Here is a 56,147-nt window from a genome sequence, read left to right as displayed (position 1 = left end):
TCTAATTTAATTACTTTGAATTCTAATTCTTTACCTAATAGGTGATCAGCTTCACGAGTTGGACGAGTATCCACTAATGAACCAGGTAAGAATGCACGAACACCATTTAACTCAACTGTGAAACCACCTTTCACTTTACCGTTGATTAAACCGATAACAGTTGCTTGTTCTTCGTATGCTTTCTCCAATTCAATCCAAGATTCATGGCGTACCGCTTTTTCACGTGAAAGTTTAGTTTCACCGAAACCATCTTCAACAGCGTCTAATGCAACGTTTACAACGTCGCCAACTTTAACATCTAATTCACCTTGTGCATTTTGGAATTCTTCAGCAGGAATACGAGCTTCTGATTTTAAACCAGCATCTACATATACAAAGCCTTTTTCAATAGCAACAATAGTACCGTTAACGATTGAACCTAAGCGAGTTTCAAGGTCTTTTAATGATTCTTCAAATAGTTGAGCAAAAGATTCTGACATAATTAATCTTCTAAATTTAAGTTAATAACGACCACTTTGATTTCCATAAAAAGTGGGGCTGATAATAATTGTTTATCCTATCCTTGAATAAACGAGTTACATAAATTTTAACTAAGCTTCATTACCTGATTAATATAATTTATTGCCTGATCTATCACATCTTCGATAGTTAATTCTGTGCTATCAAGCAAAAAAGCATCTTCAGCAGGTTTTAGTGGGGCGACTGCACGATTTCTATCGCGAAAATCACGTTCTTTTATCTCGGCTAAAATCTGCGCAAATTTACCATTAATTCCTTTATTTTGCAACTGTTTATAGCGTCTTTTTGCTCTTTCTTCCGCACTTGCATCTAAGAATAGTTTTACTTGAGCATTTGGAAAAACAACAGTGCCCATATCACGCCCATCTGCAATAAGCCCTTTTTCATTTGCAAAATCTTGTTGTAACTGTAATAACGCGTTTCTTACTTGCGAAAATACGGCAACTTTAGATGCAGCATCCGCAACCTCTTGCGTGCGAATCTGTGCACTGACATTTTCATTATCTAAAATAATGTGCACTTCTCCCCCTTGTGGGATAAATTGAATATTAAGATGACGAGCTAATTCAGCTAATTTTGGTTCATCATCTAATGCTATCTCTTTCTTAAGTGCTGCTAATGCTGTAACACGATAAATTGCACCGCTATCTAATAATCGAAATCCAAGTTTTTCAGCTAAGGCATAACATAATGTCCCTTTTCCTGCACCACTTGGTCCATCTACAGTAATAATTAAATTTTTGTTCATTTATTTATACCTTCATATAAAAATGCGCCATATATTATGACGCATTTTACTCTTTATTCTGCTAATTTTTTCTCAACAGCTTTTAATCGCTTATTCATTTTATCAATGTCTAAGGTTAAAGCAGCTGTTTTTCGCCAAGCTTTATTTGGTTGTAATGGAATACCAGAAGAATATACTCCTGGCTCAGTAATCGGACGCATGACCATCCCCATGCCAGTAATAGTCACTTTATCACAAATTTCCATGTGTCCATTGATAACGCTCGCACCACCAATTAAGCAATAACGACCAACTTTTAGGCTTCCGGCCATTATCACGCCACCAGCAACTGCAGTCCCCGTTCCTATATGAACATTATGTGCGATTTGACAAAGATTATCGATAATCACATTATCTTCAATCACTGTCGCATCAAGAGCACCACGATCAATACAGGTGCAAGCGCCAATTTCAACATGATTGCCAATAATCACAGTTCCAGTCTGAGGAATTTTAATCCAGCGACCACGATCATTAGCATAACCAAATCCATCGCTACCAATCACTGCACCTGACTGAATTAAACAATCTGAACCGATCTGAACTTCATGATAAATATTTACATTTGCCCAAAGTTGAGTATTTGCGTCAATTTGTGCATTTTTACCAATAAAACATCCAGCACCAATTACCACATTATCGCCAAGTACAACGCCGTCTTCGATAACAGCATTAGCGCCAATAGATACATTTTTACCTAAAATTGCATCGCTAGAAACCACCGCACTTTGATGAATACCTTGTGCTGCTTTAGGTGTTTTATCCATATATTGTGCCAAAATAGCATAGGCAACATAGGGATCTTTTACCACCAGCAAGTTACTATGTTCAGCGCAAAATCCAACATCACTTTCAGTTACCATTAAGGCACCCGCTTTCGATTGTGTTAAAAATTCTCGAAATTTAGGGTTAGAAATAAAAGTAAGCTGATTGCTTTCCGCTTTATCTAAAGGAGCTATATTTGTAACAACAGCATCGGCGTTACCACGAATGGTAGCGCCGATTTGTTGAGCTAATTCTTGTAAAGAATATTCTTGCATTATTTAGCCTGTGTTGGAGCTGGAATTGCTTTTAAAACTTCTTCAGTAATATTTTTACCATCAGCAAAATAAACAGCTGTTTTTTCATCTAATACGACAGTAAAGTTTTTTGCTTTAGCTACATTGGTTGTTGCAGTTTGAATTTCTGTCAATAAACGTTGGTTAATTTCAGCCTCACGTTTTTGACCGTTTGCTTGAAATTCAGCAACATTTTTTTGATGTTCTTCAACTAGTTTTTTAAACTCTGCATCACGTTTCTCTACTAACTTAGCAATTTCATCTTGACGTTTTTTGATGTCAGCTTGACGTAATTTTGGAGCATCTTTTTCCAATGCTTTAGCTTTAGCATCAATTTCTTTTTCAAATTGAGTACGTTTTTCAACTAACGCTTTATTTGCAGCTTGTAATTTTTCCGCTGGAGCCTTAAATTCTTCATCTAACTTTTGAAGTTCAACTTGGCGTGCAGGATGCTTTGCAAATAAATATTCTGTATTTACGAAAGCAATATTATCACTTGCCATTGCAACTGATGAACCTAATGCGACAGAAAGAGCGGTCAATTTTACTACATTTTTCATTGTTTAAGTATCCTTAATAGATTGTTTTTAATTAGTTCTGAACAACATTACTCATTGTTCAGACCTGATATCTGACTATTGAAATAGCCGAAAGTTCCCTAGAAAGATCCCCCAATGCTAAATTGGAATTGTTCAACTTGGTCACCTTGATATTTTTTAAGTGGTTTTGCATAAGAGAATACCAATGGTCCAATTGGAGAGTTCCATTGGAATGCAACACCGGCAGAAGCTCTGATACGACTCGGGCTACTGTAATCTGGTACATTTGTGAAGTTTTTACCATCCGATTTCCATTTAGTGTTCCATACGGAACCGGCATCAGCAAAGATTGATGTTCTAACTGAACGTTGGTTTTTATCAGCAACAAATGGAGTTGGAACAATAAGTTCAATACTTGCTAATGTCATAGCATTACCACCCACAACATCTTCACTCAATGAACAATATCCAGCACCACCATTGCAGTTATTATTCCAATAGATCGCTTTAGGGCCTATTGCACCATACTCAAAACCACGAACTGAACCAATACCACCTGCAGAATAAGTTTGATAGAAAGGTAAACGTTTTCCACCAAAACCATTTGCGTAAGAACCCGATAATTTACCTGTTAATATCCAAGCATGATCACGATCTAATGGATAGTACCCCTGTACATCAGCATTAATTTTGTAGTATTTATTATCTGAACCAGGAATAGTAACTTTACCTCCAATACTTGCCCGCACCCCAGATGTAGGGAAATAACCACGGTCTAGGCTGTTATAATTCCAACCGAAAGAAAACTCAAAATCATGTGATTTGAAAGTCCAATCTGGATAATTCATTGATTGACGATATAAATCACGGCTAAATTCTTTCGTCACATTTTTTAATTGGTTGTGAACATAACCCAATCCTAAATAGTAAGAGTTATTTTCATTTACAGGGAAACCTAAAGTTCCATTTACACCATAAGTTGTACGCCCAAACGAAGCTGAAGTATCACTTTTTGAGTTATCATAATTTTCAAAAAACGCATTTCCACCTAAACTTACACCATCTTTAGTAAAGTATGGTTCGTTATAGCCTAAATTAACACTTGTACTATAATCATTACGTGCAGCAGCTAAGCTAATTGACGATCCCATTCCCAAGAAATTATCTTGTTTCACACTTGCCTGATAACTCAAGCCACTTTCTGTACCATAACCAATACCAAAGTTTATACTTCCAGTATTTCGCTCTTTGACTCGATAAATAACGTCAACTTGATCATTTATTTGATCGTTAGTTTTAGTTTCTGTTTCAACACTTTCAAAGAAACCTGTACGTTCTAAACGCACTTTACCTAAGTCTACTAACTGAGAAGATAACCAAGTACCCTCTTGCTGACGCATTTCCTGACGTAATGTGCTATCAGCAGTCACCGTATTACCTTCGAAACGTACTTGTCGAACAGAATAACGACGACCCGCATCAACAACAAAAGTTAAATCAATAGTTTTCTCAGCATCATTAAACACTGGATTTACAGCTACTTGCGCAGTTGCATATCCTTGCTCACCTAATTTTGCTTTAATAAGCTGTTCAACATTAGTAATATCGCTGCGACGGAAAGTATCTCCAACATAGATTTGTTTAAGCAACGGAGATAATTCCTCAGACATACCACCTACATCACCAACAATGCGGGCACTATTTACAGAATATTTATCACCTTCATTAACTTTAATCGCAACTCTAGCTTCTGTTTTTTCATCGTTTAACTGAACATCAGTATCAACAATTTGGAATTTTGCATAACCACGCTCTAAATAAAACTCACGAATAAGATCCAAATCTTGATTAAATTGATTTGCTTCAAATTTGTTACCAAATAATTTCCACCAAGCATCTGGCTGTAATTCCATCTGCTCTTGTAGCTTACCGCTACTAAAAACCTCATTTCCCTCAAAACTCACTTCTTTCAGTTTTGCCACATCACTTTCTTTTATTTGGATTTTTACTTCTGCTCGATTATTTGGCAGTGGATTAACAATAGCATCCACAGTGGTATTATAACGTCCCACTGTTTGATAGTGGTCCAGTAAACTTTTACGAAAAGCTTCCAGCTTTTCTCGATTTACAATATCACCTGTTGCGAAACCATTTGCATTTAAGTTTTCCTTCAAAGCCTCATTAGGAATAGATTCATTTCCTTCTAAAGTAACTTCTGCAATAACTAATCGCGGTAATACGGAAATAACTAAAGTATCTCCCTCTCGAACAGCCTGAACATTATCATAGCCTCGCAAAAATAATGTTCTAACCACATTTGAAATATCATTATCTGTAGCTCTTTGTCCAATACGAATTGGTATTTCAGATAAGACCGCACTTTCAGTGCCCGCTTGAACACCATTGACACGAATGTCTTTCACAACAAATGGAGCTGCAATCACGCTAGTAGAGCCAAACAATAGGCTGGCAAGTAGGAGTTTTTTCATCGTTAGTTCTATCCTGTAATAAAGAATTATCTAAAGTCTGTTTATGAGTTAAGTAAAAACTTAACGATTATAAACGTAAAAAATCATTAAACAATACAAATATTGTTAATATAAGCAATAATCCTGCTCCAATTCTATAAGCAAAATTCTGCATACGCTCTGATAAAGGACTACCTTTTACTCTTTCGATAGCTAAGAAAAGTAGATGACCACCGTCTAATACAGGCAATGGAAACAAATTCATAACACCTAAATTAACACTAATCAATGCCATAAAACTAAGGTAATACACAAAACCAATTTCAGAAGAAGCTCCTGCGCCCTTAGCAATGGAAATTGGACCACTTAAATTTTTAGCCGAGAGATCCCCTGTAAACAACTTACCAATAACTTGAATGGTTAATTTACTCAATTGATAAGTTTTCTCAACACCTTTGATAAAGGCATCAAAAAAGCCATATTTTAATTCTGTCCGATACTCATCGCTAAGAGGATGAACGGTTGGCGCTACACCGACAAACCATTTCCCTTTTTCATTCAGAGTAGGGGTAATTACTTTATCGAAGAATTCTCCACTGCGTAATACTTGAATATCAAAGCTATCTCCTTTATTAACAAAATTAATAAAATCACGCCATTTCATTGGCTCATTTTGATAATAAATTTGATCGCCCACCAATAAACCTGCTTGTTGTGCAGGAGAATTATCAGCGACCTTAGACAAGGTCAATTCAATTTTAGTTCGCACAAGAACGATACCTAATGCACCAAAAGCAGTTTCTTGTTCTGGATCGAAACGCCATTCGGATAAATCTAAAACCTTATTTTGCTCAATATTTGTTGCAGAAGGTGCTAAAAGCGTTAACGTTACCTGTTCATCACCCATTTTAGTTGCAAGTACCATATTGATGCTTTCCCAGTCTGGCGTTGACGTACCATCAATTGCCGTAATCTGTGAGTAAGGCTCAATTCCAGCTTTTTCGGCCAAAGAATGAGGTGTAATTTCAGCAATCACAGGTTTCACACTGGGAATACCAATAGAATAAACCATCATATAGGCTAAAACAGCAAAAAGGAAATTGGCTATTGGTCCAGCTGCAATCACAAAAGCACGCTGTAAAATGGATTTATTGTTAAAAGCTTGTGACTTTAAGTTTTCAGGCACTTCTTCATTGCGTTCATCCAACATTTTCACATAGCCGCCCAGAGGGATTACAGATACAGCAAACTCTGTGCCATGCTTATCCACTCTCGACCACACAACTTTACCAAAACCAATAGAAAAACGATGAACTTTAATACCGCACTTTCGTGCTGCCCAAAAATGACCGTACTCATGCACTGAAACTAGTACACCAATAACAATAAGAAAAGAACCTAAAGACCAAAGAAATGACATAATAATCTCTATAAACAATAAAAATAGAAATAAGCAAAAAACGGTACTGCAGCAGTTAAACTATCAATACGATCTAAAATCCCACCATGACCATGAATTAATTGACTGCTGTCTTTAATACCGCTCTCACGTTTAAACATACTTTCCGTTAAATCGCCCAATACAGAAATAGCTACCGTAGCAACAGATAACAAAATAAAAGGCGTTCTTTCTACAGTAAAAAGATCTACTGGAGCAAAATGAATGAAAAGTGCGGCTAAAACTCCTGCCGTAATTAGCCCGCCAAAAACCCCTTGCCAAGTTTTTCCTGGGGAAACTTTTGGCGCTAATTTATGTTTACCAAATGCTCTACCTGCAAAATATGCGCCTGAGTCGGCTGCCCAGACTAAAATAAAGACATAAAGCAATAACATTAAACCATGGTAATGATTAGAAGCATAATTATCCAAGCGTAAACGTAATACAGCGACAAAAAAAGGCACTAAAGTACAGAATGCGAAAATAAGTTGTAGAAAAGAAGATTTAGCCCAAATTTTTGCAGAGGAAGGGTAACGAATAACAAAAAATAAAGCGACTAACCACCAAATAACAGCAACTAATAATAAAGGCTCTGCATAACTTTCAAACACTCGACCAACATCTAAAAGATGAGCCTCGCCAAAAACCCATAAAAAGATAAAAGCACCAGATAGCCCAGCAATCAATAAACGCCAAAAACCTTGTTTAATTAGCCCAAATTGGGTCCATTCCCAAATACCTAAGGTAACAACAACGCCAAGAGCTAAAGCAAAATAAAAAGGCGAAAACCATAATAATGCTGCTAAAACCACCGCAATTAATACAATAGCTGACAATACTCGTTCTTTAAGCACAACTGTTTCTCCATTATTCAGAACCACCAAAACGGCGATTACGTTGTTGATAAGCTAATACTGCTTGATTAAATTCTTGTTCATTGAAATCTGGCCACAAGGTATCGGTAAAATACAGCTCAGCATAAGCAATTTGCCACAACAAAAAATTGCTTATACGTTGCTCACCACTGGTTCTAATCAATAAATCTACTTGCGGTTGTGAACCTGTTGCTAAATACTCTTGAAAAATTTGCCCATTAATATCGTCAATGTGCAACTTATCCTCTTTAACTAATTGCGCTAACTGGCGTGTTGCTTGCACTATATCCCAGCAACCACCATAATTTGCCGCAATATTTAAGATAAGTGCGGTATTATTTTCAGTTAATTTTTCGGCTTTTTGAATTTTCTCTTGCAAACCGACATTAAATCCTGAAACATCACCAATAATTTTTAATTTAATATTATTTTTGTGCAATTTTTTTACTTCAAAATCTAAGGCTTGCATAAACAAGGACATCAAAGCATTAACTTCATTTTCAGGACGGCTCCAATTTTCGCTACTAAAGGCATACAAAGTAAGTACTTTAATCCCCATTTTTCTCGCATAAGAAACAGACTCGCGAACTGCCTTAATCCCATTCTTATGTCCAAAAATGCGCATCTTTCCCTGTTGTTTTGCCCAACGCCCATTGCCATCCATGATAATAGCAACATGCTGAGGAATGTTGTCTAAATTTAACGCTAACTCTGTCATGATTAAATCGATTTTTATCAAGGTAAAATTTGGGTGTGAATATACCATAAGTTAATATGGCTTGCTATGAAAAGGAAAGCAAAGAGAGAAAAGACCGCCCTTTAATTCATCATGAAAGTATAGCTTCGTTCCTTACTTTTTATCAGTAAACAACATCACTATACTTTTATTCTTACCGCACTAAATTTGATATTTGGTTTTATCGCCAATATCAAAATGCAACGGCATTCTCCATTTTTGAATAGAAACTATGAGAAAAAGCACCGCACTTATAACAGATAAGACATAAACCGCATAACTCAAATTAAATTGTATGCTGAACCAAAGCCCTGCAACAAACAAGGGCTGCAAATTCAAAGCAAAAATCCGAAAACAAAAATATTCTTTAAAAGCCAGCCCGCCTAAAGTTAACAATGCTCCACCTAGTGCAAGTTCAGGAAAATTAAGCGCTTGGCAAATTAACGCAATCCACGTCGCCATTTGCAATAACAAACGAATATGCTTTAAGTAAATACGTAAAGAAGAAGCGCATAGAACTGCTGCAATCAGTATTCCATACTGTGCAATTTCTGGCTTGTAAGATAAAAGTGCGGTCATTATTGCGGCTAAAACAAAACCACAGCGATATAAAATAACCGTTAAATAATCCCAAAAATCCATCGGTGATTTAATATGTGGATCAGCCATACTATGCTCCTAAAATAAATTCCTTCGCCAATTTTCTCGCTTGCTTATCCACCAGCAATACATCTTCTATACAGGTAATGGCTTGGCTTTCCATTTTTTCGACAACTGCAGTGTTAATTTGAGCAATCTCGGTAAATTTGATTTGTCTATTCAAAAATGCTTCCACCGCAATCTCATTAGCGGCATTTAACGCAGTTGTGGCATATTGCCCTGCTGCAAAGGCATCTATGGCTAATTTTAAGCAAGGATAACGCTGGTAGTCAGGCTTTAAGAAAGTCAATCCATTTAATTGATAAAAGTCCAATGGCGCCACACCCGCAAAAGTGCGGTTTGGATATGCCATGGTTTCTGCGATAGGGGTTCGCATATCAGGATTTCCCATTTGAGCAATTACAGAACCATCAATATAACGCACCATAGAATGAATAATAGATTGCGGATGTACAATCACTTCCATTTCATCGGCACAGGCATTAAACAGCCAACGAGCCTCAATATATTCCAAGCCTTTGTTCATCATAGTGGCACTGTCTACCGAGATTTTTTTACCCATCGACCAATTTGGATGAGCCACTGCTTGCTCTGGCGTAATATGTTCAAATTCCGACAATTCTGTATAGCGGAAAGGACCGCCAGATCCTGTTAGCACAATTTTACTGATCCCTAGCCGTTGCAATGGACAAAAACCTATTTGTTGCTGAGCTTGTGGCGGTAGCGATTGGAAAATCGCATTATGTTCGCTATCAACGGGCAAAAGTTGAGCCTTATTTTTCTGCACTTCGTCAATAAAAATTTTGCCACAAGTAACTAAAGACTCTTTATTTGCCAATAACACCCGTTTGCCCGCCTGTATCGCGGATAATGTCGGCAATAAGCCTGCTGCACCAACAATAGCGGCCATCACTTGATCGGCATCTGGGTGAGCAGCAAGATCGCAAATGGCTTTTTGTCCACTCAATACTTCTGTTTTGCTACCAAGTGCGGTCAATTTTTCTCGCAAATTTTTCGCCGCACTGTCATCGTCCATTGCCACAAATTGTGGTTGGAATTTGATACTTTGTTGCAACATAAGATCTACATTTTTTCCGCCAACCAAGGCAAAGGCTTGATATTGTTCAGGGTTTTGTTCAATAACGGAAAGTGTGCTAGTACCAATAGAGCCAGTAGAACCAAGAATGACCAGTTTTTGTTTATTGTTCATATAGGAATGAGGATTGAAATTTATCAACTATATAATAAAAAACGCAGTAAAAACTGCGTTTTCGCGAATTTAATAGAATTAGAAATCAAGTAATTCTTTTTCTTTATCAGCTAAGACTTCATCAACTTTTTTCACAAAAGTATCTGTGATTTTTTGGATTTCATCCTGTGCTTTACGCTCTTCATCTTCACTGATTTCTTTGTCTTTTAATAATGCTTTGATTTGATCATTAGCATCACGGCGTACGTTACGGATTGCAATTTTACCTTGCTCCCCTTCGCCTTTAACAATTTTAATTAAATCACGGCGGCGTTCTTCTGTTAATGGCGGAAGTGGTACACGAATTGTGGTACCCGCAGAAGATGGGTTTAAGCCTAAATCTGAGGTTAAAATTGCTTTTTCTACTGCACCAATTAATGAACGATCAAACACAGTTACAGCTAGAGTACGAGCATCTTCAGCTACTACGTTGGCAACTTGGCGTAAAGGTGTTGGCGAACCATAATATTCCACTTGAATACCATCTAATAAACTAGGTTGTGCACGACCCGTACGAATTTTTGCAATATGTGCTTTTAATGTTTCAAGGCTTTTTTCCATACGCTGTTGCGTATCTTTTTTAATTTCGTTAATCACAATAATTCCTTTAAAAATAATAAAATAAGTTATTAATTTGTGCTAATTTGCGACTATTCGCAAATTAACGTCCCTTCTTTTTCGCCTAAAATGACATTACGCAATGCACCTGGCTTACCCATGTTAAATACACGAATTGGCATATTATGATCACGAGCAAGAGTAAATGCGGCTAAATCCATTACTTGTAACTCTTTTTCAATCACTTCAGCATAAGATAATTTGTGGTAGAGTACTGCATCAGGGTTTTTCGCAGGATCACAATCATAAACACCGTCAACTTTAGTTGCCTTTAAAACAACATCTGCTTCAATCTCAATCCCACGTAAACAAGCGGCAGAATCTGTAGTAAAGAATGGGCTACCAGTTCCAGCGGAGAAAATCACAACACGTTTTTCACGCAACATTTTGATCGCTTCTGACCAGTTATAAGTATCGCAAATACCATTTAATTGAAAAGCTGACATTAATTTAGCATTTACATCTGCACGATGTAATGCATCACGCATTGCTAAACCATTCATCACAGTTGCCAACATTCCCATATGGTCACCAACAACACGATTCATACCAGCTTTAGCTAATTTAGCCCCACGGAATAAATTACCACCACCAAGAACAACACCGACTTCAACGCCCATGCCTAATAACTCTTTGATTTCTAATGCCATTCTATCTAAGATAGATGGGTCAATTCCAAACCCTTCCTCGCCTTGTAATGCTTCTCCACTCAGTTTAAGTAGAATACGTTTGTAAACAGGTTTACTCATTTTCTTACCCCTTCAATAACCCAGAAATAAAATTCCGCTTATTATAGTGCAACCTGACTGAGGTGCAAGCATTCATTAAAAAATCCCTCCAATTATTTTAAGTCGGTTTTAGCTCAGGATTAATCTTGAAGGTCAATTTATTCACACTTGGATAATAGCTTTGAATTAATTGCAATAAAGGTGATTGTTGGAAAAGGAAAGCTTGCCGAACGGTGGCGTTAACAACTTCAATTAAGATAGCCTCTGCATCAAAGCCTACAACTCGGTAAAATCCTTTGAACTCAACAGGAAATAAGGATTGCATTTGTTCATTTAACTCATCTAAAACCGAGGTTTCTCGAATGATCTTCATTAAAGGGGAAAGTTCCAATAAATCATTGAAATTAGTCGGTTTACTGTATCTCATCTTGATTTTCCAAGTTTTAGCCTAATATTTTGCGCAGAATTATGACATTGTAGCGAATTTCCGCTACAATACGCAGAAATTTTTGTGGTGATGTAATAAAACGATGATTTTAATTAAAGGTAAACAGTATTTTTGGTCGCAATTGCTATTAAGTGTCATAGCGATCTTTACTTTACCTATCGCACAAGATCTAGAGCCACAAAACATCGCGAGTGATTATCCTAGAGAACAGAGAGTAATCCAACAGCTTTACCAAACTGCAGCAAAAATTCAGCAAGTACAACAGCAACAATTATTGCAATTGCGTCTAGCTATTGCTGAACCCACAATTCTCTTTGAAATTGCACCGCTCTTTTTAGTTCAGCAATTTAATTATCAAGCACCTATTCGGGCTGGTCCAAAAGTCAGTTAAATTCTAGATTATTTTATTCTCGTGCCTAATATCGTTATTAGGTAAATTTACTTATTCAATTTAAAAAGAAAAATATTATGTTAAGAACTATTGTTACAAAGATCTTTGGTAGCCGTAATGACCGAATTTTACGCCGTTTAAATAAACAAGTAAGAATTATCAATAAGTTAGAAGCTGAATTTGAGACTTTAACTGATGAACAACTCAGTGCCAAAACCGCTGAATTTCGTGAAAGATTACAAAATGGAGAAAAACTAGAAAGTTTAATTCCAGAAGCTTTTGCCACTGTACGCGAGGCAAGTAAACGTGTTTTAGGTATGCGCCCTTTCGATGTGCAATTAATTGGTGGTATGGTCTTAAATAATCGCTGCATCGCAGAAATGCGTACTGGTGAAGGTAAAACCTTAACCGCAACTTTACCTTGTTACTTAAATGCCTTAACTGGAAAAGGTGTTCATGTGGTAACTGTCAATGATTATTTGGCTCGCCGTGATGCAGAAACTAACCGCCCATTATTTGAATTTTTAGGCATGACTGTAGGTGTTAATGTTCCTAGATTGTCGCCTGAAGAAAAACGTGCAGCCTATGCCGCAGATATTACTTATGCAACAAATAGCGAATTAGGATTTGATTATTTACGAGATAACCTAGCGCACTCAGCACAAGAGCGGTTCCAAAAACACTTACATTATGCTTTAGTGGATGAAGTGGATTCTATTTTAATTGATGAGGCTCGCACACCATTAATTATTTCAGGTCCAGCGGAAGACAGCTCTGAGCTTTATATGGCAATGGATAAACTTATTCCTATCCTTGTTCAACAAGATAAAGAAGATACGGAAGAATATCAAGGTGATGGGGACTTTACCTTAGATCTGAAAAATAAACAGGCTCATTTAACTGAGCGTGGACAAGAAAAAATTGAGCAATGGTTGATGGAAAAAGGCTTTATTAATGAAAATGAAAGCCTCTATTCCCCTGCTCGTATTTCATTACTACATCATATTTACGCCGCACTACGAGCACATAAATTGTTTGAACGTGATGTGGATTACATTGTGAAAAATGGCGAAATCGTGATTGTTGATGAACACACTGGGCGTACTATGGCTGGTCGCCGTTGGTCTGATGGTTTACACCAAGCCATTGAAGCAAAAGAAGGCGTACAAATTCAAGGAGAAAACCAGACTGTAGCTTCTATCACTTATCAAAACTACTTCCGTTTATATGAAAAACTCGCAGGTATGACCGGAACAGCTGATACGGAAGCATTTGAATTTCAACAAATTTATGGCTTAGAAACAATCGTTATCCCAACTAATAAGCCAATGATTCGAGATGATCGCACTGATGTGATGTTTGAAAATGAAGAATACAAATTTGCAGCGATTATTGAAGATATTAAAGATTGTGTTGCTCGTAACCAACCTGTTTTAGTGGGTACAGTATCTATTGAAAAATCAGAATTACTGTCCAATGCACTCAATAAAGCCGGCATCAAGCATAATGTTCTGAATGCAAAATTCCACGCACAAGAAGCTGAAATTGTCGCTAATGCTGGTTATCCAGGTGCGGTAACAATTGCAACCAATATGGCTGGTCGTGGTACAGATATTGTCTTAGGTGGTAACTGGAAAGCTGAAGTAGCTAAACTAGATAACCCAACAGAAGAACAAATTGATGCTATCAAAGCCGCATGGCAAGTGCGCCATGACACTGTAAAACAAGCTGGTGGTTTACATATTATTGGTACAGAACGCCATGAATCGCGCCGTATTGATAACCAGTTAAGAGGTCGTTCAGGTCGACAAGGGGATCCAGGTTCTTCTCGTTTCTATTTATCTTTAGATGATGCCTTAATGCGCATTTACCTCACTGAAGGCAAATTAAACTTTATGCGCAAAATGTTTACCGAAAAAGGCGAAGGCATGGAGTCCAAAATGCTTGCTAAAGTGATTGCTCAAGCGCAAGCAAAAGTTGAAGCACATAACTTTGATGGACGTAAAAATCTACTGGAATTTGACGATGTGGCAAATGATCAACGTCATGCGATTTATGAGCAACGTAATGCTTTACTTGATAATGAAGATATTGCCGAAACCATTCAAGTTATTCGCCAAGATGTCTTCAATAACGTAATTGATGAATATGTTCCGCCACAATCTCTGGAAGAACAGTGGGACATTCCAGCATTAGAAAGTCGCCTGAAACAAGATTTCGCAATTGATTTACCATTAAGTAAATGGTTAGAGGAAGAAAATACTTTCAACGAAGATGTATTGCGTGAACGTGTGCTTGCAGCAGCAATTGCTGAATATGAGCGTAAAGAAGCATTAGTAGGTCCAGAAACAATGCGCAATTTTGAAAAAGGCGTGATGTTACAAACACTTGATGAACTGTGGAAAGAACATTTATCTTCTATGGATCATCTGCGCCGCGGTATTCATTTACGTGGTTATGCGCAAAAAGATCCTAAACAAGAGTACAAAAAAGAATCTTTCCAAATGTTTACTGACATGTTAGATACCTTGAAACAAAGTGTAATTACCACATTAAGCCGAGTGCAAATTCGTACTCAAGAAGAAATTGAAGCTGCAGAACAAGCTCGTCAAGCAATGACAGAGCGTGAAACAGCTGCAATGCAGTATCAAGGTAATAGCGAAGAAGAATCTGATACACAAGAAGAACGTAAAATAGGGCGTAACGAACCTTGCCCTTGTGGCTCAGGAAAAAAATATAAGCATTGCCATGGTAGCAAAGCGAAATATTAATTCATATTGCGGTGGAAAATTCCACCGCTCTTTTTAGGATAAATACAATGACAAAACCAATAGTTCAAGTTGCTGCTGGCATTATTCGTAATGAGTTTGGGCAAATTTATCTCACACAACGATTAGAGGGACAGGATTTTGCTCAAGCGTTGGAATTTCCGGGTGGAAAAGTAGATCAAAATGAAACGCCTGAACAAGCGCTGGCTCGAGAACTGGAAGAAGAAATAGGTATTCATGTACTAAGTGCGGTGCTTTTTGAACGTTTTTCTTTTGAATATCCAACTAAAATCATTCAATTTCATTTCTATCTTGTAGAACAATGGGTTGGTGAACCTTTTGGACGAGAAGGACAAACTGGCTTTTGGCTTGAGCAACAACAACTAGATGCAGGTCAATTTCCACCAGCCAATGCTAAATTAATCCAGCGCTTATTAGCAGAAACTCAAGCTTAAAACAGATAAAAATTCTACCGCACTTATATGTAAAATAAAGGTGTAATGGACAAATGGTTGATAAAAAGTCCAAAACACCTTGTAATTTTACTGGAACACTTAATTAATATCCGTCACTCAGCATATTTGGTAAAAAAGTAGCTTGCTGAATTCGTTTTACTCTCGTTTCAATTCGTCCATCATCGTACAATTCAATTTCACGCCAGCCAGGTTGTAGCGTATCCAATGCAAAATTATTGCTATCTGGCTTAAACTGAATACAAGTTGAAGGTGTTGCCATTATTTTATAACCATGTAATTCAGTATCTACAGCTTGATGGATATGCCCATACAAAATCCCGCGAACATTTCTGAATGGCGACAACACTTCCATTAAATCTAATGAGTTACGCAAATTATGCTGGTCTAGCCAAGCAGAGTTTGTGGAAACAATATGATGATGTAGAACAACTAAAGAATAACGTTCTGGATGATCTTTCAATTTTGCTGATAGCCAGTCTAGCTGATATTGCCCTAATTGCCCATGAGGCACACCTGACACTTGGCTATCTAACATTAAAATTTGCCACTTATCTCCCACCAATACATGCTTTGTCGGGCAAATATATTCTTGATATTGACCTAAAACATCAAACATCTTAGGTTGAAAATCATGATTGCCCGGGATCCAAAATACTTTTTTCTGTAACGCACTTATAGCTTTCGCAAAATACTGATAGCCTTCCTCGCTACTATCTTGTACTAAATCCCCTGTTGCTAAAACAAGTTCATAATCAAATTGGCTCTGTGAAGCCTCAGTTAATACTTGGTTAAAACTATCGTGCGTATTAATACCAAGCAACTCCCCATTTTTATCTTTAAATAAATGAGGATCGGTAATCTGAATTAAACGAACTACTTTCTCTGAAGTATTGTATTGATATGCACTTATCAAAATATTCGCACCTTATATACAACAAACGGGTTATAAATTACTGTTTTAATAAAAAAATTGCATTAAAAAATAATGAAAATGTTAACAAGATCATATTTTTATAAATTTTTTTCTAGAAAATACAACCTATATCACATTTTATAACCATTGTTGTTGCAAGGTTTGATAATTCAGTTGCAACCATTGTAATCCCATGACCGCAATACTATTATCAATTTTGCCCTCACATACCCATTGATAAGCCACTTCTCTGCTAACAACATGAACTTGAATATCTTCACTTTCTTCGGCTAAACCGTGAATACCTTGCGCTTTTGTACTATCCACTTGTCCAGCAAATAAATGAATACGCTCAATCACACCGCCTGGGCTGTCCCAAACGCTTAATGCATGTTGTAGATTACGCACTTCTACTCCTGCCTCTTCCTGACTTTCTCTTAAAGCCACTTCTTCTGGTTTTTCGCCCTCTTCCACCATACCAGCAATTAATTCCAGTAACCAAGGAGATGAGGCTAATTTAGGATCATACGCACCAATACGCACTTGTTCCACTAAAATCACCTTATCTAAATGTGGATCATAAGCAATAACTGCTGATGCCGCACCTTTATACAGCAACTCACGTGTAACGACACCACTCACACCGCCAGCAAAAAGCTTATGTTTAAACTGAATACGTTTTAATTGAAAAAAACCTTTGTACAAAGTTTCTTCATTCAAAATTTCAATATCTTGTTGGGTAAATTGTTGAATTTTCATATATACCTCTAAAATTGTGACAAATTTGGATTCGCTAAGAATAAATTAAAGCAAGAAATCGCTAAATATTTCATCTAAATGGCTTAATAAAACCGCTTTACCAGCAACCTCTTCCCTCAGCCACGCCTGCACTAAAATATCAGGGCTAAATTGTTGTTGATATATATCAGCAATGGGGAAATAGCTTAAATGCCAAGGTTCATGACCAATTTTTTTATCTTCTTGTTCTAAGAATGGAAAATAAAAACCAAACTGCTCTGCATTGACTAATAGCCAGTTAGTCAAGCGTTGAAAATATCCGCCCGTTTGATATTCCCAAGGTTCAAGCTGCAACTTCTGTCCTTTTGGCAATAAATCAGGATCGAAAAAATCAATTTCTGTGCCCCAATGATGACGGCTTGCCCCCGGCATTGCAGACCAACGCAAAATCGCTTTCGCCTTTTGCCAATCATCAAGTGCAGTCAAATCTAAAGGATTTCCTTGATCATCATGAACCTTGCGTTCGCCATAAAATTTGCCGTTCCAAATTAATCGCTGGCGTTCAAAATCACGAAAACTACTCGCAGGCTGTAAATTAAATCCCCTTGCTTTAGCCGCTTGTTGTAATTCTAAAAACGCCTTTACTGCCTCAGCCTGTAAAAAATGATTATCTGACAGAGGATTGGGTAACGAAATTAAATGTTCACGGGTTTTACCTGTAAGGATTGCAAAATTATTCATTTTATTAACCGCTTGCATTGAGAAGATAAGATGAAGAATGTTTTAAGATAAGCTGATCAGCGGTAAGAAAATAAATTTTTTCACTTTCCGCTTGAGCAAGTAGTAAGCGATCAAAAGGATCTTTATGCACGGTTACTAATTGATTAAGCTTTAGAATATGAGTAATTTCAATAGGTAAAACTTTACAACCAATGCGAGTTGCACCTTCAATTAGTTTTTCCACATCAATAGAAAAATCAGGTTTACCAAGGGAAGACTTGATCGAAATTTCCCATAAACTCGCCATACTGATATAGAGTTCATTTTCTAAGTTCTCTAATAGAGCGATAGCTTGTGAGGATAATTTCTCTTTTTTATTCCATGCAAGCCATAGCAAAATATGAGTATCAAGCAAAAGTTTCATTAGCTGTTCCCTTCAAATAATGCCTGAATTTCATCGGCATACATCTGATCAAAATTATCAGGAATATTGCTCGGTTCTGTCATAAACCCAAAACGAGTGCTAATTTCAGGTTGCTCTAACGGCACAATTTTAACTTGTGGCTTTCCAGCTTTAGCAATAACCATCGGCTTGCCTAGCTTTTTTACTTCGTCCACAATTTTAGAAAGGTTAGTTTTTGCTTCGTGAATATTCACCATTGTCATTGCATTGTTCATAAGTCCTCCCAAATAAATAACGAACTTAGTTTACTTGGTTGGTTTAAAATTTCAAGTCTATGCAAGTAATTTATCTAAAATTTTGTAATACACCTCACCGCACTTGGCTAAGTCACCAACATCGACACATTCATTAACTTTGTGAATAGTTTTATTTAACGGTCCAAACTCCACCACTTCAGCTCCCATTGTGGCAATGAAACGAGCATCTGAAGTGCCTCCACCTGTATCTAAGTGCGATCTTATTTTGGTAACTTTTTCTACGGCGTCAACTGCTGCATTCACTAATTGACCTGCTGGCGTTAAAAATGGCTTGCCTGATAAATTCCAATCTATACGATATGTTAGCTCATGTTTTTCTAACATTTCAGCTACTTTAGTTTTAATGATTTCATCAGTCACTTCGGTGCAATAACGTAAGTTAAATTGCACATAGAGTTCGCCAGGAATGACATTATTACTGCCCGTGCCTGCATGAATATTGGCAATTTGCAAGCTCGTAGGTGGAAAAAATTCGTTGCCTTGGTCCCATTGATAATGGGTTAATTCATCTAGGAATTTCAATGCTTTATGTACAGGATTATCCGCTAAATGAGGATATGCCACATGACCTTGCACACCTTGAATATACAAATTCCCTGTGATAGAACCACGGCGACCATTTTTCACAATATCGCCAAACTGTTTGGCACTTGAAGGCTCGCCCACCACACAATAATGGATCTCTTCATTGCGTTTCATTAAAGTTTCAACCACTTTGACTGTGCCATTAGTCGCCGCGGCTTCTTCATCCGAGGTAATCAACAAAGCAATTTTGCCTTGATGATCGGGATTGTTACGAACGAAAGTTTCCGCTGCAATCACCATCGCTGCTAACGAACCTTTCATATCTGCGGCACCACGTCCATACAGTATATTATCCACAATCTGAGCAGCAAAAGGTGGATAAGTCCATTGGCTTTCATCACCCACAGGTACAACGTCCGTATGCCCTGCAAAGGCAAAGCATTTCCCTTCGCCATGGGTTGCCCATAAATTCAAGGTGTCGCCAAAAGGTAACCATTCCAATTTAAAGCCCACAGCTTGCAAGCGTTCCGCAATGAGTTGTTGACAGCCTTGATCATCTGGACTAATGGAAGGACGTTGGATCAACACTTGAGCTAGTTGGATAATGTTGTTTTTCATATCATTTGTTCTTTAGTAATTCAATCATTTCTTTCAATAATTGGTTTTCATTGTTAAGTTTTTGAATAATTTCGTCTTTATATTTTACTTCTAGTTTTAATCTTTCATTTTCACTTATTACGCTTTCTGTACCATTATAATAATTTGCACCATTATGTTCGCTGAAAAAATATAAAAAGCCTTTTTCTTTGGCTGAATATAATTCGGATACATTAATATTAAAAATATTAGCTATCTGTTCTAATTTTTCTAAACTTAATTTGGTAATGCCACGCTCAATTTTTGAATAACCATTAACGGAAATATTCAATTTTTCCGCCATTTCTTCTTGAGTAAGCTGATTCAGCTCTCGCATTGTTCGAATTGTATCTTGAACTTCCATAATAGCTCTCTTAGTTTAATGATATAGATAAAAAGGCGATAAACTCACCCTGATTGTTTGTGTAAAAAAGATGGGAGTAAGTATAGCATATAGCTTTATTTTTACACATAAAACGGAGTTTTATATGCGTCGTACTCGAACAAGCTATGCTATTGGTTCTATCATCGCCTCTGTTGTGATGGTAATGTTGTCTGCTTTAAGTCCAGAAGCAGGATGATTGGCTATATTAATTGGCACTAGTGTGCAAATATATCTTGCAACGGGACGTTTAAAAGATATGAATGCTAATCCTTGGTGGGCAATTTTAACTATATTACCCTTTGTAGGTTTTATTCTGATGTTTCCTAAAGGAACCCCTGGAGAAAACCAATATGGTAAAAATCCTAGACTAACACAATCATCATAAATGGAGCTTTCTATGCGTCTGAATCGAACAAATTATGCAATCTATTACATTCTAACATCTGGGTTAATAATTATAGCTTCGAAGTTGGCATATTCCCCCAGTATTTTTATTTTAAGTGGAATAGCTGCACAGATTTATTTTGCCTCAAGAAGATTAAAAGATATGAATTACAACCCATGGTGGGCATTCTTAGCAATCTTACCTATTGTTAGTTTTATTTTGATGTTCCCTAAAGGCACTCAAGGAGCAAACCAATATGGAGAAGATCCTAGAACATTGAAAAAGGGCTAGCACATGTATGCTGAATCATTTACTAGAGCTATAGCTGCAGGATTAGCCGGACTTTTCTTAATTGGAGTAGTGTTAGCAATAAAAGCGATTAGAAAAGGTGTGAATAAAGCTCGTGAAATAACTCACTTAAGCACTGATGAACTATCAAAAGTAGATCTATTAGTGGAAAAATTAGCTTACATCTCGGTTATTCCTGACACAGGAAAAGTAGAATATATTCATTTTTACTTAAATGAAAAATTATTCTATGATATTCCACCTGAATATTTAAAACGCTTACGCCCTAAATTAGAGAAACTTATCGACCTATTAGAGCAAAATGATATTACTTATGGTCATCAATATGCAGAAAGACAATTTTATATTGGTAGCAAATTAATATTTAGCTGGCAGAAAGATGTGAAAATCTAAGAAAAACCAATGCGTAATCAAATTGAGGCATTTTGGTGTAATGAAAAATGCAATGAAAATTTACATTCATTGCATTTTTTCTTATGTATTAAAGATATTCTGATATTCAGCCTCACTAAACCCAATCAACGCCTTGCCCTCTTGTAAAATAATCGGGCGTTTAATTAAGGTTGGTTGTGTTAATAAGGTTTCAAGTGCGGTCTCTTTATTGAGATTTTTTTTCAGATCTTCATCTAAATTACGCCAAGTGGTGCTACGTTTATTGACTAAGTTCTCCCAGCCAAATTGTTTCTCAGCTTGTTCTAGCCAACTTTGTTGTAAACCATTGACACGAAAATCATGGAGTTGATGTTCAATATTGTTATCGGCTAACCATTTCAATGCTTTTTTAACGGTATCACAGTTTTTAATGCCATAGACGGTAATCATAATTTTTTCCTAGAAAGAAAGTGCGGTTAAAATTAATTTTATTTAGCAAATAGGCAAGATAATAACGAAGTGATTGTAGGGACGCCATGCTGGCGTCCCTACTATTCATTGCTGATTTGAATGTTTGTAATTTGCTAAATTTGTTGAAATTATCCAATTTTTAACCGCACTTTTAATGTGAAATACACTTATTTTAGTAGATAAGCACGCAATGTCTCAAAATCATTTTCCATTTCATCAGAAAGCAGTGGTAATTTATTGTGTTTATCCAAGGCTTCTGGCAATGGTAGTTCAAGATTTAAAATGCGTTCAACGCTTTCTTTGAATTTTGCTGGATGTGCAGTACAAAGGAAAATGCCGGTTTCATCTGCTTGTAGTTGATCTTTTAACAACTGATAAGCGATTGCTCCATGAGGTTCACATAAATAACCTTTGGCATATTGTGCTTGTAAAGTTTTTTCTGTTTCTTCATCTGTTAATGCTCCTGAACCCAGCTCAGTTAAATCCCAGCCATTACGTTTAAACAATTCTTCTACACGAGGCCAGTTGTTCGGACGGCTCACATCCATTGCATTAGAAAGAGTTGCTACTGTGGCATGAGGATCCCATTTTCCGCTGTTTAGGTAGCGAGGAACTGTATCATTCGCATTGGTTGCCGCAATAAAGCGTTTGATTGGTAAACCTAAGGTTTTAGCAATTAAACCAGCTGTCAAATTGCCAAAGTTGCCACTTGGTACAGAGACTACAACTTGTTGGCGTTTTTCTTTTGGTAACTGTGCAACTGCTTCAAAATAGTAGCAAACTTGTGCTAATAAACGGCTAATATTAATTGAGTTAGCCGAATTTAAGCCAATGGCTTGGCGAAGTTCTTCATCATCAAAGGCTTGTTTAACTAAGGCTTGACAAGCATCAAAATCGCCATTGATTGCTACGGTGCGAATATTGCCACCAAGGGTACAGAATAATTTTTCTTGTAATGGGCTGATTTTTCCTTTTGGATATAAAATCACCACTTCAATATTTTCTAAGCCATAAAAAGCATGAGCAACAGCAGCTCCCGTATCTCCTGAAGTGGCAGTTAAAATAGTAATTTTGCCATCACCACGCACGACTGCTAAGGCTTGTGCCATAAAGCGTCCACCAAAGTCTTTAAAAGCTAAAGTTGGACCATGGAACAATTCTAAGGCATAGATATCTTCTTCTACTTTTGCTACAGGAGCGGGAAAAGTGAAGGCATTTTTCACCATGGCATTAAGGGTTTCTACTGGTAATTCTTCGCCAATTAATGCAGATAAAATCTTTTGGCTACGCTCCACCAAAGGCATAGCTAAAAGGCTGTCAATGTCATCAAAGTGCGGTAACTTTTCAGGGAAAAATAAGCCCTGATCTTTTCCTAAGCCTTGACGTACAGCTTGGGCAAAATTAACTTGTTGTTCTGGATGTTTAATGTTGTATAAATTCATAAATTGTTCTCGTTAAGCTAAAGCTCTGGCACCTGCATTATCCACTTTACAGATATGCACAAAGCCTTCGTTATTTTGTAAATAATGATTTTCTAAATAAGTAGCTAATTTTGTCGCAATAGCTAAATCTGGTGCAATAGCAAACATGGTTGGACCTGAACCCGAAATACCAGAAGCAAGTGCGCCTAAATCTCTTACTGCTTGTTTAACTTCAGTAAAGTTTGGCAATAATGCCTCACGATAAGGCTCGGCAATCACATCTTTCATCATATAAGCCGCTAATGCTTCTTGTTGTGTGTGACAAGCATGAACGAAACTACCTAAATGACGTCCGTGCGAAATCATATCTTGTCGAGTATAGCTTTTCGGTAAAATAGCTCGAGCTTCAGCGGTTGATACCTCAATTCCAGGATAAGCCAAAACCCAATACCAATTATCGAAGAAAGGTAATTGCTGACAAATATTACCAAGGGATTGCACCATTAATTGCACACCGCCTAGATAGCAAGGGGCAACATTATCATAATGAATTGAACCTGAAATTCTGCCCTCTAATTCGCCCATCATTTCAAGCAATTCCATTTTGGAAAATGGCTGTTGATGAAATTCATTTAATGCCACCAATGCCGCAACGATAGAACAAGCACTCGAGCCCAAGCCTGAGCCAATCGGCATATTTTTTTCTAAGGTTAAACGAAGCGGTTTGACTTTTACATTGCGTAATTTTAAACGTTCACTAAATAACACATAGGCTTGATAAACAATGTTTTTTTGTGGTTCTTTCGGCAATTTACGCACAAAATAACCCGCACTTTCTAGCTCAAAGCCTTGTTCAATTTCTTCAATTTGAACAACATCGCCCAACAACGAACCATCAATGGGGGACACTGCTGCCCCCAAGGTATCAAATCCAACACTAATATTTGCACTTGATGCTGGTGCATAAATTCTTAACATTGATTACTCCAATTAATGTTTTAAGGTTCTTAAAATATCAGCGAAGATACCAGCTGCAGTTACTGCATTACCGGCTCCATAACCACGCAATAATAAAGGAATTGGCTGATAATAACGAGTATAGAAAGCTAAGGCATTTTCACCGTTTTTCACTTTATATAGTGGATCATCGCCATCCACAGCAACAATAGAAACCTTACATTTACCTTCTTCAATTTGACCTACATAGCGTAACACTTTGCCTTCCGATTGTGCTTTTGCAACTCTCTGAGCAAATGCTTCGTCTAATTCAGGTAACATCGCCATAAATTCATCAGCTGACTTACCTTCTGAGAAACCTTGAGGTAAAACACCTTCTACTTCTACATCAGATAATTCAAGTTCTAAGCCAGTTTCACGGGCTAAAATCAGTAATTTTCGTGCCACATCTTGTCCAGATAAATCATCTCTTGGATCTGGCTCTGTAAAGCCTCTTTCACGTGCAAGTGCGGTGGCTTCTGATAGAGAAAGTCCTTCTTCTAACTTACCAAAAATGAAAGAAAGAGAGCCGGATAAAATGCCATTAAAACGTACTACATCATCACCAGCGGCTAATAGATTTTGTAAGTTTTCAATTACCGGCAAGCCTGCACCAACGTTAGTATCATAAAGGAACTTACGTTGATTTTTACGAGCATTTTCACGCACTTGGTTATAATAATCTAACTCGCGGGTATTAGCTTTTTTGTTTGGTGTAACCACATGGAAACCTTCTTTTAAGGCTCTTTCATATAAGCCAGCAACACTTTCCGCTGTTGTACAATCCACAAAAACTGGATTAACCACATGATGTAATTTAATGAAAGAAAGTAACACATCAAAATCTGATGGCTGAGTTGCATTGGCTAAATCTTCACGCCAATTATCAAGATTTAAGCCATTTTCATTTAATAGCATTTTATTGGAATTAGCTAAGGCACAAACACGGATTTCAATGTCCTTTTTTGCTAAATATTGACCTTGGCGTTTAATTTGTTCAATCAACTCGCCGCCAACACCACCAACACCGACTAAAAACATATCTACCACTTTGCGATTATTAAATAAGGCTTGGTGCGTTGCTTTAACAGCTTCAATGGCTTTGTTCAAAGGAACTACCGCAGAAATTGAACGCTCCGAAGAACCCTGTGCGATTGCCACAATGCTGATATTGGCACTAGCTAAAGCAGAGAAGAAATTGGCTGCGATCCCTTTAGATTTTTGCATACCATCGCCTACGACAGAGATAATGGATAGATCATTGATAACTTCCACAGGATCAAGCTGTTTAGCTGCAAGTTCTTGTTCAAATTCAGCATTTAATGCTGCTTTTGCTTTTTCAACCGCTTTCGTTGGCACACAGAAACTAATGCTGTATTCAGAAGAAGATTGAGTAATTAAAATAACGGATACGCCAGCATTTAACATAGCAGAGAAAACACGAGCAGCCATCCCCACCATACCTTGCATACCAGGACCTGAAACGTTGAACATTGCCACATTATCTAAATTGGTGATGCCTTTTACTTGTAAGCCTTCTGAAGCTCTTTCATTACCATCGATAATTGAGCCAGCGGCGTCTGGGTTACCTGTATTTTTAATTAAGCAAGGGATTTGTGGCTCAACTAAAGGTCCAATAGTACGAGGGTGAATAACTTTGGCACCAAAATAAGAAAGCTCCATAGCTTCACGATAAGATAAGCTAGGAAGTAAGCGAGCATCAGGCACTAAACGAGGATCGCAGGTATAAACACCATCTACATCAGTCCAAATTTCACAAACACTTGCTCCTAAGCAAGCAGCTAAACAAGCGGCTGAATAATCCGATCCGTTGCGACCTAATAAAACTAATTCGCCTTTATCATTTCCCGCAGTGAAACCCGCCATGAGTACCACATTTTTAGCTGGAATAGATTTCGCATCAACTCGTTTAGTCGATTCTGCAATATCCACTGAAGACTCTAAATAACCACCACTTGCTAATAATTTTTCCACTGGATTGATGACAGTTACTTCATAACCACGAGCTTCAAACCATGCTTTCATCATCGCAATAGATAATTTTTCGCCACGACAATCAATAGTCGCTTTTACTGCATCTTCTACTTTTCCAGCTTGACGAATTTCTGCTAATAATCCACTAATTTGAGCAAATTCAGCATCAATTAATGCTTTAGTGCCCGCTAAATCAAAATTATTATTTTCAGCATATAGACCATTAATAATGTTATAGAAGATTTCAACAGCTTCGTTGAAGTTTGTATCGGTAGGTTGATTTAAAGCGGCTTTTTCAGAGAGGGCAACAAGATGATTAGTTATTTTGGCTGGAGCAGATAAAACACCAGCGGCTTGTTCCTCTAAATGAGCTTTCTCGATAAGTTGGGCTGCCTGAGAAAAACGTTCTGGGTTGGCAAGTGAAGTGCCACCAAATTTTAATACTCTCATGATAATCTCCTAGATGTTGTAATTTGAAAATTGTTATAAAAAAACCCGCACTTTTTTTATGATGCGGGCTTTATAGATCCTGTTTTTTATGCACTAGCCCACGACATTAATCATCATAATGGTCATAATAATCGTGGTAATCATAGAAGTGCGGTTATACATTTGGTTATTTCCAAATCGAAAAAACGAATGCGTTAGAAATACCGAAATTTTATATTGTTGTCAAATGGAAAATAAAAAAATAAGCACAATTTTTTAGATTGTGCTTATACAGTTAAATCATTGAATATTATTTAATCACACCACAAGCCATTCTTGCACCGCCACCACCAAGTGCAGCAGGGTGATCAGAATGATTATCGCCACCAGCATGGATCATTAAAGAGCGACCTTTAATTTCATCTAAAGATTTTAAGCGTGGTGCTAAAACAGGGTTAGTTGCATGACCTTCTGCATCAACATATAAAGCAGGTAAATCCCCTAAATGAGCATCATCAGACCAAGGGAAACCATGACCTTGTGCATTATTTGGATTCCAATGACCGCCAGCCGCTAATCCAGCCACAACTTTGCCATCTTTTTCTTTTGGCTCACAGCTTGGATTTTGATGAATATGGAAACCATGAACACCAGCAGTTAAACCTTTAATATGTGGCGCAAACACTAAACCATATTTAGATTCAGTAATATAAACTTGCCCAACTTTTTTGTTACCATTTGCAGGATCTAATAATTCAACATCCACAGTTAACATTGGTTTGTCTGTCGGTTGATGATGTTGATGAGCCATGGCTGACATAGCTAGTACAGAACAGCCTAAAGATAATAAAAATTTTTTCATAAGTTTTCCCCTGATAAATAATTGAGGTAGAATAAATTGCGAATAAACCCAACCATAGTAGGTCGCACTCATTATGCAAATAAAAAACAATTTAGCAACAATAAATCAACAAATATCTCAATATTGTGAACTTGCCCAAAGAAATTCCTCTTCTGTTTCTCTATTAGCTGTCAGCAAAACTAAACCAGTCACAGATATTCTAGCTGCTTATCAAGCTGGGCAAATTGCCTTCGGAGAAAACTATGTGCAAGAAGGTGTAGAAAAAATCCAGTATTTTAACGAGCAAAATATTCAGATTGAATGGCATTTTATTGGCCCACTTCAATCTAACAAAACCAAATTAGTTGCGGAACATTTTGATTGGATGCAAACCCTTGATCGTGAAAAAATTGCCACTCGTTTAAATGAGCAACGCCCTCATTATAAACAGCCGCTAAATGTACTTATTCAAATTAATATTAGTGATGAAAGTAGTAAATCTGGTATCCAACCAGAAGAAATGTTGAATTTAGCAAAACATATCCAAAACCTACCGCACTTACGCTTGCGTGGCTTAATGGCAATTCCAGCACCAACAGAAGATATTAGCGAACAAGAACAAGCCTTTAATCAAATGAAACAATTATTTACGGAACTACAACAGGCTTTCCCTAATACACAAATTGATACGCTATCCATGGGCATGAGCGATGATATGGCAAGTGCTATAAAGTGCGGTTCAACTATGGTGAGAATTGGCACGGCGATTTTTGGTAAAAGGGATTATGCAAATCAACCTTAAGACTCTGTCCCTAAATACACAAAAGGAGCAAATTGACTTGCTCCTTTTTTCTTTAATGTTCAACTTGCTCAACTCGGCTAAGAATAACGCCTCGTTCTAATTGGGTCTTAATTAGCTGACCTGTTTCAATTTGATGACTGTCTTTCAACGCCTGCCCTTTCTCGTTTTCAGTAATAGAATAACCCCGAGCCAACACTTTCAATGGACTTAAACTATCTAACTTGCCACATAATCGGCTCAGTTGATAATCTGCATTTTTGAGTTTGTTTTTTAGTCCAGCATTTAAACGAATTTCCAGCTGAGCCAAAGACTGCTGTTGTTTTTGCACATAATAAGGCAACGGCGAATTTTCTAAACGGCGACAAAGTGTGGTCATTTTTTGCTGCCTTTTATCCATAAATGTAGCTAGCGCAAGATGCAAGCGGTGAGATAATTGTTGCACTTTTTGTTGCTGAATATTTAATTGGCTTTGTGGATGTTGCTGCTGCAAACGAAATTGCAAACGCTGTAAAAGTTGGACTTTTTGCTGGAACAAACGATCTAGCGCCATTTCTAAACGCTGTTGGCGATACACTAACTGATCAATTAATTCTTGCTGATTGCGACTCACAAGCTCTGCAGCTGCAGAAGGCGTAGGTGCTCGCAAATCTGCCACAAAATCTGCAATGGTCACATCAGTTTCATGCCCAACAGCACTAATCACTGGCAACTGTGAATTAAAAATGACTCGAGCCACAATTTCCTCATTGAAACACCATAAATCCTCTAAGGAACCACCACCTCGTCCAACAATTAATACATCAACTTCTCGGCGCTGATTAGCAAGCTCAATCATTTGCACAATTTCAGCTGTCGCCTCTTTACCTTGTACAGACGTCGGATAAATCACAACTTTTAGGCTAGGATCTCGCCGCTGTAAAATATGCAGAATATCCTGTAATGCCGCACCAGTAGGCGATGTCACAATCCCAACGGTTTTTGCAAAGTGCGGTAAGTTTTTCTTTAAATTTTGCGCAAACAATCCTTCCGCAGCCAATTTTAACTTTAACGCCTCAAATTGCTGTTGCAATAGACCTTCGCCTGCTGGGTGCATTGATTCAATAATTAATTGATAATCCCCCCTAGGCTCATACAAACTCACGGAAGCTCGCACTAACACCTGCATGCCATTTTGTGCTTTAAAATTGACTCGCATATTTTTCATACGAAACATAGCACAACGCACCTGTGCATTTTCATCTTTCAACGTGAGATACCAATGTCCAGAAACTGGCTGGGTAAAATTGGAAATTTCCCCTGTTAACCAAACCAACCCCAGCTGCCCTTCTAACATTTGGCGCACGGACTGGTTAAGTTGAGATACAGAATAAATCTTTGCTTGATTCATATTTTGCTCAAAAAGAAAACTAGCGAGATAAACTCGCTAGGGTTAATGGTTATTTTGATGATTTTGTTGCTCTTTTTTTTTCAATATAGCATTCATAACGCTTATATATCACAAAAATAGCTAATGCTATAAATGCAAGAGATAACGTAAATGATAAATTTCCATTCATCTTATTCTCCTTTCAATTTATTTTCTCTCAATTTTTTAGCAACCACTAAACCATAATAACTAATTAAAATGAGTAGTATCAAATTAACAATTTTGAAAAATAAAGTGTGTTCACTATACGCAACAATAGGAAAGGATACAATCGAAATCTTTGCAATATCTTCTAAGAGCTTAGCCCAAGCCTCTTGGGTATCAGAAGTTATTGGCTGTTCAATTAATTTTAGCTTACTTAACATTATTGCCCTCCTTAAGAATAAAACAACAATATTATGAATAAAAAATAACGCTAAAAAAACTTAGCGTCACTTTTTTGTGATCCTAATCGTAATATTAGGAATAAACTTGCATATAAATAAAATATTTTACCTTTAACACTCATTACAACAGCAACACCCAGCCATCATCTAGCCAATTACAAATAGTATCCAATAATAATTCCATTTCTGTATCTGGATCTTCGCTTTGATGAATAAGTGCGGTTAAATCTGCGAGAGTTAATTGCTCGCCGTCAGCCAAACGTTTCAACAACTGTCTTTCAATGCTGTTAAGCTCATCTAGCCATTCGCCATTAGCATAAATTTGTAATGGATTTTCCGTATAAAGTAACTTGCAATTATTATCCTGTTGCAAGATGCCGTTATCTTCCAAAATCGACCGCACTTCATCAGGATCAGCCATCTCATCTGTTTGCAATAATTCATAACGGCGTGAACTTACCGTGCTAGCCACCGCTTGTTTAAATAATTGATCAAATTGCGCTGAAGTAGCTAATTTAGCTAATAATTGCACTTTCATATTGTCAATCATAGTTTGATCTAACTTTCCAGTTTTTTGTACAGCTGGGCTCAAACGCAGAGGAATGGTAAACTCAGTGAGGTCAAGATCAGGATTTTGCTGACAAAAACCTTTATTAATATTTTCAAATAAATCCGCTAAATTTGGATAACGTAAACCAAATGAGAAAGTCAAACAATCCTCTTCTGCAACGCCATAATGAGATAGGCGTGATGGCACATAAAGCACATCACCTGGCGCCATGACTTCATCAAGCACTAATTCGCCCATATCATCGAAAATACGAATAGGCTGATTTGGTTTAAATTCAGTACTAGGATCACACCATTTGCCTAATTGCCAGCGGCGATGACCATAACCTTGCACTAGAAAAACATCATATTCATCATAATGCTTACCAACGGAACCGCCCTTTTGTGCATAAGACACCATAATGTCATCACGTTGCCATTGAGGAATAAAACCAAATGAATTCCAAAGTTCCCCCAATTCAGCGGACCATTGTTCTAAATTTTGCACAAGTACCGTCCATTTTTCTGGCAAATTAGCAAAATCTTCCTCAGTCAAAGGGCTACGCTTTAATTGCCAATTATCTTCCGCATATTGCTTGATTAAACGTGCGCTTGCATCTTCATTTTGTGCTAATTCAATAATATCTTGTGGTTCAAACATTCCCACTAATTGTGGTAAACCATTGCGAATAACTAAAGGTTTCTTTTGCCAATAATCACGTAAAAATATTTCTGGGGTAATATGCTCTGGTAAGCAAAAAGTTGTCATGGATAACTCCTATTCTTGCGAGGAAATTGATTGTTGTGAGGAAAGTGCGGTCTGTTTTGCCAATTTTTTCGCTGATTTTTCCGCTTTTTTCTGTTCTTCCAATTCTTTTTGTTGCTGTTCTGCACGCTTACGGCGAATTTCTTTTGGATCCGCGAATAAAGGACGATAAATTTCAATACGATCTCCCTTATTCACTGTATCCGTTAATTTTGCGGGACGACTAAAAATCCCAACTTTATTTTCGCGTAAATCGATTTCTGTAAATTCTTGCAAAATGCCCGATTGAAAAATGGCTGCTTGAATAATAGTGCCTTCCTCAACTTGCAGTTTTTTCAAATAATATTTATCAGGCAAGGCATAAGCTATTTCTATATTAATCACGATAAACATCCTTTGCGCGTTGTTTAAATGCTTCGATCATTCTTGCAGTTAACTGTGAAAAAATCTGTCCAAAAGCGAAAGCAATAATCGGATTAGAGAATTCAAATTCTAATTGCAAAGCAATTTCACAACATTGTTCATCAATTTCCCGAAAAGTCCATTTCCCTTGTAACTGTTTAAAAGGTCCAGACACTAATTGCATTTTAATTTCTTGGTTCGGCATTAATTGATTTTTAGTGGCAAAAACCTGACGAATACCAGCTTTACTAATAGTCAATTCGCCAATCATTTCATTTTCGACTTGTTGCAATGTTTTTGCAGCAATACAACCAGGCAAAAATTGAGGGTAACTTTCGTAATCGTTGACAAGATCGTACATTTGCTTAGCACTATAAGCGACTAAAGCACGCTGATTTATACTTGGCATAAAAATAAAGATATTGAGTAAAAAATGGCGCCATTATAGCGGAAAAGTGCGGTCAAAATAAGAGAAATAATAGAAAATACTTGTTTATGTTAAAGTATCCACGCCTTTGTCTTCTAATTGAGCGCAAATCAATTTTCCGCTACAATAGCGCACCGTTTTTAACGAGCAAAAATATCAATATTAGAAATCAATGTCAGAAATAAAATTAATTGTAGGTTTAGGCAATCCCGGCGATAAATACGCGGCTACTCGCCATAATGCTGGCGAGTGGTTAATTGAGCGTTTAGCCAGACGTTTTAACCTGAATTTATCTGCTGAAGCCAAGTTTTCAGGCAAAACTGCAAGAGCGGTCATTAATGGACAAGAAATTCGCTTTCTTATTCCTACTACTTTTATGAATTTAAGCGGTAAAGCAGTGGGTGCTTTGGCGAATTTTTATCGTATTCAACCAGAGCAAATTCTGGTTATTCATGATGAATTAGATTTACCACCAGGTGTTGCCAAAATTAAGCAAGGTGGAGGACATGGTGGGCATAATGGCTTGAAAGATATTATTGCTCAACTGGCGAATAATAAAAATTTCTACCGTTTGCGTATCGGTATTGGTCATCCGGGGGATAAGAATTTAGTAGCTTCTTATGTTCTCAATAAGCCCTCTCCAACAGATTGGCAATTAATTGACCGCACTTTAGATGAGGCTACAGATTCGGTGGAAATCCTTATTAAAGAAGGGATAACCAAAGCAACTAATAGACTTAATGCGTTTAAAGCATAAAAGCAAACAACAAAAAGATTTAGAAAACCTGATAAAAAATAGGAAAAATTATGGGATTTAAATGTGGTATTGTTGGCTTACCAAACGTTGGTAAATCAACCCTTTTCAATGCGTTAACTAAAGCAGGTATCGAAGCTGCAAACTATCCGTTTTGTACTATTGAACCGAATACGGGCGTGGTGCCAATGCCCGATCCACGTCTTGATGCTTTAGCTGAAATTGTCAAACCTGAGCGTGTACTTCCAACTACAATGGAGTTTGTGGATATTGCGGGTTTAGTGGCTGGAGCAAGTAAAGGCGAAGGTTTAGGAAATAAATTCTTAGCCAATATTCGTGAAACAGATGCAATCGGACACGTTGTTCGTTGTTTTGAGAATGATGATATTGTTCACGTTGCAGGCAAAATTGATCCATTAGACGATATTGAAACCATCAATACAGAATTAGCATTAGCTGACTTAGATAGCTGTGAACGTGCAATTCAACGTTTGCAAAAACGTGCTAAAGGTGGCGACAAAGAGGCTAAATTTGAATTATCTGTCATGGAGAAAATTCTACCAGTATTAGAAAATGCAGGCATGATTCGTTCTGTTGCTTTGGATAAAGATGAATTGCACGCGATTAAAAGCTATAACTTCTTAACCTTAAAGCCAACAATGTACATTGCCAACGTCAATGAAGACGGCTTTGAAAATAATCCATATTTGGACAAAGTGCGTGAGTTTGTAGCCAAAGAAGGTTCTGTGGTTGTGCCAGTTTGTGCAGCGATTGAAGCAGAAATTGCCGAATTAGATGACGATGAAAAAACCGAGTTTTTACAGGATTTAGGCATTGAAGAACCGGGCTTAAATCGCGTTATTCGTGCAGGTTATGCATTATTGAATTTACAAACCTACTTCACAGCGGGTGTAAAAGAAGTACGAGCTTGGACAGTTTCCGTTGGAGCAACAGCACCAAAAGCGGCAGCAGTTATTCATACGGATTTCGAGAAAGGCTTTATTCGTGCTGAAGTCATCGCCTATGATGATTTTATCCAATATAAAGGCGAAACTGGTGCGAAAGAAGCGGGGAAATGGCGTTTAGAAGGAAAGGATTATATTGTGCAAGATGGCGATGTAATGCATTTCCGTTTTAATGTTTAATATTTTCAACTAATTTTATACCGCACTTTAAATTAAAAGTGCGGTATTTTTTCAGAGAAAAAAATGAAACCGAATTTTCTTCTTCAACCAATATTTATTCTTGTATTATCTTTATACTCATTTACCACCACATTAGCACTCAGTCCTTACTATCCAAATTTTCTCTATCAAAATTGGTTTGAAACCTTATTATTATTTGCATTTCTTTATGCAAGTTTTTTACTTTCCAATAAATTCTTTTATCTCGTTACAAGTGTAATATTTTTACCCGCACTTTTATATTTACCACAAATTATTCTATATGGTGGCTTAACTATTGGTGTTGTTGCTTCCCTTCATGAAACTAACTCGGCAGAAAGTATCGAATATTTAAGAAGTATTCCCTATTCTATTTATATTTATTGCTTCTTATATATTGTTTTATTTTTAACTTTAATCATATTAAGTAAAAAAACAGCAAAACCAAAAGTTTCGTTGAGTATTTTTATTTTATTATGGGGATTAATTTTAGGTAGCACCTTTGATGCACCAATAAAAAAATACAATAAAGTATCTTTTCCAGTGGCTTTAGAAAGCTCTCCATTTTATCCAATTGCTTTTACAACAAAAGCAATCAACTTAAAAAATGCTTACCAAAAAGAAAAGTCAGAATTTGATCAAGCATTAAAGCAGCCTAATAGCTGGGAAATTATTAGCACCAATGCAAAATATAAAAATTATATATTAATTATTGGCGAAAGTATGCGTAAAGATTATATGTCTGCTTATGGTTATCCCATTAAAACAACGCCATTTTTAGATAAGGTAAACGGCATTGTTTTTAATGATTATGTTGCAGCATCAGGTAATACACAACTTTCTCTAAAAAACACCTTATATCGTAAACAAGATAGAGAAACTTTTATTTATACGGATAATATTATTTCGCTTGCTAACAAAGCGAATTTCAAAACGTATTGGCTATCGAATCAAGGTATGCTTGGGCAATATGACACTATTGCTTCTCGTATCGGGCAACAGGCAAGCTATTTCTTTTTTAGCAAAAAGGGATCTTATGATGATAAAAATTACTTTGATACCGTATTACTTGAACCATTTAAAAAGGCATTAACAGAACAAACGGAACAAGGTAAGTTAATTGTTTTACATTTAATTGGTTCGCATCCTTTATTTTGTGAAAGACTTGAAAAACAACCTAGCGAAAAAAGATTTAGTAAAGAAGTAGATTGTTATATTGAAACCATTAAACAAACAGATCATTTTATTGCTACTATTAATGAAATATTAAAACAGAATAATCAATCCTATTCCGTATTATATTTTTCCGATCATGGTTTATCTCATTTTAAAGATAAAAGCACCTTAACTTTAACTGTCGGTAATAAATATAAACAAAACTATGAAGTGCCTTTAATTAGATTTTCTAGTGATGATGTAAAGCGTGAATATATTCAAGCACCTAAATCAGCATTTCATTTTATGGGTGGTTTTGCACAATGGTTAGGTATTCAAGAAAAACATTTACAGCAAGAACAAAATTTCTTTAGTGAGGAAACCACTCTCCCAATTAAAATTTTTAACTGGCAGAAATTTGTGAATTTTGAAGATTTGGATAGTGATCCTGCAATAATCAATATAAAGAAGGAAATTAATTATGAGTAAATATATATCAAAGCATTACTTTAAAATACTACTTCTAGTATTTTCTGTTAGTACAATTCTAGCATTAGGGTACCAACCACACTCTATACGTCACTTACTGGGGAAAACAATATTCTTATGGTTGGTATTATATTTTACATATAAAACAAATAAAAAATTATTTTATATTTCATCTTCTATAATATTTATAATGAGTTTATTATATATGCCTCAAGCAATAATGCTTGGACCTATCTCCACTGGTATTCTTATTTCTCTATTTGAAACAAACACAACAGAAAGCATAGAATACTTATCAAATATTCCTTCTGATATATACTTTTATTGTTTACTCTACGTTGCATTATTTATTTTATTAATTATGGCAAGCAAGCAAGCAAGCAAGCAAGCAACGGTAACAAGTTTAAATATAAAAATCATATCATCTTAGCTTTATTGATTATTTTTTCTTTTAATAAAGATATTTATAGATATATTAAAGGGGGAGATTTTACTATTGAAAAAAATGAAATTTATCCTATTCAATTTGTAATTGATATTTATCAATTAACCTCATTCTATATGCAAGAAAGCCATGAATTAGAGACCGCACTTTCCATACCTTCCACATGGAATGTTATTTCTTCCAATCCAAAATATAAAAATTTTATTTTAATTATCGGTGAGAGTATGAGAAAAGATTATATGTCTTCTTATGGCTATCCAATTGAAACAACACCATTTTTATCTAAAATTCCAGGAGTTATCTTCAATAATTATGTTTCTGCCGCTCCAAATACTCAGCCATCATTAAAACATACTTTATATCGAAAACAAGAAGAAGGAAAATTTATCTATACAGATAATATTATATCACTTGCCAATAAAGCTAATTTCAAAACCTATTGGCTATCTAATCAGGGTATATTTGAACGGAATGATACTAGTGCTTCTCGAATTGGACAACAAGCAGATTATTCTTTTTTTACAAAAAAATCTTTTAGTGATAGAAATTATTTTGATACTGTTTTACTCGAACCATTAAAAAAATCTTTAACAGAAAAAACAGAAAAAACAAAATTAATCGTTTTACATTTAATGGGTTCTCACCCCGAGTTTTGTCAACGCCTTGAAAAACAACCTACAGAAAAAAGATTTAGCAAAGAAATAGATTGTTATATCGAAAGCATTAAACAAACAGATCATTTTATTGCTACAATCAATGAAATATTAAAGCAAACTAATCAGTCATATTCCGTTATTTATTTTTCCGATCATGGTTTATCTCATTATAAAAATAGAAAAACTTTAGCCGTGGGTAATAAATATAAACAAAATTACGAAATTCCTTTTATTAAATTTTCAAGTGATGATGTGACACGTGAATATATTCAAGCACCTAAATCCGCATTTCATTTTATGGGAGGATTTGCACAATGGTTAGGTATTCAAGAAAAACATTTACAACAAGAGCCTAATTTTTTTAGTGAAAAAACAATTTTGCCAATTAAAGTTTTTAACTGGCAAAAATTTGTAAATTTTAAAGATTTGGATAGTGATCCAGCTATAGCACCATAATGGATATTAATGATCTTTAATTCACTTTATGCCATAATACGCGCCGTTTTATCAGCGACTTAAAGGATAAGGATATGAGAATTTTACATACTATGTTACGTGTGGGCGATATGGATCGCTCGATCCACTTTTACCAAAATGTTTTAGGTATGCGTTTATTACGCACTAGCGAAAACACTGAATATAAATACTCTTTAGCTTTTTTAGGCTATGATGATGAAGAAAATTCCTCTGTGATTGAGCTAACTTATAACTGGGGAGTAAGTGGATATGAAATGGGTACAGCTTATGGTCATATCGCCATTGGGGTTGAAGATATTTATGCCACTTGTGAAGCAGTAAAACAAGCTGGTGGAAAAATTACTCGTGAGCCTGGTCCTGTGAAAGGTGGTAAAACTGTTATTGCTTTCGTGGAAGATCCTGATGGTTATAAAATCGAGTTTATTGAAAATAAAATGGCACAAGCTGGACTAGGCAATCAATAAGTTTTTATCTTAAAGAAAATGGGTATTTGCGATTGAAATTGTAGGGACGCCACGCTGGCGTCCGTTGAAAATAAAATAGCAAAATTTAATTTTTGTTAAATATTTTCGGACGCCAGCATGGCGTCCCTACTGTTCATAAAATGTTATACAACTACTACATGATAATGCACTTTATCTGCCCATTTTAAATTTTACATTTATCTCATTTTTATAAGGCAATTTTTGTGACCGCACTTTCAGAACAAGCAACAGATTATAATTTACTTAAAAATCGATTTCGTGGTTATTTTCCCGTGATTATTGATGTGGAAACGGCAGGATTAAATGCGCAAACTGATGCATTATTAGAGTTAGCAGCGATTACATTAAAAATGGACGAAAATGGTTGGTTAGTCCCTGATGAAAAATGCCACTTCCATATTCAACCTTTTGAGGGCGCTAATATTAACCCTGAATCACTCAAATTTAATGGCATTGATATCGATAATCCATTACGAGGTGCAGTATCAGAAAATATTGCCATCAGTGAGCTATTTAAAATGGTACGCCGTGGGCAAAAAGCTGCAGATTGCCAACGTTCTATCATTGTGGCGCATAATGCAACTTTTGATCAAAGTTTCCTTATGGCTGCTGCAGAGCGCACAAAAATCAAACGTAATCCATTTCACCCTTTTTCCATGTTTGATACCGCTACTTTAAGCGGATTTATGTTTGGGCAAACAGTATTAGTCAAAGGCTGCCAAGCAGCAAATATTGCCTTTGATGGAAAACAGGCTCATTCAGCTTTATATGATACAGAACGGACCGCCGAGCTTTTCTGCTATATGGTCAACCACTTGAAGCAACTTGGCGGCTTTCCTCATGTGGCAAACCGCGCATAAAAAACGGTGCTAATTTAGCACCGCACTTTTTATCAAATTTCTGAAGTTTCATTAAACTCACTGCACAATTATCGTTCCCAAGCAGCCTTGATCCGCTAACATTAAGTCCGATGAACCAAAAACAAAAGGGAAATTATTAGAAGAGGTATGGTTAAATTGCACTAAAATTTCGACTTTGCCATCAACCCAAATACTGTCTTTCCATGCGATATCGGATTGTTCAACCAGCTGATCGTTTATCCTTTCCACAACAAAACGAGTCCCTTGAATTTTAAAGCCTATTGGTTTTGAGGAAGTTAAAACCCAACGTTCTGTTTGCCCAACCATCGTACTCACATCAATACGGTTAGGTTCAAAGCGCTGTTGATTAATAGTGGCATTAGCCACATCAAAATAAAACTCTCGAGTTTTCATATTTTTATCTGGCAACAAACTTGGTGCATCCGTATTGAATTGCCAATTAGTTGGGTTATAAAATGCCGATGCTAAGCCTTCAGTTCGCAATTCAAGAATGACATTATCAACTAATTCTGAATCGGAGCTAAACATTTTGCCAATCTTATTAAAAAGGTTTGTTTTATTGCCAGTAATTAAAATTGCATTGCCACCTTCACTTAAATCCACCAATAACTCGACTCGCTCACTCGGTGCAAGTGCAATTTTTTTGACTGTTTTGGATTGCGGTAAATAACTTTGATCTTGAGCAATGAGTAAAAAATCTCTGTCATCATCAAATTTCACATCATAAGACCGAGATAAAGACGCATTGAGCAAGCGTAAACGAATTAATCCCCTAGGCACATTCAAATAAGGGGCTTCAACTCCATTAACCAGTAATCGTTCGCCAAAAAAGTGCGGTCGATTTTGCTGAAATAATTGCACTCCATCCGAATTTAATTGCATGTCTTGCAAAATAAGCGGAATATCATCTATGCCATATTTTTGTGGAGTTTAGACTGGCGACTATCTTTGTCATCAATAATCCACATACCAACTAGCCCACGATAAGTTTGGTAAGCGGAATTCGCTAAAGTACAAGCATGATAGAAACAAGTTGAGGCTGGTTGTGTAATAGGTAAAATAGGCGCCCAAATTTCACCTGAGGTGAAGACTCGCCCAACACCACCAATTAATTCACTACTTACTTGCAAGCCTTGGATATTCATTGCCACTGCTTGAGGCAAATTATTACGATAATTTAGCTTAACAAAATCACCTTGCTTAACTCTTACTGTTGGACCTAAGTAAGCGCCATTAAAGCCCCAAACTTCTGTTAGTTTTTTATCGATAAAGGAAATTTGTGATTGCTCCATCGTTAAAAAAACAGGTCTGCCACGCTTTACATCTAGCAAAGGCGGAATAAATAAAGGTAAACGGCTAGCAGCCATGACTGATTGGGGAATAAAGGATAAAGAACCAGCGAAAGCGCTGGTTTTTAAAAATTCTCGTCGAGTAAAGGATTTCATATTCTTCCTTATCACTTACACAGATTGCTGTTGAATTTCTGTGTCAAGTTCTTCAATACGTTTTTGCATAATTTGATGGCAATATTCAGCTAATTCACGCACATTTTCTTTTGTATAACCAGATGTATCCACGGGTTGCAACATTTCACAAATCACTTTGCCATTATTCCAACGATTTAAATCGATGCGATTATGTGTTGTTGAACAAACAACAGGAACAATTGGTACTCCAGCTGTGACTGCGGCATAAAATGCCCCCATTTTAAAAGGCAATAATCCACGTCCACGACTACGTGTTCCTTCAGGGAACATCCAAACAGACAAGTTATCTTCGTTGATGCGCTTAGCGACTTGGTTCATTGTACTATGTGCTTTAGAACGATTTTCTCTATCTAAAAAAATATTTCCTGTTGCCCAATAAAGAATACCGAAGAAAGGGATCCAAATAAGACTTTTCTTACCTACGCTCACCGTACGTGGACGCACCATATAGGAAATAGTCACCATGTCATAATTATTTTGATGGTTACCAATATAGATACAACGCCCAAAATCATCGACATTTTCAGGGAAGCGATGTTCAACTTTCAAGCCAAAGAAAGGATATAAACGCCCAAACCAACGCGCCATAATCCCGACATTACTTGGATTTTTAAAACGAACAAGTGAATAAATCGATCCTAATACACAAATCAAAATACAGCAGAAAACCACTACAATAATTCTTAATAATTTCAACATAAATTATAACCCTCAAAAATTTGCCCAAGTATAGCGAAAATCTAAAAATAAGTGTAGAAAAGCAGAAAAAAATGCTAGGCTAGCGCAAATATTTTTAGGACTTTAGCATGAAAAAAACATTCTTTATTGCCGATCTACATCTCAGCGAAAACCAACCGCACTTAACAGATCTCTTTGTACAATTTATGCAAACACAAGCGCCACAAGCAGAAAAACTTTATATTTTAGGCGATTTATTTGATTTTTGGATTGGTGATGATGAGCAATCAGCGCTTATCGAAACAGTACGCCAACAAATATCACAGCTCACTCAACAGGGTATTCCTTGCTATTTTATCCATGGAAACCGCGATTTTTTGCTAGGACAAGGTTTTGCCAAAAGCTGCGGAATGGAATTATTACCAACTTATCAGATCATTGATCTATACGGTGAAAAAGTACTTATTTGTCATGGCGATACCCTCTGTACCGACGATCTTGCTTACCAACAATACCGCAAAAAAGTACAACAAAAATGGCTACAATGGCTGTTTTTGCGTTTACCATTAAAAGTGCGGTTAAAAATTGCGGAAAAAATTCGTCAAAAAAGTAAAACAGATAAAGCGTACAAAAAAGTGGAAATCATGGATGTTAATCAACATTTTGTTGAACAGACAATGCTGCAGTTTAAAGTCAATATCCTTATTCATGGGCATACACACAAACAAAATATTCATCAAATTCCACCGCACTTGACTCGCATTGTGTTAGGGGATTGGGGACCAACTGCTTCTATTTTAGAAGTATCCTCAAATGGCGTTCAGTTCATCTAATTGATACATATCAAACAAAAAGAGAGCGAAAGACTCTCTTTTAGTACTAGTAACTAAATTACAGTTTTTCCAATTTAGCTAAATGGGCGATCAACCATTTAATCCCCTGCCCCTGAAAAGCGATTTGTAATCGGGTATTATTATCAGCACCCTCAACATTAATCACGGTTCCTTGACCAAATTTCTCATGTTTCACTTTTTGCCCCACTTTCCAAGCACTATCAGACACATTATTTTTTGCGATAGAACCTACCGCACTTTGATTATAGGCTCGAGTGACTTTACCGCGTAAACGCACCTCTTGAATACATTCTTTTGGTAACTCTGCAATAAAGCGTGAAGGAATATGCTTTTCATCTTTACCATATAAGCGGCGTAGCTCTGCATAACATAAAGTCAATTTCTGCTTAGCTCGAGTAATACCCACATAAGCCAAACGGCGCTCTTCTTCTAAACGCTCCAGATCTTCGCCAGAACGAAAACTAGGGAAAAGTCCCTCTTCCATACCAACGATAAATACTCGTGGAAATTCTAATCCTTTCGCTGAATGTAAAGTCATCATTTGTACACAAGATTGGTGTGGTGCAGCTTGTTCTTCACCAGCCTCCAAAGAAGCATGCGTTAAAAATGCGACCAAATCAGACATATCCTCCGCCTCACTTGGTTTCACAAACTCTCTTGTGGCAGTAACCAATTCCTCTAAGTTCTCAATCCGCACTTCCCCTTTATCGCCTTTTTCCTGTTTATACATTTCATATAAACCAGAATGTTTAATCACGAAATCTGTTTGAGCAAATAAAGGCATTTCTGCGGTTTCTTGTTGTAAAGAATTAATTAACTCAATAAAGCGCAACAAAGAGGTAATTGAGCGAGCAGGAATTAATTGTCCCTGAATTGCAAGTTGGGTTGCTTGCCATAATGTAATTTGCCGTTCACGAGTTAAATTGCGCAAAATATCTAAAGTGCGGTCGCCAATTCCTCTCGGTGGTGTATTTACTACTCGCTCAAAAGCTGCATCATCTTGTCGATTGGCAATCAAACGCAAATAGGCTAAAGCATCTTTAATCTCTTGGCGCTCAAAAAAGCGCATACCTCCATAAATACGATAAGGGATTTTTGCGCGTAGAAATGCTTCTTCAATCACACGAGATTGGCTATTGCTACGATATAACACTGCACAATCATCAAATTTACCGCCATTATCCAACCAACTTTGCACCTGACTAGAAACAAACAAGGCTTCATCTAGCTCATTGAATGCCGCATAAATGCCCACTGGCTCGCCTTTGTTCCCAGAAGTCCAAAGATCTTTACCTAAACGCTTACTGTTATTAGAGATCAACTCATTTGCACTTTCTAGAATATTGCCAGTTGAACGATAGTTTTGTTCCAAACGAATAATTTCAGCTTTAGCAAAATCCTTAAGAAAACGATGAATATTTTCTACTTGTGCACCTCGCCAGCCATAGATAGATTGATCATCATCGCCAACAATCATCACTTTACTTTGTGTTCCAGCAAGCAATTTAATCCAAGCATATTGAATTTTATTGGTATCTTGAAATTCATCCACCAAAATATGCTGAAAACGATGTTGATAATGGTGCAAAATATGCGGATTTTTCAACCATAATTCATAAGCTCGCAATAACAATTCTGGAAAATCAACTAAACCAGCACGATCGCAAGCATCTTGATAAATTTTATAAATTTTTATCCACTCTCGTTCTTGGCGATCATTATTATCTTCAATTTGCTCTGGGCGTAATCCTTCCTCTTTTTTATTATTGATGTACCAGCAGGCTTGTTTATAAGGAAAGGTCTTTTCATCATATTGATGTAATTTCATCAAACGTTTAACTAAACGCAACTGATCTTCACTGTCTAAAATCTGAAAATCTTGTGGCAATGCAGCATCAGCATAATGGGCACGTAATAAGCGATTGGCGATGCTGTGGAAAGTTCCAATCCACATACCAAATAAACGTTGATTAGAGTATCGAGCTAACGTTGCTTCAATACGATGACGCATTTCTGCTGCCGCTTTATTAGTGAAGGTTACCGCCATAATGCTTGATTCTGGCACGTTTTCCACCGCACTTAGCCATGCCACACGATAGGTCAACACCCGAGTTTTCCCGCTACCAGCCCCAGCTAGCACGAGATAATTCCCTAAAGGTGCAGCAACAGCATTACGCTGTTTATCATTGAGCTCATCAAGTAATTCTGAAATATCCATTTTTATCCACATATCTGTTTTTTTATACAGTTAAATTATAGTGAATTTAATAGGAAAAACAAGATAAGTAATAAATTAAAGCATAAAGGAGCAGAAAATAAATAATCCAACAACCTAGTTAAAATTGTGACAAATTTTTCTAAAAGCGTTTCTGTAGCTTATTCTAGATCAAGGTACAAATAAGATGAAAGGCAGACATTTCTTTAAAACAGGACCTAATACAGCGAAAGAAAGAACTTTATGAACGATTGAGCGAACCGTTGAAGGAGAAATGATCACATATACGAGACATTTTAGAAACTCCATTATTATTTTTAGCTATACGTTAATCTTGCAAAAAAAATCTTTGGGAACACCTTATTTTTCAGGGTCTGGCAAGTTTTTAGCTATACGATTTTTTGTAATTATGTTGTTTTTTGTTATCCGTATAGTTAAGCGTATAGTTAAAATTCGTTGCTGTAAACATATAAAAACGGATAAACACGAAAGAACACAAAAAGAGAAAGCACGGATAAAGCCTTATCTGATAAGGGTTCACTTTATAAATGCGAAAGAAAACGAAAGAAAAAAAAGACCGCAAATTTGCGATCTTTCTGTTTTTGGTGCTGAGGAGAGACTTGAACTAGACCACTTAAAGCCTTATGCCATAAGGGTTTGTTATTTTAAGCACTGCAAAGTTACCCCCATTTGTACCCTTAAAAAGTAAAGGTACCCCCTAAAACGTCTATTTTTTAATCATTTTATTAATTACTACTTCCACCAACAAAAAAGGGATTATTTAGTCATTATGAAGGGTGATGCTTTTGAGTAAGTCATAAATCAAAAAATGATTTTCAAGCGCTCTTTTTTGGATAAATCATCAATGCTATTTTTGAAAATATCAGAAATTCCTATTTTTAACTGATAGTAAATAATAAACAGAAAATCATGGCTATTGTTAACTTTCATCACTTTTATTTTGTAATATGTGAAAAAAGTCGTAGTCCAGATAGTCCAAATAGTCCAGTTCCTTATAAATCAATGACTTACAAGCGACCTCTGGACTATTTTGTCTCATTCTGGACTATTTTCGGGGTGGTTCTGGACTATTTCTGGACTATTTTTTTCGTCTTTTTGTCCTATTTTTCTCTGAACTGACTAAAAATAAGCTAATTTTCAGGTGGTGGATATGTTGTCTTATTATGTCGATTATTTACTATTAAGAAATAAAAATAGCTCTGTAAGGCTCTTTTTTTTATATTTATCGGGCTCAAATTGGGCTTGTTATCGTCTCCTTAATTTTAAGGGTGCGTCTGCGTAAAATTCCGCAGATGGTTCAGCCGATCCAAAATTGGATTGGTTCAAAATTGAGCTTTTACTTCCCCCACTGGGGTAAGTTAAATTTTTGACTGGTTCAGTAATTTTTTTGAATTTCTAAGCATCATCATCTTTTGATATTCTCTTTCGCAATAGGCGATTTGTTTCGCAGTTTTGCTATATCAAAATTGCAATTAAGCCTTATCTGATAAGGGTTTGATAATTTCGCAGTTTTAATCCATATTTCGCAGTTATCTTAGACAAAAAGGGCTATAAAGCCCTTTCTTGTTGGTGGTGGATTGTGATTAATACATCTGTTCTACTTCACATTCATAGATTGCTGCGAACTTCTCTAAGGTTTTCTTCTGCGGTTTATTGTCGGGCTGTTCCATTTGTGAAATAGCCCCTTGAGTGATGCCAACTTTAGCAGCAACATCTTGCTGTGATAGCCCTCTATAGATACGCCATGCGCCTAAAAGGTTTATATTGTTCTCGTGCTTGATTTTGACAACATCAAAAGGGATAGTAACCGCATCATTATCATCTTTTTCATAGGGTACATCTTGCCACTCCTCGCTATCATCTTCTTCAATTCTAAAGCCGTACTCATCAACCTCTACCAGTTTTTCAAACTCTGCTATAGGTAAAATCACATATAAAGGCTTTCCGCTGTCATCTCTGATATATTGTAAATTACTCATTGTCTTGCTCCTGTGTTTATAGGGCTTTTATCGCCCTAATTGTAAGTTCTTTCATCTCGCTTTTTAATTTCTTGAATTTCTATTATTCGCGGCTCTCCCTCTATCCACTCAAACAAAATTCTATACCTTCCAACTCTAGCCCTGTACTTGCTCACATACCCTTTTAATTTAGTTATATCTAGCACTACATCAGGAAAGTTAGTTAGCGTTGAGATAGTTTCAATAATTGCTTTTTTATATCTACTATCAATTCTTTCAAGCTGTTTATCTGCTTTTGAAGTAATGATAATTTTATTATTCATTGCACTAGCCTTCATTTGCCTTTCATGCTTTATATTATAAGCAAACAATCTAATAAATACAATATAAAACTAATAATTAATCTAATAAATTATTTTTTATCTAATAATGTTTAGCTCTAAAATAAAAAAGCCCTGTTTGATAACAAGGCTTAATATGATAATTCCTCGCGCGCGCGTACTGCTGACAAAACTCAATAACTTTATTGTATCGCCTGTTCTTCCTCATTGCTTTCATCTAGTGGATAAAGTAAAAAGCATCTAGTGCGATTGCTGTCAACGTTAGACGGCAAACGGGTGGTAAAATAGCTTTTCTCGCTCTTGTGTAACATGCCCTTACCGATTAATATCTCACAAGCCTGTTTCTTTGAGTGCCCTTTTATTGCCTCGTCAAAAGCCAGTTTATACACAAAAAAATGTTCTTTGGGGTTTTTGTCGGTTTCAAGCATACGATAGCCAGCAACATCCCTAATGTTGCTTTGATTGGGATTAATTGGGAACTCAATGAAACGGCTTTCAGCATTTGCCAGTAGCCAACCGTTAACATGCTCTATCAGTTGGGTTTCTTTCTTAGAATGAAAGCCGTATATATTGACCCATTCATTAAAGCACTGAAGAACACTTTCGCTTATATCTTCCTTTTGCCAACCTGTTAAAAAACGTGATAAATGCAAGGCTGTTTCAATAGTTGCGAACCTTGTCACCACTCTAAACACTTGTGGATCTGCATCTGTTGGCGGACGTGCTAGCCATTTCTTGCTTATTTCCGCATAAAGTGCGGTGCATTTTGCTTGATTATTGGTATCACTAAGCCATTTAATCCATTCACGCCCCACAATGCCATAATGCTCAAGCACTGCCATATTCAAATAATCAGCGTGCGCCCTTGCGTTCTCAAACTGATGAAAATGCTTTGTATGAATAAACGGGATATTCAAAAGCCTAACAAGCTGTCCAGGGTTTATTTTTATGCCTTTCTTGGCGAGCATCGTTTCTAAGTCTTCTTCGCCAGTAGAAAGTGCGGTAACACTCCAACGCTTTAATTCTCGATTGCCTTCGTCCTTGTCGCCCCTGTTTCTGCCCACGCCATTAAAAAGCGTATAAGCGATTTTCTCAGCGTGTTTTACTTCGCCTTGACTAATCTCATCAATGCCAATAAAGCCGTTATTGTGTGCCACTGCTTCATTTGTCATTGCATAGTCTGTCGTGTTCCATGTGAGCATGGTTTCTTTTGGGTGTCCGTAAATGCTATTTACTAGTTTTAGTGTTGTGGTTTTCCCTCTGCTGCTGTCCTCAAATAAATGCACCCCGAAGCTATCCGCATTTAACAAGCTAATCAAAGGCGCACTAAAGCCAACGCCAAGGGCTAACATCATTGATGCATTTTTATTGATTGGGTTTGCTATATGCTCTCGCCAACTTTCCGCACTGCCTTTTGTGGTATAGCCTGTTTTAGTCGATGATTTACTGTTGAAGATAACGGGATTTTCTGGTTGTCCTATTACTTCGCCACTTGGCAAGATATAAGCGCCATTTTGCCAACCTGTCGCATTGGCAACCGTCCATAAGGTGCGGCTCCCTCCGCATTGCAAATAATCGGCTAATTCATTGCGCAAGGCGGTTTTATTGGTTACCTTCAAGCCATTGCTTTTAAGCTGTTTCCAGCCTTCTTTCTCGCCTAAATCCTCAAGGGCTAGCGCATAGGTTATCTTGCTCTCTGCTTGCTCTGGTTTCCATTGCAAGACAATATAATTGCGCTCATCACTTCGCCCTATGCCTACAACCTCCACTTCATCACATAGCCATTTCTCAACCTCGTGAAATTCGCCTGTGTTTTTGTTGTATGTGGGGATAACTTGAAATAGCCCCTCCATGCCGTTTACATTGCGTTTTTCAATATAAGGCTTAGTTTTGTCTATCTGCTCGGCTACATCGTCCCCTTGCGCCAATGCTGCGATATTTTGCGCATTTTCTACCGCACTTTCATCACTGCGTAACCTTTGAATATAAGCGCTCGCATCTTCCACCACCTCGCCCGCAATATCTCTAAATTTAACAATCTCCGCTTGTGTGTTGATGGCCAGATTTAAGCAAATAGCCGTCTTTTGCTCCTCAGTTAATGCACCACATATCACAATACTAATATATTTGCGGTTACTGGGTGCCAATTGATAGGCTTGAATATTGTCTAGCTGTTTATTGGCAAGTATTACGGGCTGTTCTTTGTAGCTCATATTGAAAGCATCGCATAAGAAAAGCCATGCGCTCCCCTTGCCGTCTTCTCTTTTGTTGTTGCGGTAGCTTGTCCAACTTTCCGCACCCGCTAAAATAAAAAACTCATCAAGCGCTGTGCCTTCTGAATTGTCTACTTTTGACAACAAAGGCGCATTAATTAATTTGCTCATTGCTAGCCCTCCAAGTCGTTTTTATTGTCAAAGTGTTCTAGTTTGTTGCCGTTTTCGTCCACCAGCACCACGTAATCAGCTATTTCTGTGAACTTATCGCCTAAATAGCTCAACACCTCTAGGCTTTCTTTCATCATTGCTACATGCTCTTTTGATTGCTCGGCTGTATAGCTATTCAAGCGTTTAATTAAATAGCGTGCAGTAGCTAGCCTTTTTGCTATCTCTGCGCACTCTTGCGCCTGTTTGCGTTTATGATGATAGTCATCAGGGAAATTCAGCTTGCAACGTTCAATCGCTTGCTTAGTTAACTCAAATAATCGGTTAGTCTGCGATAATGTAAATCTAAAGGGCGTAGATTGAGCTGTATTAGCACTTTTAGCTTTTGCCTTTGTTAGGCCGTTTATTTGCTAAATCTTCGCCATGCGCTTTATATTGTGTTTTTGAGGTATGCTCTTTTTTGTTGGTGGACGGCTTAAACCGTCCTTTCCATTGGTTTAAATCGCTCAAGGCGTTAATAGTCGTTCTCATTTGTCCCCCTGTAAAATAAATCTAGCTACATCTAAATCATGGATAGTTTTCTGTTGGAAATTGCTAAACATCGGGAAAGCAATAGAAAAGTTTTTAATCACGCTTTGAGCCTCTTTTTTTCTTCACTGAATTGAGTAGAAAAGCCCTTGTTATATTTTCAACATTGGCAAGTTCACACATCAATAAAACTTCACTTTCTAGCATCGGCTCAATTCGTAATAATTCGCCTTTTTCAAGTAAAAAGGTTTCTTGAAATTTGCGTGCCTGTTGTTCCGTGTGTGCGATACGATAAATCACGGGGATTGTGAACTCTTTAAAAACAAAAGCCGTTAATAATTTCCAGTAGGTTTTATTATTGCCGTTCATCATTTCCCCCTTGTTGTGCTTTATGTATATTTTCCTCTCTGCACTCTTTTTTATATTCGGAACTTATTCCCATCATTTCATTAATGCGTCGATTATCTTTAGTTTCTGTCATTTCTATTGCTAGCCTTTGACCTTCGGTAATTGCATTTTTAACAGTTTCCTCAAGTTCTGGATTTGTTAATTCTGCGGATAATTCGGACGGGATAGGATAATCACTTTCTAAATATGAGTTATGCATCTTTCCCCCTTTTCTCAAAGTCAGGATTTAATCTAATCGCTTGTAATAAATGATTTAAACTATCTTGTAAAAGGCTCAAGCCATGATTGACTGTTTTATTTTCATCATTTTCAACATAGCGCTGTAAAAGTGTAATTTGTGCCGCTGTTTCCTCTAGCCTTTCGAGCATTAAATTTGTTCTAAAAGAGTGAAAATCATTGAGCTTATTAATTTGATTAAGCATATAAGCCCCCTTTATCATTGATACGTGCGACAAATAAAGCGTTAGATTGAAGATTTAATAGATTGCGTGCCTGTTGTTCTGAATTAGCACAGATAGCCAGTTTTAGACGGTTTTCGCCTAAGAGTAGGATAAATTTGAATAGCATTGGGATTGTTCTCTTTATAGTAATTAGTAAATGTGAATTGCTTTGCCCTAAAGGGTGTAGCAAGGCTTCAACTACCGCTATAAATCGGCTCGCCTTATTCGTGCGGATAAACTCCGCCTTATCTCGACGTATAGACCTTGCCACAAATTCAGATAAACAGATTGAGCTTAGTAGGCTCAAGCCATTGATGATAGGAATTTGAGGTAAAAAAATTCCGCAAGTCTTACGGGTGCGGTAACCGTTTATAGTGATAGTGCCGCCAATACTAACCGCACTTTGATTTTTTGGCAATACTGAAAATTTGATTTTTGTCATGTTTCTGTACCTTTTCAAACTCATTTAGGTTATAATCATGACGTTCTTTTTAGAACTTCATGAAATATTCTTTCCTATGAGTTAAGTTAAATTACTTTCGCCCTTGCCGTTTGGTTGAGGGCTTTTTTATTGGGTTATTTCCACTAAACTGGGTGTAATCTTGGTGCCGTAACCTTACCGTAACCTTACCGTTAAGGTGCCGTAATGGTGCCGTCCCTTAGTGTTGTTCTATCGTTTCGCCTTCAGCTCCAATCGCTTTAATAACCGTTCATTCTTTGTAATCTCTCCCTGTAAAAAATCGGTGTAGCATCGGCTTAATTCTGCTTTAAATTCGCCAATGCGCTCTTTTTGCAATGCGATAACCTCTTCTATTGGGAAAGGCTCGTTATCATCGTATAAGCTCATAAAGCGATATATTCCACCACCATTCAAATAATGCTTAATCGCTGTGGTTAATTGAAAACGCTTTGAAACTTTTGCTTTAATCTTAGTGGACCGTGTCATCTTCATAACCTCCACCAACAACACCATTCACAAGGTTAAAAAGTGCGGTCTGTATTTCGTCAATATCATCACAAGCATTAAGCAACTGCACCATAACAACATCTAATATATCGTCTTGTGTCATCTCTAGTTCATGCCCTTGCTCATTTACGACAATAATCGGCTTTTTATCCGCTAGACTATCAAGCAAGTTATAAGCGGTGCTTATTGTCGCCTTAATACCCTCTAAATCGGGCTTAAATGTATTTTCTTGGCTTACTTGATTATAATTTGTATTACTCATTGTCTAAATCCTCTCTATGCGTGGGATATTTGCTTTTTGCTTTACTTTCTGACTTAGTGCACTGGTTTAACCTTCGTTGTCTTTCTGCAAGCAAATTAGAAAGTCTGCGATAAATCCGCTCTTTTGCATTTTCTGCACGTTCTGCATGGTCTTTGTAGAGATTATTTTGAGCCATTGCTAAATCATCAATCATGCTGTTTAGCGTGCTTCTTAGCATTGGAATTTCTTTGTATAGGTTACGACTAGACATAAGCGCCCCCCTAAAGTGCGGTGATGATTTGGGTTAATGCGTGCGTAACAGATAGCACGGGTTAGATTTAGACGGTTGCGTGCTTGTTGCTCGCTGTTGGCTAAAATAGTGAGGTGTAGGCGGTTTTTGCCTAATAAAATGAATTTATAAAGCATTTTTGCGGTGTCCTTTTCTAACTTTAAAAGGCTTTCCGCTAGACTTGTCACGGTCGGGCGGTAAAGCATAAAGGGGTGACAAACTGCTAGAAAAGGAAAGCAGCCAACGCCTAGACGTTGCCCTTTACGCTCTACCATTGAGAATAGATCTATTGCTAGATTTATTTTAGGTGTGCGTAAATTACGAATAAAAAAACACGCTTGAGGCGTGCGATTATTCGCCTTTTCTTTTATCAGCTTGTCACGGCTGACATCTGTTTTTTTCAGATGCGGGGAAATAGTAGAAAATTGCCCGCACTTTGTAAAGTGATCTAAATCACATTTTTTTAAAATCATTGAAATAATCCTGTTATTTGATTGTTATTTGATTAATTTAGGCTTGTAGTGATTGCTGTTCGGCTCTTTTACATACTCATAAACGGTAATAGGGCTTTTATGGATTGTGATAGATTGATATTTATCAAAATCTAAGCCTATCTTGCGTAAGCCTTTGAATATCTGCCCTTTGTGCGTAAACTCCGCAATATCTTCATTATTGCCGTCTATGGTTTTGCCTGTTACCACATAAAAAGCCTTTAGTTTGCGTTTTGGTTTTTGCATCGTTCTAGCCATGTTTTAGTTACAACCTAAAAAACATGCCCCCCAGTCATAACAAGCCATAACAAGCCATAAAAGAAATTTGATAGGCTTTGTTCTTGCATTAGCTCTAGCATTTTAATTAGCTCCCTATTTATCGGTTAAACAACGGTTAAACAATGCGGTTTAAATTTCATTGCAACCCTTTCAACATCTCGCCTAATTGGTTCTTACGTTGATAAAAACTAGTAATATTCATATCCAATAAAAAGCGGTCTGCGGTTTCTAAATACTCAAGGCGTTCTAATTGCTCTGCATTAAGTGCATTTCTCGCATCGCCTTGTACTTTGTGGGCTTTCTTCCAGTGTGTAATATTCATTTCCACCACCAACGATAAAAGCATATTTGCTTCGTTGGTGTAGTGGTGTTTCTCGGTGCTTTTTCCTTGTCGGCTACGTTATCGTTCTAATGCTTGGCAAAGGCGAACAAAAGGCGTTTTGACTGCCTCTCGCTCTTTGTGCCAATGCTGCCTAATCTCGTTTAATAAATCGGGTGCAATCGCCTGTAGCGTTTCTTCACATCGGATAAAATACTGTCTAGCCAGTTTGCCTTGCTTGTTCTTCTCCACCATTGCAAGCTCTTTAGCCATTGAGAGAGTGATTAGATAATCTTTCTGGTTGTGTCCTCCTCGTCCTTTGCGTTTTTCGTTTGATAAATTTATCAAGCAAAAATAATCTTTATCCTTCTTGAACTCATAGGCTTTAATATTGTTTTTTATCCAGTTAGCAAACTCTTGTTTACTGCCTAAGAACTGCCACAATGTACGAGCATCGACTAGCTGTCTATCTTCGCCTTTGTGGTGCTGTGTGATGATTGGTAATATCTCTTTTAATTCGGTTTTCATTGGTTTAGTCCTCTTGGTTTTCTAAAATCGGTGCAGCTGCAACTTTTCTTACAAATAGTTTTAAAAAGCTCCCTAGATAGATAAAGGCTTGTAGCTTGTCCCATTCGGCTTGCTGTTCTTCCTCCGTCATGCTGTCTAGGTCTGCTTTGTGAATAACCGCACTTTTCATCACTTTGAAAAAGTCGCCCATTTCTTGCTTGAATTGTGCTTTTTGCTCCGCCGTCATAGGTGTCTGTTTTAGTGTGTCGCTCGCCACATCAAATAAAACAGTCAGTAAAGGGTATTGAGCAGCCATTTCTTCAATAGTTAAAAATACTGCATCAGGGTTTTTAGTTTCGGTTGTCATTGCCTTCCCCTATGCTGCAGTCTGTAGTTTTCTGAAGTAGTGCAATGCACTATTTTGTAACTGTGCTTTGCGTTGAATGTAGTTCATACCTAGCTTGAGCATGACCGCATTTTCAGATAACAACATATCCACAAGATTTAATTCATCTGCAGATAAAAACTGTCTTATATCCGCATCTACTGGATAGCCGTTATCCGCTAGCCATTTCTTACGGCTTTTACCTAGTGCCACCACATAAACGAGATTATTCTCACGGCTAAAGGCGTGCGGGTCGTCTTTGCCTGTTTGCTCTAATCGATATTGAATAGCGTCATTCATGCGGATTTGGTCGGCTTTTACATTCGCACGGTTATTTATCCAGTGTTTCATCTGGTTAAACTCTTTGATGTACTGCTCTTTAAATTGCATCGCTTTCTTGCCAGTAAAGCCCATAACTAGAAGTGTGAAACCGTCATAAGTCATTAGATACATCGGACGTTTTTCGCCTTTTTCATCGATATATTTAACGGGCTTAAAATTGAGCCGGTTAAATTCATCAGAACACCCTAGATTTTTAATAATCGCTAAAATGTTCTTATGCTGTTTATTGAAATAATGTGCGACTTTCAAACTATCCGTCATTGCTACCGTTTCTTTATGAAATACTTTAGGAAAAACTGCATTTAAAAGCGGTGTGTTTGGTGTGGTTGTCATCATTTCCCCCTTTAATCAGGCTCATTAATCAAGCGATAAAGCGCAACGCCCCCGTGCGGTTGCCCTGTATGGTCTAAACTTCTAATTCTTGTGGTTTCGATTTGATAGCCTTGCTCCCGTAACTCCTTGATACGAGGTGCAGGCGATACAATGCCCATTTGTCTAAAATCAAAAGTACTTGCGCTATGCTCCCTCAACACTTTCAAAATAGTTCTGCGTTGGGTTACCTTTGAATTGTCTTTAAGAACTCCATGCGCCATATATTCCCCCTTAATTTGCTACATAGTCCTCAATATCAGCCAAGCGCCAATGGGTAGAGCGTCCGCATTTTTTCGCCTGTGGGAACTCGCCTTTATGCATTAGCTTGTAAATTGTGGTGGTGGAAAAGCCTGTAATAGCTTTTACTTCTTCAATGTTTAATAATTGTTTTGCTTGTGGGGTGTTGGTGGTTTCGTTTAATGTTTCCATTGTTGCGTTCTCCTTTAAGTTGAGTGTTTAACTTGTGAATTGAATTTTGTTAGAACGCTTGAAAATAATCATCGCACGCGAAAACATTTTTTCGGCTGCGAAAATAACAGATTGATTTGAAAGGAATTTATGAAATAAAAAAACGCCCTTTCGTTTTGGGCGTGTAGTGAATTAATCAGTTAATCAGATTTTAGTTTTTTTGTTAGCTTTGGAAAAATACTCTTCGATTTTCCTTTGCTCTAAGCTGTGAGCGGTTTTATTTTGGTTTTGCCGATGTAGCAGAATTTCATTAATTAGATCGCCTTGCGTCCATTTTTTAGCTTTAGACTTAACCGCATTTAATACTTCGCCTAGTAAATAAAGAGAATTATCTAGCGTTAAATTGTTTTGATTGTCATCATCTAAACTGGATAGAAATTCGTTTAAGTGTTCTGTTTGAACAACGAAAAAAGCCCCCTCAATTTCACTTATACTAGGACAAGGATAAGTTAAAACTTTTTTATGAAATTGAAGGCTGTTTATCTTTTCTACGACATTAGTTTTTTTAATATAAGATAAATCAGATTGTGCGGTAGCTTGTTTTAAATCGCTTTTTATCTCTTTCTGTAATTTAATATGCTCATCTATATCTATTTTAGATTGTATTTCAAATGTATCACCGTTCTTATCTTTAACATAAAAGCCACATAATTTAATAACGTCGGCTTTTGGGAGTTTTTTTTCTTCGCTTAATTCCCATTGAATGTCTAATAATTCATTTCCTATAAGTTCTAATTCGTAAACTCCAGATAGTAATCTAGTTTCGTTAGAGCTTATTCTCATAAATCTACCATCTCTCAAAGGCTCTTCATTCAAAAAGCCTATTTTATCCAAGCGTTCTTTTAAAATGTCATCCAGCATATTGTCTAAATTAAGCTTCTCCTTAATTTTATTAACAAGCCCTCCCATTTGAAAAATAAAATCAGCTCCAATATTGAAATAAGTGCATTCTTCTCTTTTAACAAATTCGCATTTCTTTGCTGTTAAATCTATCGGAATACAAATAGATATTTTTAATTCTTCATCAACCCCTAATTGTAATACATCAGCTTTTGTTACTTTTTCATTTAGTTCAATGCTTAATCTTTCAGCTGTTTCTTCCAGCGTTAGCCATTTCTTTAATTTATAAATTTTTTTCATTTCTTCAATCCAATTATTAGATAAATATAATTGTTTTTAGCTGTGATGATTGTAGATTTAGAAGTGCCATAAAAACGCCCCTATACGTTGCCCTATCTAGTGAGGGTGCAACAAGGAACAGATAGGGCTATTCCCTTTCAGCTCGGTTAATTACTCCTA

General features: G+C 36.9%; 69 protein-coding genes and 1 pseudogene (1 of these 70 running past the window's edge). 16 read left to right on the top strand and 54 right to left on the bottom strand.

What is annotated here, in order from left to right:
- The 13 genes from rpsA to B0186_RS06730 all read right to left on the bottom strand — a co-directional run.
- Positions 1 to 479: the 5' portion of a 30S ribosomal protein S1 gene (rpsA, locus tag B0186_RS06790; RefSeq protein WP_078218622.1), read on the bottom strand. It extends 1,165 nt beyond the left edge of the window; 479 of the gene's 1,644 nt are visible here — the first part of the coding sequence; it begins with the start codon at positions 477 to 479; its stop codon lies off the left edge, out of view.
- Between the two features lie 107 nt (positions 480 to 586).
- Positions 587 to 1,267: a (d)CMP kinase gene (gene cmk / locus B0186_RS06785; protein WP_078218621.1), complete on the bottom strand. Its 681-nt coding sequence runs from the start codon at positions 1,265 to 1,267 to the stop codon at positions 587 to 589.
- 53 nt (positions 1,268 to 1,320) lie between these two features.
- Positions 1,321 to 2,346 carry a UDP-3-O-(3-hydroxymyristoyl)glucosamine N-acyltransferase gene (gene lpxD / locus B0186_RS06780; protein ID WP_078218620.1) on the bottom strand — a complete coding sequence of 342 codons (1,026 nt, stop codon included), beginning with the start codon at positions 2,344 to 2,346 and terminating at the stop codon, positions 1,321 to 1,323.
- Positions 2,346 to 2,924, bottom strand: a complete 579-nt coding sequence (locus tag B0186_RS06775; protein WP_078218619.1) for an OmpH/Skp family outer membrane protein — start codon at positions 2,922 to 2,924, stop codon at positions 2,346 to 2,348. Before B0186_RS06775 ends, lpxD begins: the two co-directional genes overlap by 1 nt.
- Positions 2,925 to 3,022: 98 nt before the next feature.
- Complete coding sequence (gene bamA / locus B0186_RS06770; protein WP_078218618.1) at positions 3,023 to 5,392, bottom strand: outer membrane protein assembly factor BamA; 2,370 nt, start codon at positions 5,390 to 5,392, stop codon at positions 3,023 to 3,025.
- A 67-nt stretch (positions 5,393 to 5,459) separates the two neighbouring features.
- Positions 5,460 to 6,791, bottom strand: a complete 1,332-nt coding sequence (gene rseP, locus B0186_RS06765) for a sigma E protease regulator RseP (RefSeq protein WP_078218617.1) — start codon at positions 6,789 to 6,791, stop codon at positions 5,460 to 5,462.
- An 8-nt stretch (positions 6,792 to 6,799) separates the two neighbouring features.
- The gene (locus tag B0186_RS06760) at positions 6,800 to 7,663 is read right to left on the bottom strand and encodes a phosphatidate cytidylyltransferase (RefSeq protein ID WP_078218616.1); all 864 of its coding nucleotides are present in this window, start codon (positions 7,661 to 7,663) and stop codon (positions 6,800 to 6,802) included.
- A 13-nt stretch (positions 7,664 to 7,676) separates the two neighbouring features.
- Entirely contained in the window at positions 7,677 to 8,402 is a 726-nt protein-coding gene (gene uppS, locus B0186_RS06755) for a polyprenyl diphosphate synthase (RefSeq protein ID WP_078218683.1), read from the bottom strand.
- A gap of 180 nt (positions 8,403 to 8,582) precedes the next feature.
- Positions 8,583 to 9,089, bottom strand: a complete 507-nt coding sequence (locus tag B0186_RS06750; protein ID WP_078218615.1) for a DUF2301 domain-containing membrane protein — start codon at positions 9,087 to 9,089, stop codon at positions 8,583 to 8,585.
- Position 9,090: 1 nt separating this feature from the next.
- A complete protein-coding gene (gene ispC / locus B0186_RS06745; RefSeq protein WP_078218614.1) occupies positions 9,091 to 10,290 on the bottom strand; it encodes a 1-deoxy-D-xylulose-5-phosphate reductoisomerase in 1,200 nt (399 codons plus the stop codon).
- A gap of 78 nt (positions 10,291 to 10,368) precedes the next feature.
- Entirely contained in the window at positions 10,369 to 10,926 is a 558-nt protein-coding gene (frr, locus tag B0186_RS06740; RefSeq protein ID WP_078218613.1) for a ribosome recycling factor, read from the bottom strand.
- 53 nt (positions 10,927 to 10,979) lie between these two features.
- On the bottom strand, positions 10,980 to 11,696 hold the full coding sequence (gene pyrH, locus B0186_RS06735; RefSeq protein ID WP_078218612.1) for a UMP kinase: 717 nt from the start codon (positions 11,694 to 11,696) through the stop codon (positions 10,980 to 10,982).
- 97 nt (positions 11,697 to 11,793) lie between these two features.
- Complete coding sequence (locus tag B0186_RS06730) at positions 11,794 to 12,102, bottom strand: DciA family protein (protein ID WP_078218611.1); 309 nt, start codon at positions 12,100 to 12,102, stop codon at positions 11,794 to 11,796.
- Positions 12,103 to 12,205: 103 nt separating this feature from the next.
- Here B0186_RS06730 and secM point away from each other — a divergent pair, with 103 nt between their 5' ends.
- The 3 genes from secM to mutT all read left to right on the top strand — a co-directional run bounded on the left by secM (position 12,206) and on the right by mutT (position 15,737).
- On the top strand, positions 12,206 to 12,514 hold the full coding sequence (gene secM / locus B0186_RS06725; RefSeq protein ID WP_078218610.1) for a secA translation cis-regulator SecM: 309 nt from the start codon (positions 12,206 to 12,208) through the stop codon (positions 12,512 to 12,514).
- 77 nt (positions 12,515 to 12,591) lie between these two features.
- A complete protein-coding gene (gene secA / locus B0186_RS06720) occupies positions 12,592 to 15,285 on the top strand; it encodes a preprotein translocase subunit SecA (protein WP_078218609.1) in 2,694 nt (897 codons plus the stop codon).
- 47 nt (positions 15,286 to 15,332) lie between these two features.
- On the top strand, positions 15,333 to 15,737 hold the full coding sequence (gene mutT / locus B0186_RS06715) for an 8-oxo-dGTP diphosphatase MutT (protein WP_078218608.1): 405 nt from the start codon (positions 15,333 to 15,335) through the stop codon (positions 15,735 to 15,737).
- Between the two features lie 103 nt (positions 15,738 to 15,840).
- Here mutT and cpdA read toward each other — a convergent pair whose 3' ends face one another.
- From cpdA to B0186_RS06680, 7 genes are all read right to left on the bottom strand, one after another.
- Positions 15,841 to 16,671 (bottom strand): 3',5'-cyclic-AMP phosphodiesterase, encoded by an 831-nt coding sequence (gene cpdA, locus B0186_RS06710; RefSeq protein ID WP_078218607.1) that lies wholly within the window; start codon positions 16,669 to 16,671, stop codon positions 15,841 to 15,843.
- Between the two features lie 138 nt (positions 16,672 to 16,809).
- The gene (gene nudF / locus B0186_RS06705) at positions 16,810 to 17,430 is read right to left on the bottom strand and encodes an ADP-ribose diphosphatase (RefSeq protein ID WP_078218606.1); all 621 of its coding nucleotides are present in this window, start codon (positions 17,428 to 17,430) and stop codon (positions 16,810 to 16,812) included.
- Positions 17,431 to 17,475: 45 nt separating this feature from the next.
- A complete protein-coding gene (locus B0186_RS06700) occupies positions 17,476 to 18,150 on the bottom strand; it encodes a M15 family metallopeptidase (protein ID WP_115072784.1) in 675 nt (224 codons plus the stop codon).
- Positions 18,151 to 18,154: 4 nt separating this feature from the next.
- Positions 18,155 to 18,553, bottom strand: a complete 399-nt coding sequence (locus tag B0186_RS06695) for a type II toxin-antitoxin system VapC family toxin (protein WP_078218604.1) — start codon at positions 18,551 to 18,553, stop codon at positions 18,155 to 18,157.
- On the bottom strand, positions 18,553 to 18,807 hold the full coding sequence (locus tag B0186_RS06690) for a type II toxin-antitoxin system Phd/YefM family antitoxin (protein ID WP_211272423.1): 255 nt from the start codon (positions 18,805 to 18,807) through the stop codon (positions 18,553 to 18,555). The genes B0186_RS06695 and B0186_RS06690 overlap by 1 nt, the downstream gene beginning before the upstream one ends.
- Before the next feature lie 57 nt (positions 18,808 to 18,864).
- On the bottom strand, positions 18,865 to 19,992 hold the full coding sequence (gene dapE, locus B0186_RS06685) for a succinyl-diaminopimelate desuccinylase (RefSeq protein WP_078218603.1): 1,128 nt from the start codon (positions 19,990 to 19,992) through the stop codon (positions 18,865 to 18,867).
- Position 19,993: 1 nt separating this feature from the next.
- Positions 19,994 to 20,374, bottom strand: coding sequence for a helix-turn-helix domain-containing protein (locus tag B0186_RS06680; protein ID WP_078218602.1), 381 nt, complete (start codon positions 20,372 to 20,374; stop codon positions 19,994 to 19,996).
- Positions 20,375 to 20,591: 217 nt separating this feature from the next.
- On the opposite strand from B0186_RS06680, the gene B0186_RS06675 reads away from it, so the two are divergent.
- Genes B0186_RS06675 through B0186_RS06665 form a run of 3 tightly spaced genes read left to right on the top strand, consistent with a single transcriptional unit; the run spans position 20,592 to position 21,482 of the window.
- Positions 20,592 to 20,780: a DUF805 domain-containing protein gene (locus B0186_RS06675; protein ID WP_078218601.1), complete on the top strand. Its 189-nt coding sequence runs from the start codon at positions 20,592 to 20,594 to the stop codon at positions 20,778 to 20,780.
- A 12-nt stretch (positions 20,781 to 20,792) separates the two neighbouring features.
- Complete coding sequence (locus B0186_RS06670; protein WP_158077968.1) at positions 20,793 to 21,071, top strand: DUF805 domain-containing protein; 279 nt, start codon at positions 20,793 to 20,795, stop codon at positions 21,069 to 21,071.
- 3 nt (positions 21,072 to 21,074) lie between these two features.
- Positions 21,075 to 21,482 carry a hypothetical protein gene (locus B0186_RS06665; RefSeq protein WP_078218599.1) on the top strand — a complete coding sequence of 136 codons (408 nt, stop codon included), beginning with the start codon at positions 21,075 to 21,077 and terminating at the stop codon, positions 21,480 to 21,482.
- 81 nt (positions 21,483 to 21,563) lie between these two features.
- On the opposite strand, the gene B0186_RS06660 is transcribed toward B0186_RS06665, so the two are convergent.
- The 5 genes from B0186_RS06660 to sodC form a co-directional block, all read right to left on the bottom strand.
- The gene (locus B0186_RS06660) at positions 21,564 to 21,911 is read right to left on the bottom strand and encodes an ArsC family reductase (protein WP_078218598.1); all 348 of its coding nucleotides are present in this window, start codon (positions 21,909 to 21,911) and stop codon (positions 21,564 to 21,566) included.
- 188 nt (positions 21,912 to 22,099) lie between these two features.
- On the bottom strand, positions 22,100 to 23,374 hold the full coding sequence (thrC, locus tag B0186_RS06655) for a threonine synthase (protein WP_078218597.1): 1,275 nt from the start codon (positions 23,372 to 23,374) through the stop codon (positions 22,100 to 22,102).
- Between the two features lie 12 nt (positions 23,375 to 23,386).
- On the bottom strand, positions 23,387 to 24,331 hold the full coding sequence (thrB, locus tag B0186_RS06650) for a homoserine kinase (RefSeq protein ID WP_078218596.1): 945 nt from the start codon (positions 24,329 to 24,331) through the stop codon (positions 23,387 to 23,389).
- A 12-nt stretch (positions 24,332 to 24,343) separates the two neighbouring features.
- On the bottom strand, positions 24,344 to 26,794 hold the full coding sequence (gene thrA, locus B0186_RS06645) for a bifunctional aspartate kinase/homoserine dehydrogenase I (RefSeq protein WP_078218595.1): 2,451 nt from the start codon (positions 26,792 to 26,794) through the stop codon (positions 24,344 to 24,346).
- Positions 26,795 to 27,083: 289 nt separating this feature from the next.
- Entirely contained in the window at positions 27,084 to 27,635 is a 552-nt protein-coding gene (gene sodC / locus B0186_RS06640) for a superoxide dismutase family protein (protein ID WP_078218594.1), read from the bottom strand.
- Positions 27,636 to 27,708: 73 nt separating this feature from the next.
- Between sodC and B0186_RS06635 the strand changes: the two genes are divergently transcribed.
- Positions 27,709 to 28,416: a YggS family pyridoxal phosphate-dependent enzyme gene (locus B0186_RS06635; protein WP_078218593.1), complete on the top strand. Its 708-nt coding sequence runs from the start codon at positions 27,709 to 27,711 to the stop codon at positions 28,414 to 28,416.
- A 52-nt stretch (positions 28,417 to 28,468) separates the two neighbouring features.
- Here B0186_RS06635 and xseA read toward each other — a convergent pair whose 3' ends face one another.
- From xseA to B0186_RS06610, 5 genes are all read right to left on the bottom strand, one after another.
- Entirely contained in the window at positions 28,469 to 29,803 is a 1,335-nt protein-coding gene (gene xseA, locus B0186_RS06630; protein ID WP_078218592.1) for an exodeoxyribonuclease VII large subunit, read from the bottom strand.
- A gap of 170 nt (positions 29,804 to 29,973) precedes the next feature.
- On the bottom strand, positions 29,974 to 30,207 hold the full coding sequence (locus tag B0186_RS06625; RefSeq protein WP_078218591.1) for a hypothetical protein: 234 nt from the start codon (positions 30,205 to 30,207) through the stop codon (positions 29,974 to 29,976).
- A gap of 142 nt (positions 30,208 to 30,349) precedes the next feature.
- Complete coding sequence (locus tag B0186_RS06620) at positions 30,350 to 31,546, bottom strand: ribosomal protein uL16 3-hydroxylase (protein WP_078218590.1); 1,197 nt, start codon at positions 31,544 to 31,546, stop codon at positions 30,350 to 30,352.
- A 9-nt stretch (positions 31,547 to 31,555) separates the two neighbouring features.
- Positions 31,556 to 31,936 carry an RnfH family protein gene (locus B0186_RS06615; protein ID WP_169832921.1) on the bottom strand — a complete coding sequence of 127 codons (381 nt, stop codon included), beginning with the start codon at positions 31,934 to 31,936 and terminating at the stop codon, positions 31,556 to 31,558.
- A complete protein-coding gene (locus tag B0186_RS06610) occupies positions 31,920 to 32,354 on the bottom strand; it encodes a type II toxin-antitoxin system RatA family toxin (RefSeq protein WP_078218588.1) in 435 nt (144 codons plus the stop codon). The genes B0186_RS06615 and B0186_RS06610 overlap by 17 nt, the downstream gene beginning before the upstream one ends.
- A 190-nt stretch (positions 32,355 to 32,544) precedes the next feature.
- Here B0186_RS06610 and pth point away from each other — a divergent pair, with 190 nt between their 5' ends.
- The 7 genes from pth to rnt all read left to right on the top strand — a co-directional run bounded on the left by pth (position 32,545) and on the right by rnt (position 38,856).
- Positions 32,545 to 33,129, top strand: coding sequence for an aminoacyl-tRNA hydrolase (gene pth, locus B0186_RS06605; protein WP_078218587.1), 585 nt, complete (start codon positions 32,545 to 32,547; stop codon positions 33,127 to 33,129).
- Positions 33,130 to 33,179: 50 nt separating this feature from the next.
- Positions 33,180 to 34,271, top strand: coding sequence for a redox-regulated ATPase YchF (gene ychF, locus B0186_RS06600; RefSeq protein ID WP_078218586.1), 1,092 nt, complete (start codon positions 33,180 to 33,182; stop codon positions 34,269 to 34,271).
- A gap of 63 nt (positions 34,272 to 34,334) precedes the next feature.
- Positions 34,335 to 35,933 carry a sulfatase-like hydrolase/transferase gene (locus B0186_RS06595; RefSeq protein ID WP_078218585.1) on the top strand — a complete coding sequence of 533 codons (1,599 nt, stop codon included), beginning with the start codon at positions 34,335 to 34,337 and terminating at the stop codon, positions 35,931 to 35,933.
- On the top strand, positions 35,926 to 36,363 hold the full coding sequence (locus B0186_RS11670) for a hypothetical protein (RefSeq protein WP_147285000.1): 438 nt from the start codon (positions 35,926 to 35,928) through the stop codon (positions 36,361 to 36,363). The genes B0186_RS06595 and B0186_RS11670 overlap by 8 nt, the downstream gene beginning before the upstream one ends.
- Positions 36,364 to 36,368: 5 nt before the next feature.
- Entirely contained in the window at positions 36,369 to 37,490 is a 1,122-nt protein-coding gene (locus B0186_RS06590) for a phosphoethanolamine transferase (RefSeq protein ID WP_147285001.1), read from the top strand.
- Positions 37,491 to 37,564: 74 nt separating this feature from the next.
- Positions 37,565 to 37,975 carry a lactoylglutathione lyase gene (gene gloA, locus B0186_RS06585; protein WP_078218583.1) on the top strand — a complete coding sequence of 137 codons (411 nt, stop codon included), beginning with the start codon at positions 37,565 to 37,567 and terminating at the stop codon, positions 37,973 to 37,975.
- A 224-nt stretch (positions 37,976 to 38,199) separates the two neighbouring features.
- A complete protein-coding gene (gene rnt, locus B0186_RS06580; RefSeq protein ID WP_078218582.1) occupies positions 38,200 to 38,856 on the top strand; it encodes a ribonuclease T in 657 nt (218 codons plus the stop codon).
- A 57-nt stretch (positions 38,857 to 38,913) separates the two neighbouring features.
- Here the strand turns inward: rnt and B0186_RS06575 are convergent.
- Positions 38,914 to 40,322 (bottom strand): annotated as a pseudogene (locus B0186_RS06575) (multicopper oxidase domain-containing protein).
- A 15-nt stretch (positions 40,323 to 40,337) separates the two neighbouring features.
- Positions 40,338 to 41,063: a 1-acylglycerol-3-phosphate O-acyltransferase gene (locus B0186_RS06570; protein WP_078218581.1), complete on the bottom strand. Its 726-nt coding sequence runs from the start codon at positions 41,061 to 41,063 to the stop codon at positions 40,338 to 40,340.
- 107 nt (positions 41,064 to 41,170) lie between these two features.
- On the opposite strand from B0186_RS06570, the gene lpxH reads away from it, so the two are divergent.
- Positions 41,171 to 41,875: a UDP-2,3-diacylglucosamine diphosphatase gene (gene lpxH / locus B0186_RS06565; RefSeq protein WP_078218580.1), complete on the top strand. Its 705-nt coding sequence runs from the start codon at positions 41,171 to 41,173 to the stop codon at positions 41,873 to 41,875.
- A 58-nt stretch (positions 41,876 to 41,933) separates the two neighbouring features.
- Here the strand turns inward: lpxH and uvrD are convergent, their stop codons facing one another.
- A complete protein-coding gene (uvrD, locus tag B0186_RS06560) occupies positions 41,934 to 44,114 on the bottom strand; it encodes a DNA helicase II (RefSeq protein WP_078218579.1) in 2,181 nt (726 codons plus the stop codon).
- A 271-nt stretch (positions 44,115 to 44,385) separates the two neighbouring features.
- On the opposite strand from uvrD, the gene B0186_RS06555 reads away from it, so the two are divergent.
- A complete protein-coding gene (locus tag B0186_RS06555; protein ID WP_078218578.1) occupies positions 44,386 to 44,820 on the top strand; it encodes a hypothetical protein in 435 nt (144 codons plus the stop codon).
- An 895-nt stretch (positions 44,821 to 45,715) separates the two neighbouring features.
- Here the strand turns inward: B0186_RS06555 and B0186_RS06550 are convergent.
- The 21 genes from B0186_RS06550 to B0186_RS06460 form a co-directional block, all read right to left on the bottom strand.
- Entirely contained in the window at positions 45,716 to 46,111 is a 396-nt protein-coding gene (locus tag B0186_RS06550; RefSeq protein WP_078218577.1) for a helix-turn-helix domain-containing protein, read from the bottom strand.
- A gap of 35 nt (positions 46,112 to 46,146) precedes the next feature.
- The gene (locus B0186_RS06545; protein ID WP_235817196.1) at positions 46,147 to 46,413 is read right to left on the bottom strand and encodes a type II toxin-antitoxin system RelE family toxin; all 267 of its coding nucleotides are present in this window, start codon (positions 46,411 to 46,413) and stop codon (positions 46,147 to 46,149) included.
- Between the two features lie 200 nt (positions 46,414 to 46,613).
- Positions 46,614 to 48,815 (bottom strand): DUF927 domain-containing protein, encoded by a 2,202-nt coding sequence (locus tag B0186_RS06540; protein ID WP_078218575.1) that lies wholly within the window; start codon positions 48,813 to 48,815, stop codon positions 46,614 to 46,616.
- A 2-nt stretch (positions 48,816 to 48,817) separates the two neighbouring features.
- On the bottom strand, positions 48,818 to 48,952 hold the full coding sequence (locus B0186_RS12140; RefSeq protein ID WP_268875284.1) for a hypothetical protein: 135 nt from the start codon (positions 48,950 to 48,952) through the stop codon (positions 48,818 to 48,820).
- Positions 48,953 to 49,190: 238 nt separating this feature from the next.
- Positions 49,191 to 49,343: a hypothetical protein gene (locus tag B0186_RS11665; protein WP_158077967.1), complete on the bottom strand. Its 153-nt coding sequence runs from the start codon at positions 49,341 to 49,343 to the stop codon at positions 49,191 to 49,193.
- 93 nt (positions 49,344 to 49,436) lie between these two features.
- Complete coding sequence (locus B0186_RS06535; protein ID WP_078218574.1) at positions 49,437 to 49,709, bottom strand: hypothetical protein; 273 nt, start codon at positions 49,707 to 49,709, stop codon at positions 49,437 to 49,439.
- Positions 49,696 to 49,947, bottom strand: a complete 252-nt coding sequence (locus tag B0186_RS06530; RefSeq protein WP_078218573.1) for a hypothetical protein — start codon at positions 49,945 to 49,947, stop codon at positions 49,696 to 49,698. The genes B0186_RS06535 and B0186_RS06530 overlap by 14 nt, the downstream gene beginning before the upstream one ends.
- Positions 49,940 to 50,170, bottom strand: coding sequence for a hypothetical protein (locus B0186_RS06525; RefSeq protein WP_078218572.1), 231 nt, complete (start codon positions 50,168 to 50,170; stop codon positions 49,940 to 49,942). Before B0186_RS06525 ends, B0186_RS06530 begins: the two co-directional genes overlap by 8 nt.
- Positions 50,163 to 50,630 carry a hypothetical protein gene (locus B0186_RS06520; protein ID WP_235817195.1) on the bottom strand — a complete coding sequence of 156 codons (468 nt, stop codon included), beginning with the start codon at positions 50,628 to 50,630 and terminating at the stop codon, positions 50,163 to 50,165. The genes B0186_RS06525 and B0186_RS06520 overlap by 8 nt, the downstream gene beginning before the upstream one ends.
- A gap of 228 nt (positions 50,631 to 50,858) precedes the next feature.
- Complete coding sequence (locus B0186_RS06515; RefSeq protein WP_078218570.1) at positions 50,859 to 51,134, bottom strand: hypothetical protein; 276 nt, start codon at positions 51,132 to 51,134, stop codon at positions 50,859 to 50,861.
- A complete protein-coding gene (locus B0186_RS06510) occupies positions 51,118 to 51,417 on the bottom strand; it encodes a hypothetical protein (RefSeq protein WP_078218569.1) in 300 nt (99 codons plus the stop codon). The genes B0186_RS06515 and B0186_RS06510 overlap by 17 nt, the downstream gene beginning before the upstream one ends.
- A complete protein-coding gene (locus B0186_RS06505; RefSeq protein ID WP_143411932.1) occupies positions 51,410 to 51,667 on the bottom strand; it encodes a hypothetical protein in 258 nt (85 codons plus the stop codon). Before B0186_RS06505 ends, B0186_RS06510 begins: the two co-directional genes overlap by 8 nt.
- Positions 51,628 to 52,158: an ash family protein gene (locus B0186_RS06500; protein ID WP_078218567.1), complete on the bottom strand. Its 531-nt coding sequence runs from the start codon at positions 52,156 to 52,158 to the stop codon at positions 51,628 to 51,630. Before B0186_RS06500 ends, B0186_RS06505 begins: the two co-directional genes overlap by 40 nt.
- Positions 52,159 to 52,182: 24 nt before the next feature.
- A complete protein-coding gene (locus B0186_RS06495; RefSeq protein ID WP_078218566.1) occupies positions 52,183 to 52,422 on the bottom strand; it encodes a hypothetical protein in 240 nt (79 codons plus the stop codon).
- Positions 52,423 to 52,591: 169 nt separating this feature from the next.
- On the bottom strand, positions 52,592 to 52,777 hold the full coding sequence (locus B0186_RS06490; protein ID WP_078218565.1) for a hypothetical protein: 186 nt from the start codon (positions 52,775 to 52,777) through the stop codon (positions 52,592 to 52,594).
- Between the two features lie 78 nt (positions 52,778 to 52,855).
- Positions 52,856 to 53,302 (bottom strand): antA/AntB antirepressor family protein, encoded by a 447-nt coding sequence (locus tag B0186_RS06485; protein ID WP_078218564.1) that lies wholly within the window; start codon positions 53,300 to 53,302, stop codon positions 52,856 to 52,858.
- Positions 53,303 to 53,306: 4 nt separating this feature from the next.
- Entirely contained in the window at positions 53,307 to 53,648 is a 342-nt protein-coding gene (locus B0186_RS06480; protein ID WP_078218563.1) for a hypothetical protein, read from the bottom strand.
- 9 nt (positions 53,649 to 53,657) lie between these two features.
- Entirely contained in the window at positions 53,658 to 54,344 is a 687-nt protein-coding gene (locus B0186_RS06475) for a Rha family transcriptional regulator (RefSeq protein WP_078218562.1), read from the bottom strand.
- Positions 54,345 to 54,352: 8 nt separating this feature from the next.
- Positions 54,353 to 54,601 carry a helix-turn-helix domain-containing protein gene (locus B0186_RS06470; RefSeq protein WP_078218561.1) on the bottom strand — a complete coding sequence of 83 codons (249 nt, stop codon included), beginning with the start codon at positions 54,599 to 54,601 and terminating at the stop codon, positions 54,353 to 54,355.
- Positions 54,602 to 54,611: 10 nt separating this feature from the next.
- Positions 54,612 to 54,809, bottom strand: coding sequence for a helix-turn-helix transcriptional regulator (locus B0186_RS06465; RefSeq protein ID WP_078218560.1), 198 nt, complete (start codon positions 54,807 to 54,809; stop codon positions 54,612 to 54,614).
- A 183-nt stretch (positions 54,810 to 54,992) separates the two neighbouring features.
- Positions 54,993 to 55,988 carry a hypothetical protein gene (locus tag B0186_RS06460; protein ID WP_078218559.1) on the bottom strand — a complete coding sequence of 332 codons (996 nt, stop codon included), beginning with the start codon at positions 55,986 to 55,988 and terminating at the stop codon, positions 54,993 to 54,995.
- Positions 55,989 to 56,147 lie beyond the last annotated feature (159 nt).

The organism is Canicola haemoglobinophilus (genome assembly GCF_002015075.1).
Taxonomy (GTDB): Bacteria; Pseudomonadota; Gammaproteobacteria; order Enterobacterales; family Pasteurellaceae; genus Canicola; species Canicola haemoglobinophilus.
This window is presented reverse-complemented; position numbering and strand designations above follow the sequence as displayed.

Coding starts and splice junctions, on each gene's coding strand:
- cmk (WP_078218621.1), bottom strand. CDS start 1,267: ATGAACAAAAATTTAATTATTACTGTAGATGGACCAAGTGGTGCAGGA.
- lpxD (WP_078218620.1), bottom strand. CDS start 2,346: ATGCAAGAATATTCTTTACAAGAATTAGCTCAACAAATCGGCGCTACC.
- B0186_RS06775 (WP_078218619.1), bottom strand. CDS start 2,924: ATGAAAAATGTAGTAAAATTGACCGCTCTTTCTGTCGCATTAGGTTCA.
- bamA (WP_078218618.1), bottom strand. CDS start 5,392: ATGAAAAAACTCCTACTTGCCAGCCTATTGTTTGGCTCTACTAGCGTG.
- rseP (WP_078218617.1), bottom strand. CDS start 6,791: ATGTCATTTCTTTGGTCTTTAGGTTCTTTTCTTATTGTTATTGGTGTA.
- uppS (WP_078218683.1), bottom strand. CDS start 8,402: ATGACAGAGTTAGCGTTAAATTTAGACAACATTCCTCAGCATGTTGCT.
- B0186_RS06750 (WP_078218615.1), bottom strand. CDS start 9,089: ATGGCTGATCCACATATTAAATCACCGATGGATTTTTGGGATTATTTA.
- ispC (WP_078218614.1), bottom strand. CDS start 10,290: ATGAACAATAAACAAAAACTGGTCATTCTTGGTTCTACTGGCTCTATT.
- pyrH (WP_078218612.1), bottom strand. CDS start 11,696: ATGAGTAAACCTGTTTACAAACGTATTCTACTTAAACTGAGTGGAGAA.
- B0186_RS06730 (WP_078218611.1), bottom strand. CDS start 12,102: ATGAGATACAGTAAACCGACTAATTTCAATGATTTATTGGAACTTTCC.
- secM (WP_078218610.1), top strand. CDS start 12,206: ATGATTTTAATTAAAGGTAAACAGTATTTTTGGTCGCAATTGCTATTA.
- secA (WP_078218609.1), top strand. CDS start 12,592: ATGTTAAGAACTATTGTTACAAAGATCTTTGGTAGCCGTAATGACCGA.
- mutT (WP_078218608.1), top strand. CDS start 15,333: ATGACAAAACCAATAGTTCAAGTTGCTGCTGGCATTATTCGTAATGAG.
- nudF (WP_078218606.1), bottom strand. CDS start 17,430: ATGAAAATTCAACAATTTACCCAACAAGATATTGAAATTTTGAATGAA.
- B0186_RS06700 (WP_115072784.1), bottom strand. CDS start 18,150: ATGAATAATTTTGCAATCCTTACAGGTAAAACCCGTGAACATTTAATT.
- B0186_RS06695 (WP_078218604.1), bottom strand. CDS start 18,553: ATGAAACTTTTGCTTGATACTCATATTTTGCTATGGCTTGCATGGAAT.
- B0186_RS06690 (WP_211272423.1), bottom strand. CDS start 18,807: ATGAACAATGCAATGACAATGGTGAATATTCACGAAGCAAAAACTAAC.
- dapE (WP_078218603.1), bottom strand. CDS start 19,992: ATGAAAAACAACATTATCCAACTAGCTCAAGTGTTGATCCAACGTCCT.
- B0186_RS06680 (WP_078218602.1), bottom strand. CDS start 20,374: ATGGAAGTTCAAGATACAATTCGAACAATGCGAGAGCTGAATCAGCTT.
- B0186_RS06670 (WP_158077968.1), top strand. CDS start 20,793: ATGCGTCTGAATCGAACAAATTATGCAATCTATTACATTCTAACATCT.
- B0186_RS06665 (WP_078218599.1), top strand. CDS start 21,075: ATGTATGCTGAATCATTTACTAGAGCTATAGCTGCAGGATTAGCCGGA.
- B0186_RS06660 (WP_078218598.1), bottom strand. CDS start 21,911: ATGATTACCGTCTATGGCATTAAAAACTGTGATACCGTTAAAAAAGCA.
- thrC (WP_078218597.1), bottom strand. CDS start 23,374: ATGAATTTATACAACATTAAACATCCAGAACAACAAGTTAATTTTGCC.
- thrB (WP_078218596.1), bottom strand. CDS start 24,331: ATGTTAAGAATTTATGCACCAGCATCAAGTGCAAATATTAGTGTTGGA.
- thrA (WP_078218595.1), bottom strand. CDS start 26,794: ATGAGAGTATTAAAATTTGGTGGCACTTCACTTGCCAACCCAGAACGT.
- sodC (WP_078218594.1), bottom strand. CDS start 27,635: ATGAAAAAATTTTTATTATCTTTAGGCTGTTCTGTACTAGCTATGTCA.
- B0186_RS06635 (WP_078218593.1), top strand. CDS start 27,709: ATGCAAATAAAAAACAATTTAGCAACAATAAATCAACAAATATCTCAA.
- xseA (WP_078218592.1), bottom strand. CDS start 29,803: ATGAATCAAGCAAAGATTTATTCTGTATCTCAACTTAACCAGTCCGTG.
- B0186_RS06625 (WP_078218591.1), bottom strand. CDS start 30,207: ATGTTAAGTAAGCTAAAATTAATTGAACAGCCAATAACTTCTGATACC.
- B0186_RS06620 (WP_078218590.1), bottom strand. CDS start 31,546: ATGACAACTTTTTGCTTACCAGAGCATATTACCCCAGAAATATTTTTA.
- B0186_RS06615 (WP_169832921.1), bottom strand. CDS start 31,936: ATGTTTATCGTGATTAATATAGAAATAGCTTATGCCTTGCCTGATAAA.
- B0186_RS06610 (WP_078218588.1), bottom strand. CDS start 32,354: ATGCCAAGTATAAATCAGCGTGCTTTAGTCGCTTATAGTGCTAAGCAA.
- pth (WP_078218587.1), top strand. CDS start 32,545: ATGTCAGAAATAAAATTAATTGTAGGTTTAGGCAATCCCGGCGATAAA.
- ychF (WP_078218586.1), top strand. CDS start 33,180: ATGGGATTTAAATGTGGTATTGTTGGCTTACCAAACGTTGGTAAATCA.
- B0186_RS06595 (WP_078218585.1), top strand. CDS start 34,335: ATGAAACCGAATTTTCTTCTTCAACCAATATTTATTCTTGTATTATCT.
- B0186_RS11670 (WP_147285000.1), top strand. CDS start 35,926: ATGAGTAAATATATATCAAAGCATTACTTTAAAATACTACTTCTAGTA.
- gloA (WP_078218583.1), top strand. CDS start 37,565: ATGAGAATTTTACATACTATGTTACGTGTGGGCGATATGGATCGCTCG.
- B0186_RS06570 (WP_078218581.1), bottom strand. CDS start 41,063: ATGTTGAAATTATTAAGAATTATTGTAGTGGTTTTCTGCTGTATTTTG.
- lpxH (WP_078218580.1), top strand. CDS start 41,171: ATGAAAAAAACATTCTTTATTGCCGATCTACATCTCAGCGAAAACCAA.
- uvrD (WP_078218579.1), bottom strand. CDS start 44,114: ATGGATATTTCAGAATTACTTGATGAGCTCAATGATAAACAGCGTAAT.
- B0186_RS06555 (WP_078218578.1), top strand. CDS start 44,386: ATGATCACATATACGAGACATTTTAGAAACTCCATTATTATTTTTAGC.
- B0186_RS06550 (WP_078218577.1), bottom strand. CDS start 46,111: ATGAGTAATTTACAATATATCAGAGATGACAGCGGAAAGCCTTTATAT.
- B0186_RS06545 (WP_235817196.1), bottom strand. CDS start 46,413: ATGAATAATAAAATTATCATTACTTCAAAAGCAGATAAACAGCTTGAA.
- B0186_RS06540 (WP_078218575.1), bottom strand. CDS start 48,815: ATGAGCAAATTAATTAATGCGCCTTTGTTGTCAAAAGTAGACAATTCA.
- B0186_RS12140 (WP_268875284.1), bottom strand. CDS start 48,952: ATGATGAAAGAAAGCCTAGAGGTGTTGAGCTATTTAGGCGATAAGTTC.
- B0186_RS11665 (WP_158077967.1), bottom strand. CDS start 49,343: ATGAGAACGACTATTAACGCCTTGAGCGATTTAAACCAATGGAAAGGA.
- B0186_RS06535 (WP_078218574.1), bottom strand. CDS start 49,709: ATGAACGGCAATAATAAAACCTACTGGAAATTATTAACGGCTTTTGTT.
- B0186_RS06530 (WP_078218573.1), bottom strand. CDS start 49,947: ATGCATAACTCATATTTAGAAAGTGATTATCCTATCCCGTCCGAATTA.
- B0186_RS06525 (WP_078218572.1), bottom strand. CDS start 50,170: ATGCTTAATCAAATTAATAAGCTCAATGATTTTCACTCTTTTAGAACA.
- B0186_RS06520 (WP_235817195.1), bottom strand. CDS start 50,630: ATGACAAAAATCAAATTTTCAGTATTGCCAAAAAATCAAAGTGCGGTT.
- B0186_RS06515 (WP_078218570.1), bottom strand. CDS start 51,134: ATGACACGGTCCACTAAGATTAAAGCAAAAGTTTCAAAGCGTTTTCAA.
- B0186_RS06510 (WP_078218569.1), bottom strand. CDS start 51,417: ATGAGTAATACAAATTATAATCAAGTAAGCCAAGAAAATACATTTAAG.
- B0186_RS06505 (WP_143411932.1), bottom strand. CDS start 51,667: ATGTCTAGTCGTAACCTATACAAAGAAATTCCAATGCTAAGAAGCACG.
- B0186_RS06500 (WP_078218567.1), bottom strand. CDS start 52,158: ATGATTTTAAAAAAATGTGATTTAGATCACTTTACAAAGTGCGGGCAA.
- B0186_RS06495 (WP_078218566.1), bottom strand. CDS start 52,422: ATGCAAAAACCAAAACGCAAACTAAAGGCTTTTTATGTGGTAACAGGC.
- B0186_RS06490 (WP_078218565.1), bottom strand. CDS start 52,777: ATGAATATTACACACTGGAAGAAAGCCCACAAAGTACAAGGCGATGCG.
- B0186_RS06485 (WP_078218564.1), bottom strand. CDS start 53,302: ATGAAAACCGAATTAAAAGAGATATTACCAATCATCACACAGCACCAC.
- B0186_RS06480 (WP_078218563.1), bottom strand. CDS start 53,648: ATGACAACCGAAACTAAAAACCCTGATGCAGTATTTTTAACTATTGAA.
- B0186_RS06475 (WP_078218562.1), bottom strand. CDS start 54,344: ATGATGACAACCACACCAAACACACCGCTTTTAAATGCAGTTTTTCCT.
- B0186_RS06470 (WP_078218561.1), bottom strand. CDS start 54,601: ATGGCGCATGGAGTTCTTAAAGACAATTCAAAGGTAACCCAACGCAGA.
- B0186_RS06465 (WP_078218560.1), bottom strand. CDS start 54,809: ATGGAAACATTAAACGAAACCACCAACACCCCACAAGCAAAACAATTA.
- B0186_RS06460 (WP_078218559.1), bottom strand. CDS start 55,988: ATGAAAAAAATTTATAAATTAAAGAAATGGCTAACGCTGGAAGAAACA.